Below are 57,671 nucleotides of genomic sequence, written 5' to 3'. Positions count from 1 at the left end.
AATATGCAAACAAAGCAGATATGCAGATTCCTTGCGATTATAACGGAGAAGATATCAATATTGGGTTTAGTTCTAAATTCCTGACAGAAATGTTAACAATCCTTGGATCAGACGATATCACCATGAAAATGTCTCAGCCGAACAGACCGGGAATCATCGAGCCTCTTGATGGTCTTGAAGACAACGAAAATATCTTAATGCTATCAATGCCGGTCATCGGGTTGTAATATTAATACACATAATAATAAAAGAGGTTTTGATTTTTCAGAACCTCTTTTTCTTTTTTTAGAAGAATTTGATTAGAACGAAAAGTAAATTGTTTTTTTAGGAGCTTTTTCCCGCTTTTCACTATATCTTTTGGGTTACGGACTCCGCTTCGCTCCGTCCGCAACCCAAAAGGATGCCGTTGCAATCGGGGCTAAGGTTGCAGTTGATGTAAAGGTTCATATGTATTTACGCATAAATATTGATTTGTTCTCAGTTTAAAATAAAACCCGCGTAATCTGCTAAATCTGCGAGATAAAGAATAAAAATCAGAGAAATTAAACTCTTAAAGTCTGTTATAAATTTCTCTGTTTCTCAAAAAAACACGACATTTGTAGCGCGAAAAATTCAAGTAAAATTTTCAAAATAAGTGAGGTTTTTTAACTTCAAAAAGTAATAATTTATCAGATGAAACCATTACGTTCCATTTGAACAATTAAAAAATATAGATTTAGCAAATGAAAATATCAAACAACTGGCTGAAAGACTTTATCAAATCGGAATTGAAAACTGAAAGAATCGGTGAGTTCCTTACAGATATTGGTCTTGAAGTTGAAGGGATAGAAAAATTTGAAAGCGTAAAAGGCAGCCTGGAAGGAATTGTTGTCGGCAAAGTTCTGACTTGCGAAAAACATCCGAATGCAGACAAATTAAGAAAAACAACGGTAGATGTAGGAAACGGAAAGGTGTTGGACATCGTTTGCGGGGCTCCAAATGTAGAGGCCGGGCAAACAGTTCCCGTAGCAGTTGTCGGAACAAAAATCTATGATAAAACCGGAAACTTTTTTGAAATCAAGGAAGCAAAAATCAGAGGGGAGGTTTCTCAGGGTATGATTTGTGCTGAAGATGAACTTGGGCTTAGCGATGACCACGGAGGAATCATGGTTTTAGATGAGGAAAAGTATGAGGTCGGAAAAAATTTCGCAGATTATTTTGAATTATCAAATGATGAGGTTTTTGAAATTGGTTTAACGCCAAACAGAACCGACGCAATGTCTCATTATGGTGTTGCAAGAGATCTTTATGCTTTCCTTTCAACGAATCAGCAGAAATCTACTTTTGAAAAAGTTTCTTCTGTTGTGTTGAACAACGAAGGTTCTCATGATTTTAAATTAGAAGTCGAGGATGCTGAATTATGTCCGAGATATATTGGTGCCGTTATTGAAAATGTGAAGGTTGCAGATTCACCGTCTTGGTTAAAGGACAGATTGAAAGCTATCGGATTAAGCCCGATCAACAATGTTGTAGATATTACAAACTATATTCTTCACGGTTTCGGACAGCCGCTTCACGCTTTTGATGCAGATAAAATTGCAGACAAAAAAGTGAAGGTAGGAACGGTAAAAGAAGGAACAAAATTTACGACTTTAGACGGTGTGGAAAGAACATTGAACGGTTCTGAAATCATGATCAAAGACGGAAAGGATAACCCGATGTGTATTGCCGGAGTTTTTGGTGGTGCAAATTCCGGGGTTTCTGCAGAGACAACGACAATTTTCCTGGAAAGTGCTTATTTTAATCCGGTTGCAGTAAGAAAAGGAGCTAAGTTCCACGGTTTAAATACAGATGCATCTTTCAGATTTGAAAGAGGCGTTGACCCGAATATTACGAGAACAGCAATTACTCAAGCGATCAAATTAATTCAGGAAATAGCTGAAGGAAAGATGGTTGGAGAATTATTGGAAGAGTATCCAAAGAAAATTGAAGATCATTATGTGATCATCAGATTCTCAAAAATTGAACAGATTTTAGGAACGAAAATCCACAGAGAGAAAGTAAAAGAAATTTTGAAAGCGCTCGATATTCAGGTTCTGAATGAAATTCAGAACGGTCTGGAAATCTCTGTTCCGGCTTACAGAGCAGATGTTACAAGAGAAATCGACGTTATTGAAGAGATTTTAAGAATTTACGGATATAATAAAATTGATGCTCCACAAAAAATTTCCTTTACACCTATAAAGCTTTCTGCTCAGGATCAGGATGAATTGGAAAACAATTGGGCAAGAACTTTACAGAGCTTAGGTTTCAACGAGGTGATGAACAATTCACTGACTTCTGTAAAAGATGAAACGGATGCTGTAAAATTATTGAATCCGTTAAGTAATGATTTGGCATTCATGAGAAAATCTTTATTGGAAGGGCTTTTACAAAATGCAATCTACAATATCAACAGAAAAAATCAGGATATTAAGTTCTTCGAATTCGGAAAAATTTATCATAAAAGAGAAAAGTACGAGGAAAGAAAACAGCTTGCTATTTTGGTTACAGGAAGAGAAGTTGCTGAAAACTGGTTACAGCCAAAATCTGCGACTAGCTTCTATAACTTAAAAGCTTACGTGAAAGTTTTATTAGAAAAATTAGCAATTGAGTATAAAGAAGTTGCTCTGGCTGACGAAAGATTCTCTGATGCATTGGCTTATGAGGCAGAAGGCAAAACTTTGGTAAGAATCGGAAAAGTGGCTCCTCAGATGTTGAAAGATTTTGATATTGATCAGGAGTGTTTCTATGCAGAAATTGAATTGGAATTTGCTCAGGAATTACGTTCTAAAAACGAATTGAAATTCAAGGATATTCCTAAATTCAACAAAATCAGAAGAGATTTGGCATTGTTAATTGATAAAAATGTGAACTATCAAGATCTTTATCAGACGGCTAAAAAGAATAAATCTCCTTACATTAAGAATATCAACTTATTTGATGTTTATGAAGGAAAAAATCTTCCGGAAGGTAAGAAATCTTACGCAATGAGTTTTGAACTTTTAAACGAAGAAAAAACATTGGAAGAGAAAGAAATTGCTTCAGTAATGGATTCTTTGATTAAGTCTTTCCAGAAAGAGTTTAACGCAGAATTAAGAGGATAATTTCTTTAAAAATATAGATCAAAATAGATCAATTGGAACGGGCTTTATTTAGCCCGTTTTTTTATTATTATAACAAAATAAAATGGCTTTAGCCAAAAAATACAACTATTTGCAGGCATTTGTGAAAATTGTGAGATCTGCGGGACAAATTCCATGTTTATTGTATAAATTCTTACTACATTTCGAATAACAATGAAACTGTTTCTAATGAAAATTTTAGTTAAGAACAATCGTTAAAAAAGCAATAAAATCCTCTGGAAACCGTTTAGATAATAATATTTCCGTAAATTTGGTTGAATCAAAAAGAAAAAAATGAAACATCTTTTTTTAAGTATATGTACAGCAGCGGTTTTGGTTTCCTGCGGTGCAATGTCCGGATCCTCCGCATCGAAAGTAGGAAAGGCTCAGCCTTCTCTTGCGGGTACAAATTGGGCTTTGGCAGATAATGTGAAAGGAAAAATCCCGACGCTGAAGATTGAAGGCGAAAAAATCAGTGGGAATGCTGGCTGTAACAATTACTTCGGAACGGCAAAAATTGAGGCTTCTACAGGTAATTTCTCTGCCGGAGCATTGGGTTCTACAAGAATGGCCTGCGATAATATGAGTGTAGAGAAAAACTTCATGGATATGGTGGGAAAAGCCAATAAATACGTAGTGACAGGCAGTGTCTTAGAACTGTATCAGGACAATCTTTTATTATTGAAATTTAATAAAGCTGAATAAAGGTTTAATAGTCAAAAATAGTTGGTAAAAGTCTTTGTATTGCCGATTGTTACTGATGATATAGAAAGTTTATTGAACTTTGTTTCAATAAACTTTTTTTATGGCTGGAAATTCAAAAAAAATCGTTGTTGGAGTTGCAGAAGTCTGGATGTGATTTCATGGGGAAAGCAAAATGGAAAACGCAGATTTAAATGTAAAAATTGTGGCATTTATTTTACTTCCGAAAATAAATCTGTAAGCTTAAAAAACAAAGAAATTTGGTTCAAAAAATGGATTGTCGGAAAACAGACTTATGAGCAGATTTCAACAGAGTCCGGATATTCGGTTAGTACTCTTCAGCGGTATTTTAACGTGATGCTTGGGAAAGCTCCAAGGCTAAGTTACAGCCAGAACAAGGAGGTTTATTTGCTCATTGATGGTACTTATTTTTCTAATGAAATCTGTTTGGTGGTATACAGAGATAATACTTTTAAACAAACTCAGCTTTACAGAATTACAGATGGAGAGCATTATGAAGAACTTAAAGAAGATTTGGAAAACATTCTGAATTTAGGAATAAAAATTGGCGGGATAACCTGTGATGGTGACAAATCTTTACTTAAAGCTATCCGTAAAGTTTGTCCGAAAGTTCCCGTCCAGCGATGTTTGGTTCATATTCAGAGGATGTGCAAAATATGGCTTTCTGCCTATCCAAAGTCTATAGCGGGTTTTGAGCTGCGTGAAATTGTCTGCAAAATCCATTTTATTGATAATGAAATTAAAAAGCAATATTGGATCAAGGAATTTTTAGACTGGTCTGAAAAGCATAAAGAGTTTTTGAATGAAAAATCATACAGCCAGGAAACAGAAAGATATTGGTACACCCACAAGATGGTGAGAAGGTGTTTTTCGGTTATCAAAAAGGCTTTGCCCAACATGTTTATCTTTCTTCAAAATCATAACATTCCAAAAACAACCAATGCAATAGAATCATTTTTCGGGCATCTGAAAGGTAATCTTAATATTCATCGAGGACTTACCAAAAGTCGGAGAAAAAAGTTTATCCAATGGTATCTATTTTATAAAAATCTAAAATCATAAAAGGTTTTTTTAGCCATAAAGCTGTTCCAATAATTTATACAAAAAAGGATGGTTTTTACCATCCTTTAAACTATTGTGTACAGCACTGACTGTATTGCTGGCAAGTTGCTCCTCAGCATTGCTTGCTTCCTCTTCCAATCAGTCGCCAAATATTACGAATTATTTTTGTGAAAAACACCAACTATTTTTGACCACATTACCTGAATAAAAAACAAAAGGAACTCGATTGAGTTCCTTTTTTATGTTTAGATGGTTAATTTATTAATCTTCCTCTTCTTCGTCGTACTTAGCCAACTCTTCGTCACACCATTTGAACGCAGCTTCTACCACTTTTGTAGCTTCATCTGCCATTGTTTCTTCATCATCACCTTCCAAATCATCTAACCACTCTACTTCTTCTTCCTCAACGTTTAAGATAAATCTTGGATATTCTGTGTGAACAACGAATAAATCTTCTGGAAATTCCGAATTATCTGCTAATAAAAACTTTGGTAATTTCATTTTTTTAATGTTTTAACTTTAAACCAAAGATAATAAAATTATTGGTATTTGTTCTTGTCTATCTTAATTTTTTGTAAAACTTTATACCTCGTTAAAGTAGTTTTCCGGAGCGTGTCTTTGGGTTTTGAGGTCAGGGCTATATTGGGATTAACGGTGCTTATCAGTTCCGCAACCTGTATTTTCTCAAGTTCAAATTCTTCGATATTTTCGAGATAAAATAATAAAGGAACTTTATCAAGCTTCTCAGATTGTAAGAACTGTTTCATTTCTTTTCTGTTTTCAAGATAGTTTCCTTTAGAAAGCCATGTGAACAGAATTCCGGACATAATACTTAAAAATCCTATTGCATACACTTTAATATCAAAAATATGAAACAGTTTTCTGAAATAAATCAGCCAGATCGGAAGACTAAAAGGTGCCATTAATCGATAATCTATGGCATTAACAGAATAAAAATACTGTACAAAATAGGAGCAAATTACACTTACCGTACTTACAAAAACATAGAAAAATTCTGATTCGGAAAGCTTATATTTTACAAAAAGATAAATAATCAAAAAAATATTTAAGAATCCGATCCCGTAAATTCCATAGTTAATAATTCCTCCGCCAGGATTGGCGATATGAATAAACGGATTAAAAGTTGTACAAAGCCCCTGAAACAATTCAACAAGAAGTTTTGAAGTGGGATGCAAACCTATAACTAATGCTCCTTTAACATAATTTTCATTAAAGTAATCGATAAAAAGAAACTTATATAAAATCACAAAAATTCCACCGATTATTGCTGAAATAATAAATACCGAAGAAAACTTTTTCTTCCAAAATACAATTCCGTAAAGTCCGGCACCTCCGATAATGAATAATGAGCTGTAACGGATGTTGTAAAGAGCGATCAGGATAAGTGAAAGATAAAATATGGCTCTTCCCTTTTCTAATTTACCATTGATAATTTGCATTGAAATGTAAAGAAAGACCATGACAAAAGGTAAAATCAGCGGTTCGCTCATCGTATAAGAAAAAATCGAAACAAAGCTGAATAAAGCACTTACTACAATCGATTCTTTAAAGAAAAATTTCTTTTTCCAGGCAAAGAAAATGATAAAAAGATAAGAAAGAACTGCAACTAATTTACTGCTCCAGAATTCATCAGGTCCAAAAAATGTAAAGAATTTGATGGAAGCCGGATAACCAAGTGGAGTAGTAGTGTTATCTATATAAGGAAGATTGTGTGCAAACCTCATGTACCGGATAGAATCCGGGTTGGTTCGTCCTTTTTCATTAAGTAAAAAACGTAAAATGGTCATCACTACAGTAATGATGACCATTGATATCTGAATATATTTTTCTTTAAATTTCATGAAATGTGTAATTAGTGAATTTTGCAATGCAAGTCAATTTCTTCAAGTGAATTTAATTTTAAATTAAAATCCTCGAGATTGAAAAAATTTACAACTGACTATTCACGTTCACCTTTCTTATTTTGAAAACATTTTTGCTACTTTTTCAGCTTTTTTGCTTACAGAGTAATCATAGAAACCTTCTCCGGATTTTACACCTAATTTTCCTGCCATTACCATGTTTACCAATAATGGATTCGGCGCATATTTAGGATTTTTAAAGCCATCATACATTACGTTTAAGATGGCTAGACAAACATCAAGACCAATAAAATCTGCCAGCTGAAGCGGTCCCATCGGATGAGCCATTCCTAATTTCATTACGGTATCAATCTCTTCAACGCCTGCAACTCCGTTGTAAAGCGTTTCGATCGATTCATTAATCATCGGCATTAAAATTCTGTTGGCCACAAAGCCAGGATAATCGTTCACTTCTACAGGAACTTTTCCCAATGTTTTGCTCATTTCGTAGATCGAATCAAAAGTTTCTTTGGAAGTAGAGTAGCCTTTGATAATCTCAACCAGTTTCATGATTGGAACTGGGTTCATAAAGTGCATTCCGATTACTTTATCAGCTCTTTTTGTTGCTGCAGCGATTTTTGTGATAGATATTGATGAAGTGTTTGTCGCCAAAATACAGTTTTCGGGAGCAAACTCATCCATCTGTCCGAAGATTTTCAGCTTCAGTTCCTGATTTTCAGTAGCGGCTTCTACAATAAGATCTGCATTTCCTACAGCGTCCTGAAGAGCCGTGAAAGTCGTAATATTTCCTAAAGTTTCGGCCTTTTGTTCTTCGGTAAGGTTTCCCTTTGCAATTATTCTGTCGAGATTGGTGGTAATGGTTTTCAGCCCTCTGTCCAAAGCTTCCTGAGATACATCTACAAGATTTACTTTAAACCCGCTTTGTGCGAAAGTGTGTGCAATACCATTTCCCATGGTTCCGGCTCCGATAACTACAATGTTGTTGATCATTTTTCCTTATTTAAGTTTTAATTATTTATTATTGATTAGGGTTAGATTTCTGGCGTTGGAAAGATCAGCTTTTTTTACCAGTTCTGTTGCATCAAAACTTACAGTACCGTCGCTGTTAGGGCTCTTTCTAGCTCTGTTTTGGGAGTCTACCGCAGCTTTAAGACCGGTAATGAATTTTGATTTCTGCTTTTGAGAAAATCCATCTGTTCCTATATAAATATTGAATTCACCTTCTCTTCCCAAGCCGTTTTGTCTGTAAACTTCAAGGTTTTTAACCTTATTTTTTTTCTTGAACTGGTTCACATAATTCATCACGGGATCTGCCGACGGGGTTCCACAGCACATACTGTGATAGCCGATCTGCAGATAGTTTTCATTCTTTTGTGCAAAGAATAATACTGAACTGAATAATCCTATTGTTAAAAGTATTTTTTTCATTTTTAATGGTTTTAAAATTAAGCTTTAAATTTTACTTATTAAAATAATCCCAGACAAGTTTGGAAATATCTGAAATCATCCTGCAGTTTACTTCTTCGGTTTCCGTTGAATTACTGACAAATACAGCTATTGCATAATGCTTGCCATTCGGTAATGTGATGATGGCAATTTCATTTTCTGCACCTGTTAAACCGGCTTTATTCTTCCCGGAAGATCCCGTTTTTCTTGCTACAGGCGTGTTTTTTGGAAGCTGCTCAATCAATTTATTTTTTCCGGTGGAGGTGGAGAGCATGACTTTCATCAGATAATCGGTAGATTTTTTCGAAAGCAGTTTTCCGTCATAAAATTTCCTTAGAGCATCCGTCGCAGCATTCATCGTACTGTAGTTTTCGTACTGTAGATTCCAGTCTTTATGCATCTCTGCTTCGTTGTATTTAATCTGAAAGCCTTTTATGCCTTTAGAATTTATAAATTTCTGAACTGTTTGTGTTCCGCCCAGAAGTTTCAGCATAATATCACAACCGTTGTTGTCGCTTTTTGCAACGGTAAACTCCAGAATTTCACTTAAAGGAACCGAGACTCCACCGTTAGGATATTTATCCCGAAGCGGCGACCATGTGTTTCCCAATAAATTTGATGTATTCAATACAATTTTCTGATCCAATGATAATTTTCCCTTATCTACATAATCCAGAACAGTGGCTGCAATATGGAACTTGAAGACACTCTGCATCGGAAGTTTTTTATCGGCATTTTTGCTGTATTTAAAACCGTTTTCAAAGTCCAAAACCGAAATTCCGACGGTCGCTTTTTTATTGCTGATCAAAGAGTTGATTTTTTGATCTAAAACAGATTGCTGGCCCAACACAATGGCAGAAATCATCATAAACAAAAGGCTAATTTTTTTCATAATATTTTGGGTTAAAAAAATCCTTCTGAAAAACAGAAGGATTGTAATTGTTAATTTTAATTTTTAATTTATCTCATACCGCTGATCCCTGCAATCATTACACCAAAAATAGCAAGGATATAAATACTAAATACGATAATGGTAAGAATTCCTATGAATTTGTAATGTGATTTCAGATACTCAAAGGATTTCGTAAGGCTTGTCTGGTTGTTAGAACGCAAAGCTTCTTTCATATTGGAAGAAAACTTATAAAGATAATTGATCGGGATAAAATAAAGCCCTGCAAGGACTAAGTAAAAAACAGAGAAAATAGCTCCGCCGCCCATCGGCATCATGCTGTTGTATGAGCTCATAGATGCTCCCAAAGTCATCATAAATAAGGCAGCGATTACCATAAACCCTATTCCGATATAGCCCAAAATAGCCAAAAAAGTGGTCCATTTCGCAGCTTCCCCCAGAAAGGATTTTGCGGCGCTGTCGATTCTCAACTCATCAAATTGTTCAAAAGGTGATTGTGTTTCCATAATAGTTTAATTTTTGGCAAAGTAATTAAAAATTATTTGATTCTGGATTTTAAATCTTTATTTAACTTCAAAATATTTTAAATTAATTCCTTCGCTTTCGAAATAAATTCTGATTTTATTTTCTCCCTTTTTAAGGTTAATTCCCTTTGCAGAAACGGTCTTCCAAATTTCGTTTCCTCCTGTGGAATTTAGAGAAAAAGTGGCCAGTTGTTTTCCTGAAGCATCTTTAATTACGATTTTTCCGGTAGTATCGCTTGCATAATTGATGTCAAAAGTATAAGCTTTATCAATTTTTGAATGGAGGGTATACTGAAGCCATTCTCCAGGCTCCGTTTTGCCAACATAATATTGGTTATCACTTGTTTTATAAATATCGACTCCGTCATTTCTCAGCTGATTTCCTGAGTTCCATTCAGATCTTTTTGCAGGATCACTCACCCAAAGATTGATGAAATCTTTGTCGGAATAAGAAGAGCCGATTCTTCCCAAATCATAATCTGTTGCCAAAATTTTCCCAGGAGCCTGATGGTTTTTAAATGGTTTTGTAGAATTATCCGTTGTCTGTCTGAACATCGCATCAATCACATCATTTTTAATTTCAGTGTTGCTGAATTTATAGTTTTCTGCGATCTGCATTAAAGTTTTTTTAGCAAATTCTTTAGACGGTTTTTCACCGCCATTCTTCCAGTAGTCCAATAATTTTTGGTATTCCGGAGTGATTTTTACATTGGTAATTCCGGCAATATTATCGATCTTTTTCATCGGCCAGAAAGCGTAACCAATATTATGCTTGTTTAATAACTGAATCAATTCTGTAAACCAAACGTTCGAGTTTTCTCCTGTTTCCCCCAGCCAGATTGGCATATTGTGTTTTTCTCTTAGATCCAAAGCAAATTTCAAAGTGGCGTCATCGTTGAAATTCCAGTATTTATGAAAGCTGAATGCTATATTGTTGTCCCAAAGCGTCGTCAGACCGTTATAATTATTTCCCCAGCCATTTCCTTCCAGAAAAATAATATGTTTTTTATCCACCAAACGGATTGCTTCTGTAATGTCTTTCTGCAGTTTCCAAAGTGGTGCGTTCGACATTTCATCGGTTCCATTCGGGTTTTTTCCTGTGAAATTAATGTTAGGTTCGTTAATCAGGTCATAACCTCCGATCCAAGCTTCATCTTTATATCTTTCGGCTAATTTTTTCCAAAGTGCAATTGTCTTTTTTTGATTTTCTTCGCTGTCCCAAAGTGATGGTTTTGATTTGTCGTTGTCCGAAATATTCACATCATTTCCCTGTCCGCCTGGCGCTGCGTGCAGATCAAGAATAAGATACATTTTGTTGGCAGCACACCATTTCAAAAGATCATCAGTCATTTTGAAGCCTTCTTCCAGCCAGGTATTTTGGCCTTTTACCTTTTCTTTTTCAATTGGTAATGTGTACAGATTATAATGCATCGGAAGCCTGATTGAATTGAAGCCTGCTTTCTTTAAAAAGTCGATATCCTGTTTGGTGATGCCGTTTTTCAGATAAGCTTTGTAAAATTCGTTCATTCCGTCTTCACCGATCAGTTCTGCAATTTTTTCCTTGATTTTATATTGCGGACCGGCAAAATCAGCAGTTTTCAACATGTAGCCCTCCTGAAGCATCCATCCTCCGAGACCAAGACCTCTTAGCTGTACATTTTCACCTTTATCGTTAACGATTTTTTGTCCATCTGTTTTTAAAAGTTGTGATGTCCCAAATTGAGACAATAAAAAAGCGGATAATAGGATGACTCTTTTCATAATAGTTTAATTATTTAAATATTGGGGATTTTTTAAGAATAATAATTTTAAAGTATTCACAAATATATTTAAAAATTATTGAATGGAAATAAACAATTTAAGGAATTAGTAAAAATAAAAAGCGAGCTTAATAGCCCGCTTTTAAATATTTTAAATAATCAGTTTAATTGAGATCACATGACTGCTGATGAAAAGCAATAAGTATTTGTGGAATAAACTTCTTTAATTTTTGAATTTTTTAAAATAATTGAATCCAATGATTAAAAATAATATTCTTGTAATGCATCTGCTTGTCAAATCAACATAAATTAAAAAATTTTTAAAACTCGCAATCCGATTACATAGTTGAAGGATAATTTCAAATAAAGTAATCAGTAAGAATAGTGCATTGAAATAATTGACTACTTTACGGTTGACAATGCTTTTTAATATTTTCCTTTAAGAAATCAGCTTCATAATCTCCAAAGCCACTTTCAAAGCCTCTGTTCCGTCTTCAATAGAAACTTCAACATGTTTGTCTTCGGTGATGGAATCTGCAAAAGAATTCAGCTCATCCAAAATGGCATTATTTGCCTGGATATTCGGATATTCAAACAAAATCTGGTTCTTTTCGCCATCTGCATTTTCAATGATCATGTCGAATGGAGTAGGGTTTTCAGGAGCATCTTTCATTCGGATTACTTCCGCTTTTTTCTCTAAAAAATCAACTGAAATATACGCGTCTTTCTGGAAAAAACGGCTTTTTCTCATCGCTTTCATCGAAATTCTTGAAGTCGTTAAATTCGCAACGCAGCCGTTTTCAAATTCAATCCTTGCGTTGGCAATATCCGGAGTCTTGCTTACGACACAAACACCGCTTGCGTGAATGTTTTTAACCTTAGATTTTGCAATGCTTAATAAAATATCAAGATCATGAATCATTAAATCCAACACCACAGAAACATCCGTTCCACGAGGATTGAATTCCGCCAGTCTGTGGATCTCAATAAACATAGGATTGTTGATATATTCCTTCGTCGCAATAAAAGCCGGATTGTATCTTTCCACGTGCCCAACCTGAGCTTTAATCCCTTTTTCCTTACATTTCTGAAGAAGTTCTTCTGCCTGTTCCAACGTCTGGGTCACCGGCTTTTCAATAAAAAAGTGAAGACCTTTATCGATCGCTTTTAAAGCATAATCATAATGGTAAAGCGTTGGTGTCACAATGTCCAACATATCGATCTGCTCAAGCAAATCATCAAAATTTTCAAAATATTTGTATCCGAATTCGGCTTCCAGTTTTTTCCCGTTTTCTACGTCTTTGTCGTGAAAACCTACAAATTCATATTTATCAGACTGATTTAGAAGTCGTAAATGTATTTTTCCCAAATGTCCGGCACCTACCAAACCTGCTTTTAACATGCTGTATTAAATTTTTGTAAATATAACACTTTTAGAAATTCGGTAACAGATGATAGGTTTTAGGTTGACAAATACGGTTTGTTTTTTTACTTTTGTGAAAACTATTGCCTGCTACCTAATAACTACCATCTAATGACGCAAGATTCGTTTGTACACAAGGGAAAAAGAAAGATTTTGGTTGATTATCTTCGAAATAAAATAGGAATTTCGGATGAAAATGTATTGTCGGCAATGAACGAGGTTCCGAGGCATCTTTTCATAGAAAGTATTTTTGAAGATTTTGCCTATGAAGACCGTGCTTTCCCGATTTTAGCACATCAGACCATTTCACACCCTTCAACGGTTGCCGAGCAGTCTGAACTTTTAGAAGTGAAACAAGGTGAAAAAATTCTTGAAATAGGAACCGGCTGCGGATATCAGACGGCTGTTTTATTAGCAATGAAAGCCCATGTTTACACCGTTGAAAGGCAAAAAGACCTTTTTGATTTTTCAAAGAAAAAGCTTCGGGAAATGCATTTGTACCCGAAATTTCAAAGTTTTGGAGACGGTTTTGCGGGACTTCCTACTTTTGCTCCTTTTGATAAAATTATCGTGACTTGCGGAGCAGGAGTTTTGCCTACAGAATTATTAAAACAATTAAAAGTGGGCGGTAAAATGGTGATTCCTTTAGGTCCGACCGACGAACAGGTGTTGTACAGATTCACCAAAGTCTCACCGACTGAGTTTGAAAAAGAGGAATTTGGTGCGTATAAATTCGTGCCAATGTTGGGGAATACGAATCAGTAAGTTTAAGTAATACTTCTACTTTACAAATACCTACTCTGTCATTCAGAACGAAACACAATGATGTGAAGAATCTATTAAAAACCATTCAAAAGATTCTTCTTCATTCGAATGATATTAAATAATTGGTAGATGCACTGGTCTCAAACACCAGTTCCGCAGACAACTATTCGATAGGAAAGGTCTTTAGCCTGTTTATAATATCAAAATCAATTAAAATCGGCTTTAGCCTAAACTTATATTTAAACAAAGATTAAAAAATATTAATTTTAAAGGACTTAAAAATCCTAAACCATGAGTTCCGACATCCAAAAATACAACGAATCCCAAACCGAATCAGATCAACAGATTTGTGAAAAACTTTCCGAAATTATCAGCGAAAACCTGATCGAAGCCGAATCTAAAATCTGGCATGCACATCCTGTCTGGTTTTTGGATGGAAACCCGATTGTAGGATATAGCAAACAAAAGAAAGGAATTCGGTTGATGTTCTGGAGTGGAAAATCTTTTAATGAAGAGATTTTAAATGTTCATGGTGAAAAATTTCAGGATGCTTCTGTATTTTATAATGATATTTCCGAGATTAATGAGAACGATATAAAAAGGTGTCTTGAAAAATCAGAGAAAATTCAATGGGATTATAAAAACCTGATGAAAAGAAAGGGCGAATTAATTCAAATTAAAAAATAATTTTCGCCTGTTCGGAATGATAATTGAATTGAAACCTTTACCAATCACTAAATTTTATTATTATGGACACGAATAGATTTAAGTCGTCACACGATTTCAGTAATATTCAGAAAAATTTACATAATAATTCTGGATATCATACAGAAAGTTATTCGAAACAGGTGAAAGGTTATATCAACGACATGAAAAGTCAGAATCATGAAGCAACGAAACAAGGATTTGTAAGCCATGCTCAGAAATCAGCAAAAGAAGTTTGGGAAGAAATTCAGAAAATGGCTTCTGATGCGTGGGACAAACACAAAGATGAAGAAAAATAATTTTTAATATTAAAGTTAGAAAACCTTGCTTTTTATGGAAGTGAGGTTTTTTATTTGAAAAATAAATCAAAATAAATTGTAAAATGAAGGTATTTATAACGAAAAGAATTCCTGAAATCGGAATTCATTTGCTGGAAAACGCCGGTCTTGAAATTTTTATTCCTGAACACGAAAATCTTTCACAAGAAGAGTGGCTGAGCTATTGTAAAAGCAACGACGTTATTTTGAGTGTGGGAAGCGAGTTTAAATATGACAAAGATTTTTTTAATGAATGTCCCAATATAAAGGCAATTGCATTGTATTCCGTAGGTTTTGATCATGTAGATATTCAGGAAGCAAATCAAAGAAATATTCCGATCGGAAATACGCCCGATGTTTTAAGTAAAGCTACTTCGGATGTTGCATTCTTGTTGATGCAATCGGTTGCAAGAAGAGCAGCCTACAATTTTGAAAAAGTGAAATCAGGAAATTGGGGAGATTTCGATCCTCTACATGCTTTAGGTCAGGAATTGTACGGAAAAACATTGGGAATTTTCGGACTGGGAAGAATTGGTTTTGAAATGGCGAAAAAATCAAAAGTTGCTTTTGATATGGATATTATTTATCATAATCGCCATCGCAGCGAGGAAGCAGAAAATGAATTAGGTGCAAAATACGTTTCATTTGAAGAATTGATTGCACAATCTGATGTCCTTAGCATCCATGCTAATTTTAAGCCTGAGCAGAAAGAGCTTTTCAACAAATCGGTCTTTGAAAAAATGAAGGAAAACGCAATTTTCGTTAATACGGCGAGAGGCGGTTTTCACAATCAGAAAGACCTTTATGATGCGCTCACGGAAAGAAAAATATGGGGTGCCGGATTGGATGTAACGAATCCTGAACCGATTTTTAAAGAAGATCCTATTTTAGGACTTTCGAATGTCTGTGTGCTTCCGCATATAGGCTCTGCCACGATAGAAGCAAGGAGCGGAATGGCAAAACTGGCCGCCGAAAATCTGATTGCTTTTTCAAAAAGAGAAAAAATGCCGACTTGCGCCAATCCTGAAATTTATTCCCGAAATTCTTAGAAACTGGAATTATTTTTGTTTACTTTAATTCAACACTAAATATAATTATTATGATACCCGAAAACAGCGAACAGGAACAGGAGAGAAGACTCGAACAAAGAGAGTATACGCCCAGCGAGGATATTTTTAATCAGGAAAAGCATATCACGCTTGATGGTGATGGAAGACCAATGGAAGATGAAAATTTTGATGAAGATAAATTAGATAAAGGGCTTGATATTCCGGGAGTGGATGACGATGATGACATGGAGGAAATCGGAAGCGAAGATGAAGAAAATAACTACTGGAGTTTAAGCGATAACGATGATGATCATGAGGAAGAAAATGATGATGTTTTGACTTAAAGAATTTCACTTATAATAAATGACCTTGCTGAATTTCAGCAAGGTTTTTTATTTTATTAAATGAGAAATATAAGTATTTAAAACTCCTGTAAGATAAAGATTAAAGGGAAGAATCTAAGAGCGCTAATGAAATTCCTCACATTAGTTGCACGATTTTTCCAAATTGAATATCTTTAAAACTTTGAATTTTCAATTAACTTTTAACGTTAAACATAGAACTTTAAACTGTAATATGACATTCCAGGAACAGATACAGCAAGGCATTCCAAGCCAGTTGCCACAGCCAAAACCCTACGAAACCCATATCAATCACGCTCCGAAGCGTAAAGAGATTTTAGGAGAAGAAGAAAAAAAACTCGCTCTGAAAAACGCTTTACGTTATTTCGATCCAAAATTTCACGCAGAACTTTTGCCGGAATTTAAGGAAGAGTTGGAGAAATACGGAAGGATTTATATGTATCGTTTCCGTCCGGATTATGAGATGAAAGCGAGAGATATTGCAGAATATCCGGGAAAATCGGAGCAGGCAAAAGCGATTATGCTGATGATTCAGAATAATCTGGATTATGCAGTGGCTCAACATCCGCACGAACTAATTACATATGGTGGAAATGGTGCGGTCTTCTCAAACTGGGCGCAGTATCTTTTGACGATGAAATATCTGTCTGAAATGACTGACGAACAAACATTAACGATGTATTCCGGACATCCGATGGGACTGTTTCCTTCACATAAAGATGCGCCAAGAGTAGTCGTGACGAACGGAATGATGATTCCGAATTATTCCAAACCGGATGATTGGGAGAAATTCAATGCGTTGGGGGTGACGCAGTACGGACAAATGACGGCCGGGTCTTATATGTACATTGGTCCGCAGGGAATTGTTCACGGAACGACGATTACTGTTCTGAATGCGTTCAGAAAAATAAATAAAGAACCAAAAGGCGGATTGTTCGTGACTTCAGGACTGGGCGGAATGTCCGGAGCTCAGCCAAAAGCTGGAAATATTGCAGGTTGCGTTACGGTAATTGCGGAAGTGAATCCGAAGATTACCAAAATCCGTCACGACCAGAAATGGGTGAATGAAATCCACGAAAATCTGGATGAATTGGTTGCAAGAGTGAAAAAAGCTCAGGAAAATCAGGAAACGGTTTCTCTGGCTTATCTTGGAAATATCGTTGAGGTTTGGGAGAAATTTGATGCAGAAAATTTAAGAATCGATATCGGTTCAGATCAGACTTCGCTTCATAATCCTTGGGCTGGAGGTTATTATCCGGTTGGTCAAACCTTTGAGGAATCCAATACCATGATGGCTGAAAACCCTGAATTATTCAAAGAAAAAGTTCAGGAAACCTTAAGAAGACACGCGGCAGCTATCAATAAACATACAGAAAAAGGAACGTATTTCTTCGATTACGGAAATGCTTTCTTGTTGGAAGCTTCAAGAGCCGGAGCCGATGTAATGGCAGAAAATCCTACGTTGGGAAGAGAATTTAAATACCCAAGTTATGTTCAGGATATTATGGGACCGATGTGTTTTGATTATGGTTTCGGACCGTTCCGTTGGGTTTGTACCAGCGGAAAACCGGAAGATTTACAGAAAACAGACGAAATTGCCTGTCAGGTTTTAGAGGAAATGATCAAAAATTCTCCCGAAGAAATCCAACAGCAAATGAAAGATAATATCCAGTGGATTAAAGGGGCGCAGGAAAATAATCTGGTCGTGGGTTCACAGGCGAGAATTTTATACGCCGATGCCGAAGGAAGAATGAAAATCGCAGAAGCCTTCAACAAAGCCATTAAAAACGGAGAAATCGGGGCAGTGGTTTTGGGTAGAGACCATCACGATGTTTCGGGCACGGATTCGCCGTATAGAGAGACTTCCAATATTTATGACGGTTCGAGATTTACGGCAGATATGGCGATTCATAATGTCATTGGTGACAGTTTCCGTGGGGCGACTTGGGTAAGTATTCACAACGGTGGTGGTGTTGGCTGGGGAGAAGTAATCAACGGTGGTTTCGGGATGTTGCTCGATGGAAGCGATGATGCCGACAGAAGACTAAAATCGATGCTGTTCTGGGACGTGAATAACGGAATTTCAAGACGAAGCTGGGCAAGAAATGAAGGTGCTGTTTTCGCCATCAAAAGAGCGATGGAAGCAGAACCTAATCTGAAAGTAACGCTTCCGAATTTTGTGGATGAAAGTCTTTTTTAATTTAATAATTTAAAGAAATCAGCCTTGTAATGGATTTTCATAATCATTTCACTACAACATACTTTTTAGCTTTATTATCTGTTTTAATCATTGCAAATTTTGCAGTGATAAGACAAAGAAAACTAAACTGGAAGCTACTGTTGGATTGGAAAATAATTTTACTGACGCTGATTGTAACCTTTGCTGGATTATTATATTATGAAACTTCAAATTCAAAAGACTGGATCATAAAAACTTATGGCTTTCCTAAGTATTTTTACTTGAAAAAATATTCAGCAAATACAGATCATTTCTTATCTTTTGGAATTTTAAGAATTGATTATATCAACTTTATTCAGAATTTCGTATTGTTTTTTCTTGTCGTAGGTTTCATCTTTTTATGGATGAAAAGAACAAGAAGTTAATGAAGTTACATATTTAAATCGAAAGCTTTTTATATACGAAAAACCTGTCAAGCGACAGGTTTTTTATTTTATTCGAAGAGAATACTTCGAGGCTTGCCTCGGGGCTTATTTATTTGTAATTTTTATTTTTAAGAACTTTCAACAGTGTTTTATCATATTCTTTGTTAAAATCAACAGTCTTTCCATTTTCATCTTCACCGTCATAAATTACATATCCAAAGTCGAAAACCGTGTCTTTCTTGATCTGATAAAACGACGTCCAATTTCTGCCGGATATTACCTGACTGTCTATTAAATTATATTTCGATAAATAATTTGGATTTTTAATTTGATTAAAATTTTTGACTTTTGTCAGTCTGTCGTTTTTAAGATCAACTAAATACAAATAATACGTCCAATTGCTTCTTACGTCAGATATATTTTGAATAAGAATATCCTTAATGTTGTCACCATTAAAATCCCGAAATTCATAATCGCCGGTATGAGACTCAATAGAATCCCGGAAGAGTTCTTGATATTTTCCATGTATTTTTTTGCTGAAAATGAAAACTGTGTTTTTATCGTTTTCCTCATAGCTTTTTTCCCATGAAAAATGTCTTAGCACAATTTTGTAATTTTTATTTTGATAGACGGAATCGCAAATTATCTCCTTTTCTGAAATTGTATCCTGCTCCGGAATATCTTGCTTAGCAGTTGCTCCGGAAGCTGTTTTTGGAGAGATCATCTTTTTTCTTTCCTGATATTTATGGCAGGAAATTATTACAGTTAGGATTAAAAAAATGATTGTTTTTTTCAATGGATAGAAGTTTATTTTTTCAACATTTCCTTTTCTCTTTCAAAAATCTTATTGGCTTCAAAATAATAGGTTTTTAAGCTTCCGTCTTCTGTTTTCACTTCCATTTTATCACAAGTATTATTTCCTCCGTTACTAATGCTTTGTGTTTGAAGCTTTGCACCAATCATATTCAGGATAAAATATTCTTCCTCGATTTGTGTTACATGCCATCCGGTTTCGCAGGTTTTGCCGTCACCGCTTTTGGTTATTGAATACAAAAGACCAAACTCTATATCATGATATTTTTTCTGATTTACTGCATCACCCAAAATTTTATAGGTCTGTTGAAGATATTTATGGGCAAACATACTGGTGTAATCTATGTTCAACATTGCTTGGGTTGCATTGATAACGCCTTGATAATTTTTCTTTTCTATCTCGGCATACACTTCCTTTTTAAGATCGTCGTAATTAGATTTCTTAAGATTATACTGTTTGCTCGCTAGAAAGCTGTTCCTGAAATCTGTATAATCAATATCCGGTTCTCCGTTTTCAAGCTTTTTTACATACTTGGAATAGGTATCATCAAAATTGGGAATGATAATTTTATTCTCCTGTGCAAAAGTTGTTATTGAAATAAAATAGAGTAGTACGGCAAATAGAAATTTTTTATGGGTTTTCATTTTTATTGTGTGGCTATTATTTGAATATTTTATAATTAATTTTTGAAGTGAAAGATAAGATATTAAAGTTAAAGGATGTACAAAGACAGGAATTTGTTTTTAAAACTTCTTAAATAAAAAAAACGGTTGTAAGGTTTTAGTTTTTATAACAATGTGGATTTATATCTTTGATTTATTTTTGTTTCCTTATGTTAGAAAAAACATTCTCGACACGTTCCCAACCCCAAATTTTACGTTCCCAACCCCTCCAGATACGTAAAACATATATCGGTATACGTTCTAGAGAAGTTCAGATACGTTCTGCAAAGGTTTCGACACGTTGTACAACCTATCCCGATACGTTTATCAGATATCCGTTGTGGTTGTTGATACCTCCAATGGGGTTATTTATCCATTCGGACAGGTCATAGAACCTATCTCGACAGGTAAAAGATAAGTAAGGATATATAAACAACCTCATCATATCTTTCATGTACATATTCGGAAAGGTAAATGATATATTCGGATCATTAAAAAACCTCTCCAGATCATTAAAATACCTATTCGAAGCTTCATTAAACGTATCGGGAATGAAAAATAACGTCTTATGATCATTAGATAACCAGTTGGATGTAGTGATTCTAAGCTACAAGAGATGAAGATAAGATCAGACATTCGCAAAGATTTGAAGAAAACCAATGTAAAATATAAAAACCAGCGGAATGCTAAGTTTTTTTTGTTTTGTGCTATCATCGTCCGTCAGTTCGAGTAGCGTAATGCAATGAAGCGTATCGAGAACTTTTTGTTTTATGGACAGATTCTGTGTTTCAGTTCACAGGTTCTCGATACATTTTTCTCCGCTTTGCTGCGAAAAATACCAGAGCTGACGGGGGCTTCTCGCAGTACTGATTAAAGCAGTTTCAGTTCAAATATCATCAGTATTTATTTAGAGGTATTAGTATAAAATGATATTTTTGAAATCAAAATATTTACTATGAAAAAATTAGGCATCATCGGCTACGGTTGGTTAGGAAACCACATCGCAGAACGATTGAAAAACCAATATGAAATCTTCGCCACAACAACGACAGAGTCGAAACTGGAGGATCTGAAATCTAAAGGGTATAGCGCAAATTTAGTTAGTTTTTCTGATGAAGCAGATCCGGAAATGAAGGAGTGGAAAGCGGCTTCAGATTTGGATGCAATCATCATTACGATTCCGTTTTCAGGAATCAGGGGAGCGCAGATTTCAATGAAGGACAGACAGGAAAATATGCTGAAATTTCTCGGAGATTACAAAGGACAATTATTTTTAATGAGTTCTACGGGGGTATATCCTCAGGAGGAAAAAGAATTCGTGGAAGAAGATCAGCCTGCTGCTTATGTGGAAAGTGAAAGTTTTCTGACTGAAAGATTTCCTAAAGCTAATGTGTTGAGGTCAGCCGGATTAATGGGAGGAGAAAGGCTTTTAAAAAATTACCATATTTCCGGTCTGGATCAGCTGGTGAATCATATTCATTACGCAGATATCTGCTCGGTGGTAGAAAAAATGCTTGAAAATCAATCCGAATCTAAAGTGTATAATGTAGTGGCGCCTATTCATCCCAACAAAGAAGAGGTGATTAATGCGCAGAAGGATTTACCTTACGAAGGGGAAAGAACAACAATGGGAAGAACGATATCACCCGCAAAATTAATAGATGAGCTGGATTTTGAATTTCAATATCCTGATCCGCGGTATTTTCACGTAAATTTTGAGAATAATCCTGAATAATAGAAATAGATTTCTTAATACAATGAATTGCTATTACTGAAAAATGTGCTTTGACAGGCTCAGCTTGACACTTCTAATACTAACTGTTATGTTTAACGATATATTTGTAGTGGTGTCAATCTGAGCTTGTCGAAGCATCCATATTGATGCTTGAAATCAAAAAATTACTTTTTCACAGCAGCGATTGCCGCCTCATAATTTGGTTCCTGTGAAATATCTGCAACCTGTTCCTCATAAACAATTTTTCCGGAAGGATCGATCACCACGACGGCTCTGCTCAAAAGACCTTTCATGGCAGAATCTGTAATCTCCACACCATAGATTTTCCCGAAGTCTGAACGGAAATCCGAAAGCATCACCACGTTTTTAATTCCTTCCGCACCGCAAAATCTTTTCTGTGCAAAAGGCAGATCTTTGGAGATGCAAAGAACCACCGTATTCGGAAGATTGGCTGCATCTTCATTGAAGTGACGGACAGAAGCCGAACAAACACCTGTGTCCACACTCGGGAAAATATTCAGGACCATATATTTTCCTTTGTAAGAATCAAGAGTCTGATCTTTCATTGTAACATCTGTAAGCGCAAATTTGGGGGCAGGTTTATTCAGTGCCGGTAATTTGGCGTAGGTATGAACAGGTTTTCCGCCGGCCAGCACCGTATTGGCTGTTTTAGAATTCTGTGCGAATGAAAATACTGAAAAAAGCAACAGTACGTTGAAGACTAATTTTGAAACCATAAATTTATTTTTAAACAAAATTATTCTTTTTCAATTCTACAATATTAATTTTTATTTCAAATAGACCAAATCTATTAGTCAGCTATTTTTAAAATCAATTTTTAAATCTACCTTTATTCTATCAAATGTTTACACTAAAAACTATTAAAAAATAAAAAGATTTATGGATTCATTAAACACAGCATCATTTCAGGAGATTTTTAAAAAAGAAAATGAGATTCCGGAAGAATATAGAATTCCAGAAATTCATCAAAGGGAATATCTTCTTAACGGAGAACTGGTAGAATGGCATGGAGAGGTACAGAATATTTATTCACCAGTCTGTATTCCTACAGAAAACGGTTTGGAAAGAAAATTATTGGGAAGTGTACCCAACATCGGACCTAATGAAGCGCTGGAAGTTTTGGAAGCTTGTGTAAAAGCTTATGATAATGGGCTAGGAGAGTGGCCGACGATGTCTGTAGAAGGCAGAATTAAATGTATGCAGAAATTTGTGTATTTAATGATTCAGCAGCGTGACCTGATTATCAGATTACTGATGTGGGAGATCGGGAAAACATTGGCAGATTCTACTAAAGAATTCGACAGAACAGTAGATTACATCAATCAGACCATTGATGCACTGAAAGATTTAGATAGAGAATCTTCACGTTTTCAGCAGGCAGAAGGAACGATTGCACAGATCAGAAGAGCGCCGCTGGGTGTGGTTTTAAGTATGGGACCATTTAACTATCCTTTAAATGAAATTTTCACCACACTGATCCCTGCGTTGATTATGGGAAATACGATTTTGTTCAAACTTCCTAAACATGGTGTTTTGGCTCATTATCCTCTGTTAAATGCCTTCAAAGAAGCCTTCCCGAAGGGAACGGTCAATACACTATACGGAAAAGGTTCGGAAATTATTACTCCGATTATGGAAAGCGGAAAAGTGAATGTTCTGGCATTCATTGGTTCAAGCAAAGTGGCCAACGGATTGAAAAAATTGCATCCGAAGGTTAATCGTTTACGTGCTATTTTAAGCTTAGATGCCAAAAATGCTGCGATCGTTACAAAACATGCAAACCTTGATGTTGCGGTGACTGAATGTATCTTGGGCTCACTTTCATTTAACGGACAAAGATGTACTGCACTGAAGCTTATTTTTGTTCAAAAGGATGTTGCAGAAGAGTTTACTCAAAAATTAACAGCTGCGGTATCTGCTTTAAAACCGGGATTGCCTTGGGAAAAAGATGTGAAAATTACACCGCTTCCTGAAGTGAATAAGCCGCCATATCTGAAAGAATGTATTGAGGATGCTCTGGCAAAAGGAGCGAAGGTTCTTAATGAAAACGGAGGTGCTACAGAAGAATCCTTTGTGTTCCCGGCTGTGGTATATCCTGTAAACAGTGAGATGAAACTGTATCACGAAGAACAATTCGGTCCGGTAATTCCTGTGGTTCCTTTTGAGGATATTGAGGAACCGATAGAATATCAGGTGAATGCAGATCATGGTATGCAGGTGAGCATTTTCAGTGAAGATCCGATGGAGGTCTCAAAACTGATTGATCCTTTTGTGAATTTGGTAAGCCGAGTAAATATTAACTGCCAGGCTCAGAGAGGGCCGGATGTTTTCCCTTTCACCGGTAGAAAAGACAGTGCAGAAGGTACACTTTCTGTTTTTGATGCGCTTCGTTCGTTCTCTATCCGTTCGTTGGTGGCCGCTAAAATTACAGATTCCAACAAAAATTTATTGAATACAATTGTAAGAGATCACGACTCCAATTTCCTGAGTACCGATTATATTTTTTAATAAATGATTAATAATAAGGAAATCCGCAATACACTCGTTGCGGATTTTTTTATGCCTGAACATCAAAGGTTAGCTTGAGGTTAAAAATCTGGTTATATTTTGTAGGAATTATTTTTTAGAATGAATAGTGGATGAATTTGAAAGACTTCTCTTTGTAGTTTTAAAATTTTAATTTGAATTAATTTAAATGATACTGTTTGCTTTAAATAATGAAGACAGAAGTTTTCATGACCAGGCTAATTTTTATTTTCACAAAAAGTGTAACATATTTTTCAAAGAACAACTAACTCTATAGAGAGTAAAAAACCATGACTTCATTAGAACAGGAATTTTTAGAAAAAATTGAAAAACATAAGGGAATCATTTTCAAGATTTCTAAAATGTATATGGACGAAAAAGACGACCGCGACGATCTTTTTCAGGAAATTACCTATCAGGTGTGGAAAGCATATCCTAAGTTTAAAGGGGAAAGCGAATTCTCAACCTGGTTGTACAGAATTGCTCTGAACACGGCGATTATTTTTCTTAAAAACGAAAAGAGAAGGAGTTTTATAGCCAATGAAGATTTCTCCGATTATAAAATAGTTCAGGAAGAATTTGATCAGGAAAAGGAAGAAAAGCTGAGTGCGATGTATAAAGCCATTCACCAGCTCAATCCCATCGATAAAGCATTTATATTTTATTATCTCGAAGATTTTTCCGGAAAAGAAATTTCCGAGCAGATGGGGATTTCGGAAGGAAATGTAAGGGTGAAAATGAACCGTGCCAAAAACAAGTTGAAAGATATCTTAAACACAAATACATATTAATTTTTTAAATCAATTATCATGAATATAGACGAACTGAAAAATGCATGGAGCGAGGACGACTCTTTTGAAGAAACGCCGGAAATAAGCATCGAACAAAAGAATAGCATCAATCTTCCGCTGGAAAAAATCCGCAAAAATATGAAGATGGAATTTTGGTCAACTGTCGGGATTTTTGTCTTTGCTTTTGCCTTAATTGCCGTGTCCCCGGGACCGTTTAAGTTTAAATTTTACATTACCATTCTTATCGCCTCAATGGTTTTTGTCACGTTTTTCTTTTACAGTCAGTTTTTTAAACTGTATAAAAATATGAGCGATCCTATGATGAAAACCTATGATGGTTTGAAGGATCTGCTGCATCAGTTTAATCTGAATAAACAGTACTACCTGTCATTTTATTTAGCGTTTGTGCCGTTTCTGGTTTGTGAAATAATCATTGTACTGGAGTTTATTCCGCGCCCGATTCCCTTGTCGGATCTAAAGGTGGCAAGCATTCTTATCGGAACGATGGTCGTTGTTATGCCGCTGTTGTTGCTTATGGGAAAATGGTGGTTTAAAGTTTTCTATGGAAAATACATTCTTCAGATTGAAAATCTTGTAAAGGAATTAAGGAAATAAGGTTTAATAGGGTTTCGGCGGGCTGAAAGCCCGCCGAAACCCTTTAATATAGAAAACTATGCCTTCCTTCTACTCAAAATGCTTTTTGCCGAATCTGAAGCAATCACCAATCCACCCGCCATCATGATGAGGTCTTTCAGAACCAATCTTCCGGCTCCCGAAAGCAAAGGAAAACCGTGTTCTTTCCCGCCCAAATCCGGCACCCAGACTTCGGGAGTAGTGATCAAAAATGACAGCGTAACAAAAGACATTCCTGCCGTTAAAATTCCACCAATCAATCCGATTTTAGGATAGAAAATCCCAAGTAGAACAGTGATTCCGATCAGAACAATTGCTGTTCCTAATCCGTAAGAAAAAGTATAGGTTCCGTTGGCTTCATGCCATTTTATATTTTCAGAAATAACTTCGCCTTCTTTGTTTTTATGGAGTTTGTAACTGTCGGTATCCGAAACTTTTTTATTCAGCATAAAGCTCATAAAAGGTGAGTTGGCCACAAAAGGAATAATGCCTTCTGCTTCGTAATGATAGGCTTTTAAGCCACCAATCCATGCCATTACGATAAAAATACTTATTCTTAAAAAATGAATAAAGTTTTTCTGTGAGTTTGCTAAGAGTTCTAACATAATTTATTTTTTTGACAAAGTTATGCCAGACTCAAAGGCAATGGAATGGATGATTATGGATGTTATTTGTACAAATCTGCCACGATGGAAATTCCTGCCTCTTTTCTGAATTGAGTCGGTGAAATCCCAACATATTTTTTGAAATATTTACTGAAATGAAACTCATCATTGAAGTTGAGCTCAACAGCAATTTCTTTAATTGATTTTCTGGTAAGATGAATCTGTTTTTTAGCCTCCAAAATCACTCTTTCCTGAATAATCTGCGATGGCGTTTTATTAAATTTCGATTTTATTTTCTTACTTAAAGTGTTCGAGGTCACATGAAGCAGATCTGCATAAAAAGACAGGTTTTTCTCGGTAAGAAAATGTTCTTCTACCAGATTTTGAAATGATTTTAGCTCATTGAAATCATCTTTGGCCAATTCTTTATCCGGTAACAATTTATTTTTTTCCCGGCTTGAAATTGCTAAAATCAGCTGAAGATAAGACTGAAGCACTGAACCCGAAAAATCTTCACGATGATCGGCTTCCCGAATTTTTGAAAAGTAATTTGATATTTCCTGATAAACATTTTCAGCTAATGAAAAGTGAGGGAAAAGATAAATATTGTTGAAAAGCAAGCCGTTGCATGCTACTTCCTTTTTGTGGTATTCTATACAGTAAAAATCGCTGTGGAAATTTAAAATTTCAACTTCAAAAGTTGTTTCGCAAACCATCTGAATATTTTGAAATGGCGAAGAAAAAAATACCGTTCTGCCCTCAAAATCATAGGTTACAAAATCAACAATAATCTTTCCCTTTCCGTTGAACAGAAAAATATGATACATCGAATCACTGAAATTGGAGCTGAAATATGCTGAACTGACTTTCTGAACGGAAAAAAATGTACTTTTCATGATATAAAACTACATAATTTTCTTTAATGATTTAGGGAAATGGTTGGATGGGTTTCGGGCGGGCTGAAAGCCCGCCCGAAACTTTTATTGCGTATAATAAGCTGGAAATTCTCTTAATATCGAGTACAAATCCCTCCATTCAAAATATCTTGGACTTACCGAACTGACATTTTCAAAACCTTTATCCTTAAACAACTTTTTTGTACGTGTGACATGAAAATATTGGGAAATAACGATGATGCTGTTGAATTTTAACTGAGATCTTAATTTTAATGTATTTTCTACGGTTGCTCTGGTATTGTTTCCCAAATTATCAACTACGATTAATGAATCAGGAATATCTTTAGATACGAGAAATTCTTTCATTTTATCACCCTCATAGAACCCTTCTTTCCCCAGCCCGCCACTCACCAAAATCTTTTTAATCCGACGATTTTTATACAGTTCAAGTCCGCTTTCAAGACGTTTTTGTAATCTTGTGGACAAAGTCCCGTCTTCATTCACTTTGCTTCCTAAAATAACCGCTATATCTGCATTTTTTCTGTTGTCAGAAAGACCGTCAATCGTTGTATAGGCAGCATGAATGACAAACCACAAAATCACTGCAGAAATGAGAAATTTAAGGAGAGTTAAAAGTTTTTTTGACATTAATTGAACGCTGTAGATTATTTTTGGTTTGCTGTTTCTTCTTTCTTAATTGCCTTCATCACCCAATCCATCTGCGGATCTTTTTTATCAATAATATCCTGCATCGTTTCCGTGATGGTAACATCGGGAACCACTCCTTTTTTGGTATGGGTAAAAGTGATATTGGGCTGTACCAGAAGAACCCCGACTGGCAAATCGATTTTAGAATTAGGAAGTGTCTGGTAAGAGTAAAATCCGGCAACCGTTCCGTCATTGGCACCTCCGGTTTCTTCACCGACTAAAACCACTCTTTTATCATTTTTAAGTTTTGCGGTAATAATCGACGATGCAGAAAAACTTCCGCCATTAATTAAAACATAAACTTTTCCGTTGAAAGCATCTTTCTTTGGCTTGGATTCTCTATCTGATCTGTTTTTATAATAAAATTTACCGTCTTTTTTATAGGTACTGAAAGTCTGGGCAAAGAAAAATGTAGGGTAGGTGAATGTTCTTAAAATATATTGTAACGGATTACTTTTCCTGAAATAATTGGTCTTTAATGGTGAAGATTTTGAAATCACCTGAGAAGGCTTTATTAATGTATAAGGTTTCGGACTTAGATAGGAATATAAGTTGTTGATCTCTTCCAAAGAACCTCCGTAATTATTGCGGATATCAATAATCAGATATGAGGATTGCGCGTTCTTGATCTTTTTGAAAGTCTCTTTGTAAAACCTTGCAGAATAATCACTCGAAAAACTTTTCACTTTTATATAAGCGATAGTGCTGTCTTGATCTAAAAATTTAAAGTTTCTGTTATAAGAATTGTTGAAGGCAATATAATCATTCACCTTTTTTTCCTGTGTCCGTTTTTTGTTTTCTTTATCCTGTTTAAGGTCGTTTTCAGATTTGGATTCCCGGGTGAGCTGATAGGTCTTTTTTTCACCGTTATAAACCGTTTCCAGTGTTGCTTTATCTTCAAATCCTTTTTCCGCAACATAATAATTAAAGAAAACATCTTTCAGATAATAAGGCTGAAAAGTTGTATTAAAGCCATCGCTGCTGATGAGTTTTTCATACCTTCTAATATAATCCGAAACCGGAACCTGGTCTATTGTGATAATTTCTGTTCCGGGTTTTATATCTTGTATAGAATCTTTATTTCCAATGATGAAAAGCCGGTCATCTTTTACATAATATTCAAAACGGCTGAACATTCCTTTTTTACCTTCTAATGCTTTAATCTCTTTTTTACTAATCCTTTTCGAAGGAATTCGCAATGATAAATGGCCTTCACGAATATTGGCGATCACAGGCTGCAGCTTAAAATAGAATTGAAGTGGTGTCAGCGGTTCATTAATGGTTTGTTTAAGGCTGTCGAATTTGTAGTCTAAATCTTTTTTTGAAATATACCAATACAATTGCGGATGGGTTTCTTTAATTTTTGAATAGGCAAAATCAACATCTTCTTTCAGTTTTTCAGGAGACAGACATACTTTTTGCTGTTCATTATGTTTTCTTACTGACATACAGGAAGTCAGCAATATGAGAAACAACAATATAAAATAATTTTTTGAGCCCATTTTGATTTTTTCGAACGCTAAATTAAAAAGTTTAAAGCAATAAATGGAGCCTCAGAGAATATAATTTTAGTTAAAAATTAAAGGATTTATATTTTAAAATCGTCATACAGTATATTGTCATACATTTGATAGTATTTTATAAAAATGATCTATACCATTATCATTACAGCAGCGGTAGTTATCTTCTTATATTTTTTGATCACAAGTCAGGAAGTATTTGGTGCTGAAGCAAAAGGAGAACGATTGAAAAGAATGCAGCAGTCTAAGCATTTTAAAAATAAACAGTTTCAGAATTTAAGCTATACACCGTCGTTGGCGGAGGGATATTCAATGCCGAGAGTGATGTATGATTTCTTTTTTAAAAAGAAAAATCCTTTGCTGAAGCCCCTGAAAAATATTCCGTCTATTCATACTGACCTTAAAAATCTTCCAAAAGATCAGGACGTTTTTGTCTGGCTAGGGCATTCTTCTTATTATATTCAAACAGATGGAGTTTCTTTGTTGATTGATCCTGTTTTGAGCTTATATGGTTCACCGTTTAAATTTTTCAACAAAGCATTCTCGGGAGCGGATATTTTTAAGCCTGAAGATATTCCGAATTTAGATTATTTAGTCATCACTCATGATCATTACGATCACTTGGATTATCCTACGGTGAAAGCAATTAAAGATAAAGTTTCAAAAGTTATTTTGCCTTTGGGTGTTGGTGCGCATTTCGAAAGATGGGGCTACAAATCTGAACAATTAATTGAAGAAGAGTGGGGAGCTGAGGTTAATTTAAAGAATAATCTGAAAATTATCTACACACCCGCAAGACATTTTTCCGGCAGAAAAGTTCAGCGAAATGTTACGCTCTGGACTTCCTATGTTCTGGAAACTCCAGCCAAGAAATTATTTTTAGGCGGTGACAGCGGTTACGATACCCATTTCAAAATGATTGGCGAAAAATATGGACCTTTCGACTATGTTTTCATCGAAAACGGGCAATATAATGAAGCCTGGAAATATATTCACGGACTTCCGGAAGATGTTATTCAGGCCTGTATAGATTTAAATGCAAAAAATATTATTCCCGTTCACTCATCAAAATTTGCTTTGGCTCTTCACGCTTGGAATGAACCGCTGAAAAAAGTAACAAGCCTAGCAAAAGGTAAAAATTTAAATATTTTAACTCCAATCATAGGGGAACCTGTTGACCTGAATAAATCAGACAATCAGTTCAAAGTGTGGTGGGAAGATTAGTTTAGGCGTGCCAGATATCTTTATATCTCGCAGGATGATTCTCAAACTGCTGTCTTACGAAATCGCATTCGGGATCTACCAATAGGTCTTTTTCTTCGGCATAGCGTACCAATTCGTCCAAAAGCATTTTGGCATAGCCTTGTCCTTCTCTTTCTTCATTCAGCTTGGTGTAGTAGACAATAAGTAGTCTGCCGTCGATCTCTATGGACATATAGCCGGACTTTTTTCCATCAATTAATATCTGCAATTCGTCCTGATATGGAGATACTTCAAATTTTATATTTTCCATAATATTGAGATTTTCGGTGATTAAACAATGGGTAAGAACTTTTCTTCTTTTAAAATTACAAATTAAAAATGATAATGAATAAAATTTTATAAATTTTTAAAATTGATTCGTGAAAAATTAAGAATTGTTTAACCAGAGCCTTTATGAATTATATCTTTTGTTCCCCACATCTACATGCTTAGAGAAAAAGTTTATTAGTTTTTATCTTGAATATTTTCAATTAATTACACTCTTTTTAACAAATATTGGCATGCCACAAATTGCTTTGGCATTCTAATTGAAAATTCTCATATAGTTTAATTTAAAAAAGATGTGAGATGAAAAAGTTATTATTAACCGCAATGATTGTCGGAACGTTTAGTTTAACGTATGCGCAGTCAGATTATTACAACGATTACAGAAGAAGTATTTCGGATGTAAATTGGGCATCAGTCATTACAGATTTGGTATTATCCCAGACACAAGCCAATCAGATTTATGCTTTGAACGACAGATATAACGATTATAATTCTTGGAACAGAGTATACGTAAGCAATCCAGATAGATGGAGAAACGACAGATATGTAGAGTTAGAAAGAATTATGGGGCATGACAAATATTTAAAATTTAAAAATAAGTATTACAAAGGTCAGAATCCGGTAGCTGTTTATAACCGAAACAAGAATAATGATAAACGTTACAAACATATGGATAAGAAAGTAAAGGTATACAAACACAAAAACGGAAACGGACATCGATAAATCAATTATCAACTATACATTCAATTTTAAGAGCGACTGGTCGGAAGATCGGTTGCTTTTATTTTATTCAAAAATTACATATTGTCATTTCGACGCAGGAGAAACCTGATTTGCTCAATAATTAAAAAAACTCAAACTCTAAATTCTTCAACTCAAATCGTCAATCATTTTATCAATTGAAATTATTTGTTACGATACTTTTGTTTGAATTTTATAATTTTACACTATGGAATCTAATGAAACAATAAAAGGTTTTTATAAACGTGTCGGTCTGGAATGTATAAAAACACCCGGAGTAGGTCATTTTAATGTGTTTTCAAGAGAAAATTGCTCTTTGATTACGCCTTACAGCAGGAGAGATTATTACAAAATTTCATTGATCATAGGAAAAGGAAAGCTTCATTATGCCGATAAATGGATTTATGTAGACCAACCGGCTTTGTTGTTTTCCAACCCTGTAATTCCCTATTCTTGGGAAGCGGAAAATAAGGATCAGAAAGGCTTTTTCTGTCTTTTTACCGATCAGTTTGTGCATGACGGAAACCGTTTGGGAAATCTTCAGGATTCTCAGCTTTTTAAAATCGGCGGAACACCTGTTTTCTTTATTAATGAAGAACAGCAGAAAACTGTTGCCGATATTTTTATTAAAATGATGACCGAAATTCAATCGGATTATCTGCATAAATATGATATGCTGAGGGCTTATCTTCATCTTTTGATCCACGAAACCATGAAAATGCATCCTGCAGAAAATTTTGAACCTTATCAGAATGCTTCGCAGAAAGTAGCTTCTTTATTCATGGAATTACTGGAAAGACAGTTCCCGATCGACAGTCCGGAAAGATTTTTAAAATTGAAAAGTCCGGTGGATTATGCGGAAAATTTGTCGATTCACGTTAATTCTTTAAACCGTTCTGTGAAAGAGATTACGGGGAGAACGACCAGTCAGCAGATCACTTCGAGAATCATTCAGGAAGCTAATGCTTTGTTGAAGCATACAGACTGGAATGTCTCTGAAATTGCGTACGGATTAGGTTTTGAAGAACCGGCTTATTTCACTAATTATTTTAAAAAACAGACCGGAATGACACCTAATGCAGTTCGAACTGCGGTTGTTTGATTTTTATAATTCTTCGTTTGATTTCTATATTGACATCGTCAGTCGGCTGCTGTAATTTTGTACTATAAATTTTAAATCACAATTATCATGAAATTTAGAAAATTAGGAAACACAGGAGAGCAGTTATCAGCTATCGGTTTGGGATGTATGGGAATGAGCTTTGCATATGGACCGACAGATGAGCAGGAAAGCATCAATACTTTGCACAAAGCATTGGATTTAGGCGTAAACTTCTGGGATACAGCAGACATGTACGCAAACGGAGAAAATGAAAAATTGATTTCAAAAGTTTTAGTACCCAATCGCGATAAAATTTTTATTGCGACCAAATTCGGATTCAGGTTTAAGGACGGAAAAGCAAGCCACAGCGGTGCTCCCGGAACCTATTTTGACGGTTCACCGGAGTGGATCAAAAAAGCGGTTGATTTGAGTCTTCAAAGATTGAAAATTGATGAGATCGATTTATACTATGCACACAGGGTAGATCCGAATATTCCTGTTGAAGAAACTGTCGGAGCCATGGCAGATCTGGTAAAAGCCGGAAAAGTGAAATATTTAGGATTATCAGAAGCTTCCGCAGAATCGATCAGAAAAGCAAATAAAATTCATCCGATTACCGCTTTGCAGTCAGAATATTCATTACTGACAAAAGATGTTGAAAAGGAAATTCTTCCGACCCTCAGAGAGTTGGGAATTACACTGGTTCCGTATTCTCCGTTGGCGAGGGGACTTTTCTCAAATATTAATGATGTTCAGAATTTTGGCAACGAAGATTTCAGAAAATCGCTTCCCCGTTATCAGGAAGAATATTTGGAAAACAACAGAAATTTAGCAAAAGAAATCAATGATTTTGCTCTGTCTAAAGGGGTGAAAGGTACTCAGCTGGCTTTGGCTTGGGTTTTAAATCAAGGTGAAGATATTATTCCGATTCCGGGAACAAAACGCATCAAATATTTGGAAGAAAACATTGCTGCGACGAACATCGAGCTTTCTCAAACCGATCTGGAAACCATAGAATCTATCTTAAAAAAATACCCAAATACGGGTGAAAGATATAACGAAGGTTCTATGAAATTAGTAAACAATTAAAAAACAAATTTAGATTCCTGAATTTGGACTTGGGAATCTGATTTTTCATGAAATTTTTTAGATCAGCAATGGTTACACTTAAAGAAAAAAATAAATTTATTGCTACGATTTTAGCATTTGCCGTAATCCCGATGTCGGGTTTGGCAACGGATATTTATCTTCCTTCAATGCCGAGTATGGCGACCGAATTGCATCAGCCGGAAAGTAATATTCAGCTTACTTTATCGATATTTTTAATCAGTTATGGTTTAACCCAATTCTTTGCAGGAAGTATCGTCGATTCTTTCGGGAGATATAAAATTTCGATGGCATCTCTGGCATTGTTTGTCGTGTCGTTCATCATTACAGCAACAACTCAAAATATCTACATCATCTACGTAATGCGTGTGCTACAAGGAGTTTTGTCTGGATTTGCAGTCGTCTCCAAAAGGGCTTTCTTTGTGGATGTTTATGAAGGGGAGGCGAGGAAACATTATCTCAGTATCATGACGATTGTCTGGTCGGTAGGTCCTATTATTGCGCCATTTATCGGTGGATATTTGCAGAAAAACTTTGGTTGGCAGTCGAATTTTTATGTGTTGGCAGGATACAGCTTACTTCTTCTCATCCTTGAATTTATTTTTTCAGGCGAAACCTTGAAGAAGAGAAATCCTTTCCACGTTGAATTTTTGCTGAAGGAATATAATTCAATGTTTAAAGCCAAAGATTTCTTTTATGGAATGTTAATGTGCGGGTTGAGCTACTCGATGATTATGTTCTTCAATCTGTGCGGATCTTTCATTATTGAACACAAAATGGGTTATTCTGAGGTAGTTGCAGGCTACGTTTCTTTAATCCTTGGATTTGCCTGGATGGCGGGTGGTTTTTTAGGAAAAGCATTAATCAATAAAGCGTTTTTGCCGAAAATCCGTTATGCTAATTTCATTCAATTATTTTTAATCATTTTGATGTTTATTGCATCCTATTTTTCAAACAATATTTACAGTTTGGTGGCATTTGCGTTTTTAATTCACGTGACGGCCGGATTTATTTTTAATAATTATTTTTCCTACTGTATCGGAAGATTCCCAAATTCTGCAGGGATTGCAGGTGGTCTGACAGGCGGAATTGCCTTCATCATCACATCAGCCATCAGTTACGGAATTGTAGCGGTGATCAGGCCTCAGATTCAGCTGGAAGTCGCAGAAGGATATTTTGTTCTAGGAATTTTAGGACTTTTTATTTTAAGTATGATTAAATTAAGAAAGGCACATGCATAATTTTTATATAAGATTTAAATTTTTTTTGATCGTCCACAATATGTTATAATTAAATGCTGTTTGCTGTAATCATGATTATTTTTACCACAACGTATGCTAAGGTTATCCACCAAGTTCACAACTATTGTGTTCCTTGTGAAATCTTTAGTGCGCCTCGTGGTTAAAATCGAAGCATAATGTATAACGGATATTCAAAAAAATTCTTCTACATAATTTCAACAATAAATCCTCTCATTACTGGGAGGATTTATCTTACATAAGTAATTTGAAAAGTTGATATTTGTTTTAGTAAAGACGTTTCTGTTTTGTTTTTACTTTAAAATTATGCTTCTCCGTAAATCAGTTCCGGGGTGTACAATTTTCTGAACATCAGATACGTCACCGAAAGCACTGTAAAGGCGACAATCGCATCAATCGTTGCAGGAAAGCCAAGTACGACGATTTTTGAAAAGAATGCGAAAATAATATCAAAGAACATTCCTGCGAAAACCCATTCTTTCAATCGCAATAATCGGTTGGGAAGTAATAAGACCAGAATTCCTGATAATTTGAATACGCCTAAAATGTAGATAAAGTGTGGCGGATAGCCCAATTGTCGGGTAATGTCCCAAACTACAGGATTTTTTGTCAGTTCAAAGAAGCCGCTCGCTCCGAACCATAATGACATAAAAATTGCGCCTGACCAGAAGATGATTTTTGTTGTTTTTGTTTTCATTTTTTTATTGTTTTAAATGGTTGATATTTTGAATTTTTTAATTGAATTTTTGCAAAGTTTTCTGCAGAATGTCATTCTGACGAAGGAAGAATCTCAACATTGATCAATAGATTCTTCACTTCGCTTTCGCTCCATTCAGAATGACGGAAAAACTGTTGATTTTATGTTAGAAAGAAGCTTCTGCAGATCCTAAAATCGCTCCGCTTTTCACATTTTGAATCATTCCGATAATTTCCCAATCGTTGGTGTTGAAATTTGCCGGAAGTTTGAAGCTCGTCGTTCCTTCAGGAGAATTTTTCAGAGAAATCTGATTTTGCTGATGAACAATCTGCCAATGCACCAGATGACGGCCTTCATTTTCACCTTTCTGGACGTTGGTAGACGATTTTTTTTCAACCAACGTGATTAACAGCTTGTTTTGAGGATTGTTTTCTTGAACTTTAAAATTTACATTAATTTCTTTCTCAGAAACTTTAGCGGATAAATCAATCTTGGCATTGGTATCATTCAATAAAGCGATTTGAATGGCATTTTCTACGGCATCACGGTCAGATCCGATGAATTCTTTTTTACCGTTCACGATCAACTGCGGCGTGTAAACCTGTGAGCGTAAAGTCTGTGCATATTGCTGTTGACGCTTAGAATTTTCTACACTGCTGAATTTGTCTTTCCAACCCAGATTATTCCAGTAATCGACGTGATAGGCGAGGATGTAGACAGGCTGGTCTTTGTACTGCTTTTCAATTTCACCCATCAGCTGATCTGCGGGCGGACAGCTCGAACAGCCTTCTGAAGTGAAGAGTTCCAAAACGGCAAAACCATTGTTGTTAGACGTAGAATTCTGAAGAGTTTCTTCTGCTTTATCGGTGCAGGAAAATGCTGAAACGGTGAACATCAAGGCTACGAAAGCGGCTGTTCCTATTAGGTTTTTAAGTATCATTTCTTTTAATTTGATTCAAAAGTAGATACCTTTCGGGTGCAAAAGAATATAAAAAAGGTTCAACCGGACAAAATGAAAGGTGAACCTTGAAAATATAAACCTGAATTTTTTTGATAAATGATGAAAACGGGAAAATGGAAGTTAACGGTCTTCCAGCCAGGTGAAAAAACTATGCGTTTTTTCTTTATTAATTAAAAGCTTTTCAGGGGTTTCGATGATTAATTTAACCAAAATTTTTCGCTGAAAATAATGCTCCATTTCTTTGATAGCCTTAAAATTTACCAAATACTGTCGGTTTACCCTGAAAAATTGTTTATCAGAAACCTGCTCGGCAACCTGTCCCAAAGATTGAGTCAGCTGAAACTGTTCTTTATCAAAAGTTACGAGATGGGTAATCTCGTTGTGAATATAGAAATAAGCGATGTTTTCCGTAAGAATCGTCGTATATTTTTGATTTTTAAAAACCAAGAAACTGCTTTTGCTTGTCGGTTGCGGCTGATTTATGTTTTTTAACAGAGCTTCTAAATCGGGAAGTTCATTTTTCTGAAAGAATTTTTTTAATTCATCCACTTTTCTCAACGCCTCCGCAATATCTTCTCTGGAGAAAGGTTTTAACACATAATCGACGCCTTTACTTTTAAAAGCATCTAGCATATATTGGTCGAAAGCGGTGCAGAAAACGACCGGACAAGTGATTTCGATCTGTTTGAAAATTTCAAAGGAAAGTCCGTCTGACAGGTGAATATCCATAAAAATCAGATCGGGTTTCACATCTTTCGACAGCGCTTCGACACTCATTTCGATGCTGTCGTAAACGCCAAGGATTTTAGCGTCCGGTTTTAAGTCTAATATTAAATTCTGAAGGGATTTTGCCGCCCGGAATTCGTCTTCAATGATGATGATATTCATTAATAAATGGGAGTTTTATTTGAAAAGTTTTTTCGTCTGAATTAATTTCTATTTCCTGTTCTACAAGATGTTTGTAGCGTAATTTTACATTATCAAGCCCAATTCCCAACGAATCTTCAACCGTCATTTTTTTCTGAATTGGATTTTCAATAATTAATTTATTTTCAGCATTATAAATCCTGATGTGTAAAGGTTTGCTTTGTGAAACCACGTTGTGTTTAATGCAATTTTCAACTAATAATTGTAAGGTAAAAGGCGGAATTAATGTTTTTAAAACATCATTATTGAGTTCGTTCGTCAAGGTAATTCCATCCCCAAAACGGGCTTTTTGCAGGAAAATATAAGAATCGATGATTTTCATTTCTTCCTGAACGGTAATCAAGTCTAATTTTCTGCTTTCTAAGGTAAATCGATAGAAATCAGAAAGTTTCATAATAAAATCAACCGTTTCAGAATCATTGGTTTCCGCCATTGATTTTAATGTATTTAGGCTATTAAAAAGAAAATGCGGATTGATCTGTTGTTTTAATAATTCAAACTGAGCTCCGAGATTATCACTTTTTACTTTTTCCAGTTCCAATTGAACCTGCTGCCCAGTGTAATTATTTTGAAGCAAGGTTAAAAACATATAGCAAACCAGGTTGATTAAAATCCCGCGAACCTCGACCATCAGCATTGTTGGGCCAAAATTAATGTGTGACAAAATAAGCTGCTGTACCCAGGCCAGACCAAACATCACGACCATTCCGAAAGCCAGGATCACCATCAGTCTCGAATACGAAATCTGCTGCCTTCTCTTTCCTGAACTTTGATTGAGCATATAAATGTTGAGATACCACATAATGATCGAAAAAGCCGCTGTGATAGCGGAATTCACGACTGCTTCCTTCCAGTTGAAAGCGTGGGAAGCGAGCTGCGGAACCGAAGATAAAGCTCCCAAAAAAATGGAACTTATCCAGATGACGGCTGGTGAAATTTTTATTTTTTGCTGTTGCATCAAACTGCGAATTTTAAAGATGTTAAGGTAGGTAAAATGCGTTGAATTTAATAGTGAATTGTGAATTTTGCTGGGCAAGTCAATTGTTAATCTTCCAAATGAAAAAATTCACAAGCGAAGCGAATTGACGATTCAGATTTCACATTACAAAAATCCAGAGCCGATTGCTCAACTCTAGATCTTCACATTTCACTTTTACTGTTATTATGGTCTCACGACGGGGTTGTAACTCATTATATATTTTATTCTTTCTTCTTTATTTGTAGGGTTATTCTCGGTCTTTGAACCTGTTTTTAACTGATAAGAAATGTTTCCGTTTTTATCGGTTTTCAAAGTTTCCACGCTTAACAATTCTCCATTAATGGTTCCACCGATGTATTGCGGGTTTTCGTGATATTTCCAGGTCACTAATTTAAATTCTGAATCAGGTTTTGGCTGATGGTTTTCCTGTAGAGATTTCAGGGCTTCCTGATTTCCGTACAAGGCAGATGATGTTTCTTTCACCGTATTTAAAGATGTTGAGAGGAATTTCAAATTTCCGGGATTGAAAATCACACGGTGTAAATCTTTATCCGGTTCATCAATTTTACAGGCTGTGAATAATGCACAAACAGACATCGCGATCAATAGTATTTTTTTCATTATTTCTGAAGGTTTTTAATTAATCTTTCGGTATTTACTTTCATAGGAACATCAAAAAGATATCCTGTTTTTTCGGCTAATTGTCGGTGACAGGCGATGCAGGATTCTCTGGCAAAATCTGCTGTTTTTCCTGTGGGATGAAGATCCGGTCCTGAAAATTTCGCAAATCCCCAACCTTCTGTATCGGTATATTTTTTCGAATCTTTAACCATAAATTGTGCGTTTACAAATTCTCCGGCTCTGATTTCTCCATCGGCTAATTTTTCCTGCTTCCAAACTGATTTTACAACCATACTTCCATCCGGCCACGGGTGAAAATTTTCTGTTTCAATGGCTTTTACAGCAATATCATTTCCGTAAATCACTCTCACCGAATTGTCAAAAAGGGTACTCATACTAATGACTTTCCAGTTTTTATAATCGTCGGTATATTTTACACCGTTGGGTGAAACCGGAAATTTTGAAGGCATATTATTTTCAGAGATTTTAATATTTTGATGAATAATTTTTTCTTCTTTTTTTGCCGGATTTGCACTGGCTAATGAAAGGGTATATTTTTTAATGACATCAATATCCTGTTGTGTGATTTTTGCAGACGGATGAAGGAGTGTGTAATTGTGTAGCGGCATTTTTCCGCTTTGCATCATATTAAGAATAGCATACATATTTCCCTTATGTTCCGCTGGAGACACATCATATTCTGAGAAATTAAGAACTTCTCTGGCTCTTTTCACATCTTTGTTTACTGCCCAGGAAATGGGAGCAATTTTATCATACCAGCTCAGATTTTGCTGATTTGAATGACAGTTGAAACAGGAATTTTCCAAAATAGAAATCACTTCACGAGGTGCTTCAATTTGTTTTGTTGTTGCTTTCCCTTCCAATGGCTGATTGAAAATCTGTAATCCTCCAAAGATTCCCAAAATCACCAGAAAAGCAATGGTAATGGGACTTTTTTTCTTTTTTACCGTATCCATAATAATTCGTTTTTTAATTTTTATGATTCAAAAGTATAGGGTTAAGTGCTCTATTGAAATCAAAGATTAGGTGAACCGGACAAATGAATAGGTGAATCCGTAATTTTTGAAGTTGAATATTTTATGGAAAATACAGCGGCTGGAAGTTTTTCAAACTTCCAGCCGCTGTATTCCAAGTGATAAAAAAATTTATAAAATCATTCCGCCATCGATAAGGATTTCAGTCCCCGTCATAAAGCTTGCCACAGAATTGTCTGATAAGTAAACAACAGCTTTGGCAACATCCTCCGCAGTTCCCATTTTTTGTAAAGGAATTCCGCTGATCAGCCATTCATCAAGACCTTCCAGCGTTTTTTCGTCCAATCCGGCTTTTGTCATAATTTCTGTTTTTGTCGGGCCTGGACTTACCATATTCACTCTGATTTTTCTTGGTGCCAATTCGGCAGCGGCTGTTTTTGCAATAGAATTTAAAGCGGCTTTACTTGCCTGATAAATCGAGCTGTTGGGTTTGGAAGTTGTTGCAACATTCGATGAGAGGAATACCACCGAAGCGCCATCGTTCAGTAAAGGAATAAATTTACTCAAAGTAAAATAAGCTCCTCTGAAATTAATATCCATTACATTGTCAAAATTTTCAGCACTCATATTTTCAATAGAGCCTAAAGTTCCTGTGATTCCTGCATTAATGAACAGAATATCTACTTTTCCAAATTGTTTTTCAACATCAGCTTTTAACGTTTCAATATCTTCCAGTTTTCCCTGATCGGCTACAAACGAAATGGCTCCTAATTCTTCTGCAGCCTTTTCAACAGCTTCTCTTCGTCTTCCTGTGATGATTACCTTTGCACCATTTGCAATTAATTCTTTTGCGGTTGCATATCCAATTCCGCTGTTTCCGCCAGTTACGATGGCTAATTTGTTATTAAATGTACTCATTGTTTTAAAATTTTTGACAAAGTTATTGTAAATTGATATACTTTTGTAACCAGTATCACAGAGTATATCAGTATCATCAATGATATCATTTAACTTTGCAATTATGGAAAGAGATCAGACAGAAGAGCTTAGAGCATTACAGGATACCCTTTATTTCATCGGTGGGAAATGGAGAATTCCTGTCATTAACTCGCTTTGTAACGGCAACAGACGTTTCCGTGAGATTGAAAGAAGTATTCCGGGAATTACTACAAGAATGCTTTCAAAAGAATTGAAAGAAATGGAAATGAATAAGCTGGTTAAGCGAAATGTTTATCCCGAAACTCCCGTTTTAATTGAATATGAACCAACCGAATACTGCCGAACATTTGGAAATATCATCCAGGAAATGATTATTTGGGGTAGGGAACATCGAAAGGTGATTGTGGAGAATAAAATTTAGTTTTCTTAAACACAAATTTCACAAATGATACTGTTAAATATCAGTAGGAACGGGCTTTAGCCCGTTTCCATTTTTAAATACAATCTATTTGGCTTTAGCCAAAACTTAAAAATTTATAATGTACTATGAAATTCATCTCTCCGAAATTAGATTATTACGGAAACTTTTATTTTAAACCATTAAGATTTTTATTAAGGAATTTAGAATATTAAGATGAGCTTTGCTTTTAGCATTGTGCTTATAAAAAATCAATTTGATTTTTCTTAATTAATCTTACTAACTTAAATGTTCTTAATGGTTGAAAAAATTCAGCAATCAAATTGTTCCATTAGTGTTTAAAAAAAGTTTAGACAAACAAAAAGCCCCTTAAAAAAGGAGCTTCTCATTTATATTAAATCCGAAAATTAAATTCCGTCGATGATTTCATTTAAAACTGTGCTTGGTCTCATCGCTGCGTACGTTTTGTATGTATCCGTTTTGTAGTAACCTTCAATATCTTGTGGTTTACCTTGAGCACCAATGAGTTCAGCATTGATAACTTCTTCGTTTTCTTTCATTGCTTCTGCAATTGGAGCGAATTGTTGAGCCAATTCAGCATCGGCAGTCTGGTTTGCCAACGCTTCCGCCCAATACATTGCTAAGTAGAAGTGAGAACCTCTGTTATCGATTTCTCCAACTTTTCTTGCAGGAGACTTATCAGTCGCTAAGAATTTAGCATTCGCTTCATCCAATGCATCCGCTAAAACCTGAGATTTTGTATTGTTTTGAGTTTGTGCTAAATGCTCTAAAGAAGCTTGTAAAGCTAAGAATTCACCTAAAGAATCCCATCTTAAATAACCTTCTTCAATAAATTGTTCAACGTGTTTTGGTGCAGAACCTCCAGCTCCTGTTTCGAATAAACCACCACCGTTCATCAATGGAACGATAGAAAGCATTTTAGCAGAAGTTCCAAGCTCAAGGATTGGGAATAGATCTGTTAAGTAATCTCTCAATACGTTTCCTGAAACAGAAATCGTATCTTTTCCTTCTCTTGCTCTTCTTAACGTTTCAGTCATAGCATCTTTTACGTCAAGAATTTTAATATCAAGCCCGTTTGTATCATGATCAGCTAAGTATTTTTCAACTTTTTTAATCATTTCTCTGTCGTGAGCTCTTCCTTTATCTAACCAGAAAATGGCAGGAGTATCAGAAAGTCTTGCTCTGTTTACTGCTAATTTTACCCAGTCCTGGATTGGAGCATCTTTAGTCTGACACATTCTGAAAATATCACCTTTTTCAACTTTTTGAGAAAGAAGAACGTTTCCGTTTTCGTCCTGAACTTCAACAGTTCCTTCCGCAGAAACCTGGAAAGTTTTATCGTGAGAACCGTATTCTTCAGCTTTTTGAGCCATTAAACCTACGTTCGGAACAGAACCCATTGTTGTAGGATCCAGTTTTCCGTGAGCTTTCATATCATCAATTACAGCTTGGTAGAAACCTGCGTAAGAACGGTCCGGAATGATAGCCACTGTATCTTCTTCGTTTCCGTCTTTGTTCCACATTTTTCCTCCGCCTCTTACCAAAGCAGCCATAGAAGCATCAACAATGATGTCAGAAGGAACGTGGAAATTTGTAATTCCTTTGTCAGAATTTACCATTGCCACTCTTGGTCCGTTTGCCAAAGCAGCTTCGATATCAGCTTTGATTTCAGCTTCCTGAGCATTTCCTTTGATTTTATCGAAAAGATCGGCAAGACCGTTGTTTGGATTGATATCTAAAGACTTGAAAGTCTCAGCATATTTAGTGAAAACTTCTTTGAAGAAAGTTTCTACAATCGCTCCGAAAATAATTGGATCAGAGATTTTCATCATCGTAGCTTTCAGGTGAGCAGAAAGAAGTACGTTTCTGTTTTTAGCTTCTTCAATCGCTTCCTGAACGAAAGCTTTCAAAGCATTAAGATTCATTACAGAAGAATCAATAACTTCTCCAGCCTGAAGACTGGCGTAATCTTTCAACTGAGTTTCAGTACCATCGTTTGCTTTGAAAACGATTTTATATTTTGTAGCGTTTTCTAAAGTCGTTGAAGTTTCGGTTCCGTAGAAATCACCTCCGATCATGTGAGCAACATCTGTTTTGCTGTCAGAAGCCCAATTGCCCATTCTGTGAGGGTTTGCTTTTGCATAGTTTTTAACAGCTTTTGGAGCACGTCTGTCAGAATTTCCTTCTCTTAATACAGGGTTTACAGCACTTCCCAAAACTTTAGCATATTTAGCCTTAATTGCTTTTTCCTCCTCATTTTTAGGCTCAGAAGGATAATTTGGAACAGCAAAACCTTTAGCCTGTAATTCAGCAATAGCTGCATCCAACTGAGGAGCTGAAGCTGAAATATTGGGTAATTTGATAATATTCGCATCAGGTTGAGTCGCCAATTGACCTAATTCAGCCAAAGCATCACCGATTTTTTGGTCATCGTTCAAAAACTCAGGGAAGTTTGCTAAAATTCTTCCAGCCAAAGAAATATCCGGAACCGCGATCTCAATGTTTGCTGATTTTGTAAAAGCTTTTACAATCGGTAAAAACGAGTGTGTAGCCAACATTGGAGCTTCGTCCGTAAGCGTGTAATAGATTTTTGATTTGTCTGACATTATAGTGTAATTTATTATTTGATTTTTAAGACTCACAAATTTAGTTAAAAATTAATTTTTTTAGACCAATACCAAATAAGATTTTCTACTTTAAGATTAATTTAACCTTTAATTGATTGAAAAAGCATCACATTTTAATTAAATTTGGAAAACTTTAAAAAATAATATTATGTCGACGACAATTACATTAAAAGGAAATGAAGTACATACAATAGGAACTTTACCGTCAGTAGGAACTACCGTTAAAGATTTTACCTTGGTAGATTCTGGGCTGAACGTAAAAACTTTGGAAACTTTTTCCGGAAAAAAGAAAGTATTCAATATTTTCCCAAGTATTGATACGCCTACTTGTGCATCTTCTGCCAGAAAATTCAATGAGCAGGCTTCTGCATTGGAAAATACAGTAGTAATCAATGTTTCTAAAGATTTACCGTTCGCATTAGGCAGATTTTGTGCCGCTGAAGGGCTGGATAATGTAGAAACACTTTCGGATTTCAGAAGCAGTTTTGGAGATGATTATGAAGTGACAATTACTGATTCTCCGATGAAAGGGCTTTTGAGCCGTGCTGTAATTGTAACAGATGAAGATAACAAAGTTCTCTACACAGAGCAGGTTTCTGAGATCGCTAATGAGCCTGATTATGAAGCGGCTTTGGCAGCTTTGAAATAATAAAAATTTTATATCAATTTGAATCATTCTGTTATTTAATAGAATGATTTTTTTATTTTTGTTATCAACCTAATAATTATGATAGCCATGAAAATAATAATAAATAACTTCAGACAATATCATTTAGGTTAAAAATAGATCATTATATTGTTGGCGGTGATCAGGATTTCCGAAACAACAGTTGATTGCTGAAAGAAGACTTTATTTTTGAACATCAAGGGAAAACCGTAAGCAAAGGTAAAGAATCAATGAAGATGTATTTTATAATCAGGTTTCATTTTAAATTTAAAAATTTTGAAAAAAAATATACTCTTTACATTTTTACTTTTCATCTTTGCAGTATTGCAGAACATTTGTTTTGCACAAAATTCATTTGAAAAGCCAACGGTTTTTACTGCTCAACAGATCAGAGACGGAGCTTCAATTGAAGGGGAAAGCAAGTTTTATGATAAAGATAATCCTGTTTTTGCTTCACAGGATTTCGATGATTCAGCATGGAAATACATAAACTTCACTTCCAAAAAAGCTTATCATAAAGATCGGCCTTACTGGATTCGGTATTATTTTAAGATCGATTCTGCGATGGTGAACGAATCTCTGTGTTTTAATATCAGCCAGCTTGGCGCTTCGGAGATTTATTTAAACGGGAAAAAGATTGAAAGCATTGGTAAAATAGGAAATGCAAAATCAACTGAATTTAGGATAAAAAATGAGGTTCCTGCTTTGTTTTCTTTAGATAATACGGGGGTAAATGTTTTGGCAATACGATTTCTTCCCATCACAAAAACTAAAAAAACAGTCGTCAACTACAGTCCTATAGCGCTCAATATAAAATTAAATGCTGCTAATGACTTTCTGGATGATAAAGTTGATATGATGCAGGGCTTTAATTTTATTGCAATGCTTATTTGCGGTATTTTTCTTGCGCTTGGGTTTGTTCATTTGCTATTATTTTTATTTTACAGAAAAGCTGTATACAATTTATATTTCTCCACCTACAACTTGTCCATTGGCTTGTTGAGCTATATGGTTCTTTCGTTTTATGAAATGACAGATCCGGATAAAATTAATACATATTCTTTCCTGTCATTTTTATCAATTGTGGTATTTGGCGCATCACTTACCGGTTTTGTCAATACACTCTTTGGAAAAAGCAAACTTCGGCTGAAAATCATGCTTGGTATCGCAGGGATATTTATTATTCTGTTTTATTTCAGCGCAGCACTTGCGGTTAGTTTTGTGTTTTTTTACATATTTATTGCTGCACTAGAATCTTTTTTCCTGATTATAAGAGCTATGATCAGAAGAGAAAAATCTGCATTTATTGTAGGGGGCGGAGTTTTGACGTTCTTCCTTTTCGTCATTATGCTTATTGTTTTTCAGATTTTAGATTCTTTAAATATTGTAGATCCTGATCAGCTTTTCGGGGATGATTTTATGGGGTATGCTCTGGGCTTTATATTTATCAGTTTTCCTATTTCAATTTCGGCGTATTTGGCTTGGGAATTTGCCTCAACCAATCTACGTCTGGTAAAACAGTTGGATGAAGTTAACAGATTATCCGAATTAAATTTAAAGCAGGAACAGGAAAAACAGCAGATTCTTCAGGATCAGAATGATTTGCTTGAAAAACAGGTCGATGAACGAACTTTTGAGCTCCAGAAAGAAAAACAGAAAACAGAGAACTTACTCCTCAATATTCTTCCCCACGAAATTGCCGAAGAATTGAAGGAAAACGGAAGTTCAGAAGCGAAGTATTATGATGAAGTCAGCGTTTTATTTACTGATTTTGTTAATTTTACACAGAGTTCAGAGAAAATGGGCGCCGAAAAAATGCTGGTTGAACTGAATGAATGTTTTACAGCTTTCGATTTGATCATGGAAAAACATGGTTTGGAAAAGATCAAAACCATCGGTGATGCTTATCTGGCGGTTTGTGGTTTACCACTTAAAAATGAATGTCATGCTTATCAAACGGTTTTGGTTGCTTTGGATATCATTAATTTTATTGAAGAAAGAAAAAAGACCAACCCAAATGCTTTGGACATCAGGATCGGAATTAATTCAGGTTCTTTGATTGCCGGAATTGTCGGGGTAAAAAAATTCGCTTACGACATTTGGGGAGACACGGTAAATACAGCTGCAAGAATGGAGCAGAACAGTGAAAAAGGAAAAATAAATATATCGGAATCTACCTACCAATTGGTGAAAGATAAAATTGTCTGCGAATACAGGGGAAAAATCCACACCAAAGGAAAAGGCGATATGGATATGTATTTTGCGCTTGGAATTAAAACTGAATAAAATATTAATTAAACCACAAAAGTCACAAAGTTTTATTAGAATATTTATTTGTAGTTTGATAAGAGCAAAAAAAGGGGATTATTTTACTTTTGCTTTTTTGAACTTTCAAAGTAATTTTTAAACTTTAAAAATTATTGTATAAGCTTTTGTGACTTTTGTGGTTAAAAACTATAAACACATTCTATTTTAAATATGGAATACGAAAAATTAAAAAAAATCATATTAAACAGGCTTAAAGAAAACCTTCCTGAGCATCTTTCCTATCACAGCGTCATGCATGTGAAAGATGTGATAGATTCTGTCGAAAAAATTGCTAAATCTGAAGGTGTAAATGATGAAGATTTGTTATTGCTGAAAACGGCGGCTTTGTTTCACGACACCGGATTTTTGTACGGTTCAAAAGAACATGAAGCAAAATCATGTGAAATTGCGGAAGAATATCTTTCAGATTACGGTTATTCTCAGGAACAGCTTGAGAAAATCAAAGGAATGATTATGGCGACAAAAATTCCACAAACTCCGCATAATCATCTGGAGCAGATCTTAGCCGATGCCGATTTGGATTATTTGGGGAGAGACGATTTTTTTACTATCGGAAATAAGCTTTTTGAGGAACTTTCCATGTTCGGAATCGTTAATTCTGAGCGTGATTGGAATTTATTACAGGAAAAATTCCTGGAAAGTCATCATTATTTTACCGAAACTGCCATCAAAAGCAGGAAAGACAAAAAACAGGACAACCTGAATATTATTAAAACAAAACTAAAAAACGACTAATCATTTTATGAGCTCACCAACTAAACATGGCCCGCTGTTTACCATTTCAGACATTATTTATCTTGTTTTGGGAGTTATTTCAGCGAGTTTTGCTTTGAAATCTTTTCTGGTTCCCAACCACTTTTTAGATGGTGGAGTTACGGGGATTTCCCTTTTACTTCATGAAGTTTATCATTGGAATTTAGGGATTGTATTATTAGTTTTAAATATTCCTTTTATTGTTTTAGCTTATTTTCAGATCGGGAAACACTTTGCCATCAGAAGTTTTTTAACGATTTTATTAATTATTGTAACCATCTTTTTTGTTCCTTTTCCGGAATTGACTCATGATAAATTATTAGTCGCTATGTTTGGCGGATTTTTCATGGGGATAGGTATCGGACTTTCTATGCGTGGTGGTGGAACTTTCGACGGAATGGAAGTTTTAGCTCTATTAACTTTCAAAAAAAGCAGTTTCAGCATCACGGAGATTATTTTAGGAATGAACATCATCATTTTCATCATTGCCGCAGTTTTCTTAAAAGTAGAAACGGCACTTTATGCAATTATGACGTATCTTGTGGCAAGCCAGATTACCAAATATGTAATTGAAGGAATAGAAGCGTACACCGGAGTAACCATCATTTCAGGAAACAGTGAAGAAATTAAAAAAGCGTTGGTTTTAACCATGAATAAAGGGATTACCGTTTACAGGGGAGAAAGAGGTTTTATGAAAGAATCTTTTGAGCAAAGCCAGGATGCAGATATTATTTTCACGATCGTTACAAGATTGGAAGTAAGAAAACTACAAAATATCGTGCGTTCGATCGATCCTAAAGCTTTCATTTTCACGCAAACCGTAAGAGAACCTCAGGGCGGAATTGTAAAGGAAATTGTAAAGCATTAAAATAGACTTCTGAATTTTTACTGCAAAAGATTCAAAAGAGATAATTGAAAAAAACAGAAATCAAAAGTCTACAAAATGTAAAAACACTTATTGCTTTGTAAACTTTTGAACAGCATTAAAAGCAATAAAATCTTTTGAATCTTTTGCGGTAAAAAATAAAATATGCGTAAAGCCTTATGATTTTAATTCGTAAGGCTTTAATTTTGTACAACCAACAACCAACAACCAACAACCAACAACCAACAACCAAATGAAACGCTCCGGAACTGCAACATTACCCCTTCACTACGGCAAAGTACCGCCTTGGCTGTATGAACGAATGTCGATTCTTGGTTTATCCATTGTTGAAGTAATCCTTGCAGATTATGGAAAAAATGAGGTTTTGAAAAGATTGGCAGACCCGTTTTGGTTTCAAAGTTTTGGGGCAGTGATGGGAATGGATTGGCATTCTTCGGGAATTACCACTTCTGTAATGGGTGCGTTAAAACGCAGCATCAATCCGGTTTCTAAAGAGCTCGGACTTTATATTTGCGGCGGAAAAGGGCGGTTCTCCAAGGAAACTCCGAATGAATTATTACTTATTGCTGATAAAACAGGATTAGATGGAAATGATTTGGTTCGGGCAAGCAAATTGTCTGCAAAGGTTGATAATACTGCGATTCAGGATGGTTATCAACTGTATTTGCATAATTTTATTTTGTCTGATGAAGGAAGTTGGTCTGTGGTGCAGCAGGGAATGAACGATTTCGACGGAACAGCGCGTCGATATCATTGGCATTCCGAAAACATGGAATCTTTTGTCGATGCTCCGCATAAAGGGATTCAGGGAATCAACCGTGGAAATATTCTGAATTTAACAGCCACTGAAGCTCAGGAAAACAGAAAAGGAATTCTCGAAATTTCACATACCAATTCAGAAAAAATCATGCAGGATTTTGCGAATCTTATTTTGCCCAATCATCATGATGTTCGTGCTTCAGATGTAGATTTGAAAAAACTCGGAACATTGTTGTATATGACGAGAGAAAATCAGCCTGAAAACTTCGAAGAATTATTATTGTTAAAAGGTGTTGGTCCGCGAACATTACAAAGTCTGGCTCTGGTAAGTGAAGTGATTCACGGGGCGCCTTCAAGATTTCGAGATCCGGCGAGATTTTCGTTTGCCCATGGTGGAAAAGATGGTCATCCTTTCCCAGTCCCGATAAATGTATATGATGAAACGATTTCTATTCTGCAGAAAGGAATTGAAAAATCCAAACTTGGAAATTCAGATAAGCTACAATCCATCAATAAGCTTCACACGGTAATTTCTGAAGCCGAAAAAAACTTTACACCCGATTTCGACATCAATGAGGTGATGAAAGAAGAACGGCAAAACTCATGGCGTTTTGGTGGTAAAACCGTTTTCGGTGATGCTGAAAAACCAGCGCCTTCAAAGCCAATTCAGCTTTCTTTGTTTTAAATATTTTAGTATTCGACTCGTCAATTCGAGTGTTTTTTCGTAACAAAGTGGAGAAAAAATGTATCGAGAACCGGTGAATGATAAAAAAATAAGTCCTAAGCTCAATAGCTTCTCGATACGATTTTTTTCAAAAAATCTACTCGAAGTGACGAAAATAAATTAAAATATACAACGGATATGTTTTGATTAAAATATGCCTGTTTGCCTACACTCAGATTTCTGTTTTAATTAAATAAGGTTGTTTGTCTTCTCCTGGAAAACTGTTTTATTTAAAACATACCTGTTTACCTTCACACAGAAGTCTGTTTTTATTAAAACAAGCATTCTTGTACTTTCACAGAAATCTTTTTAGGTTAAAACATAGGTGTTTGTATTAAAACAGAAAACTTTTAAAGCTCAATGATACCTGTTTGCATTAAAACAGAAAATCAAATAGCATCAAACCGATGTATTCTTTCATAGATTGATTTGTTGGATAAAAATCTTTTGTGATAAAATAAATCACAGAATCCCAATAAAAATTCTATTTTTAAGTTCAATTAAAACAGAACCAAAATGAGCAATAAAGCCTTAGAAATATGCTACGATTTTCCTTTTTTCTTGGATGATGAACTTCAGGAAGTGTTTCAGGCACATGAAAAAGTGTTTTTTCACAAAGGCGATCTCATTTTGGAGGAAGGAAAAACGGCCAATGAATATTATATTTTGGAGAAAGGTTTGGCTCGTTCTTTTGTCAATGATTTTAACGGGAATGAAGTCACGACTAATTTTTTCGTTGAAAATGAAATCATCATTGAAGTTTCTTCAATTTTTCAGAGAATTCCTACTCAGGAAAATATTGTCTGCATTACCGATTGCGAATGTTGGAAATTTGATTTTGAAACCTTTCAGGAATTATTTCATAAGATCCCAAATCTTAGAGAATGGGGAAGAGCCTGGATGTCTCAGCAGCTTTTTGTTTACAAACAACGTTCTGTGGAAATGTTTACGCTTTCTGCTACGAAACGTTATCTCAATCTTTTAGAGCAGAAACCTCATGTCATACAGTTTGCCCCGTTGAAGCAGATCGCTTCGTATCTTGGTGTTACAGACACTTCTTTAAGCCGAATCCGTAAAGAATTGGTTTCGCATCCCAAGAAAAATTAAATCTTGTCTTATGGCAAGTAGATTTCCGCTGCGACTTGGTAATTTTGGTTAAAAGTTTAACACTAAAAAATTACAAAATGGAAATCACCCAGATTTATGTCAACCTTCCTATAAAAGATGTTCAGAAAACTAGAGAATTCTGGACAAAGCTCGGATTTTCAATCAACGAACAGTTTTCAGACGAGAAAGCGATCTGTGTTATTATGAAAGAAAATCATATTTACGCTATGTTTTTAAAGGAAGAATTCTTTAAAACGTTTACAGACAGACCTGTTGCCAAAGGCGAAACGACGCAGACCCTTCTTGCTATTGGAGTAAACAGCCGTGAAGAAGTTGAACATATGGTGAAAACTGCAACTGAAAACGGAGGCTCTACTTATAGTGAACCGCAAGATCATGGATGGATGTATCAAAGAGCTTTTTCAGATTTGAACGGCCATCAGTGGGAAGTGATGTTTGCTGATATGTCTAAACTTCCGACAGAATAAAATTTCAAAGATTAAAACAAAGCTTTAAAAAATTACAAAAATGAAAATCAATCAAATCTATGTAAATCTACCGGTAAAAGATGTTGAGAAAACAAGAAAATTCTGGACAAAAATAGGATTTTCAATCAACGAACAGATTACCGATGAAAAAGCCGTTTGTGTGATGATGAACGACAATATTCAGATCATGTTTTTGCAGGAAGAATATTTCCAGACATTTTCTGAAAGACCGGTTCCAAAAGGTGATACCACGCAGGTTTTAGTTGCCATCGGTTTAGACAGTCGCGAAGAAGTTGATCAGGTTGTAAATGCTGCAGTTGCCAATGGAGCTTATCAGCATGAAGAAGCTCAGGATCACGGTTGGATGTATCAAAATTCTTTCTGGGACATCAACGGACACGGCTGGAATGTGATATTTGCAGATCCTTCTCAACTGCCGACAGAATAGTTTAAACATTAATGATACAAACATTTTCCACAAATTTCATAGTCTTTTTCAAATAAAAAGATCTGTGTAATCAGCAAAATCTGCGAGAAACACTAAATATAAAAATTACAATATTTTTCACAAATAAATGCAGTCATCTGTGAAAATCCGTGAAATCTGTTGGAAATTAAAAAGTTAAAAACAATACAAATGGATACACCAAAATCAAAAAAACTAGACATCATCATCCCTGCTTTTCGAGGTCACAGCCAAAATTTTCTAATGGTTCTTGACGGAGTTTCAGAAGAAGATGCATTGAAAAGAATCGAAGGCAGAACCAATCATATCATCTGGATGGTCGGAAACTTCCTGGACATGCGTTATGCAATGGCAAATGTTCTCGGGATGGAAGAAGAATTTGAATTCAAAGACCATTTTTTTCAGGGGAAAGCGTTGGATGAAAACCTGGTTTATCCGACTTTAGAGCAATTGAAAGAAAGTTTTCATAAAATTTCGCCATTGGTTTATCAGAAATTATTGGAAATAAACGATGAAGATTTAGATAAAGCTTTTCCGATGGGAATGAACATCGATTTCTTCCCTGAAACGGTTCTGAATTTTGTCGGAATGTGCATCGGTCGTGAAGATTATCTGTGCGGGCAAATCGGTTTGATGCGCAGAATTCTGAACTATGAAGGTATGAAATACGATTTCGATAAAGATTTAAAATACTAAAAATGAATCCGGTTGAAAAAGGTCATAAGCGGGTCAACGGAATTAAGATGTATTATGAAATCTACGGTTCCGGAAAACCTTTGGTACTGATTCATGGTGGTGGCGGTTCGATTTTATTTGATTATAAAGAAGTGATCTCAAGACTGGAAAATAAATTTCAGCTTATTGGAATTGATCTTCAAAATCATGGAATGTCGGAGCATCGCAGTATTCCAGAAACTTTTGAACAGGACGCTAAAGATGTTGCCGAACTTCTGAAAGAAATCAATATAGAAAAAGCTTCGTTCTGGGGCTTTAGCAATGGCGGAAATACGGTAATGCAAATTGCTCATCTTTTTCCTGAAATGGTTGAAAAATTGATTGTTGCATCTGCTTTTTACAAAAGAAACGGAATGATGGATGGCTTTTTCGAAAGTATGATGAACGCAACTTTAGATTCAATGCCTGAGCCGCTTAAAATTAATTTTTTAAACTTGAATCCTGATTTTTCAGCGCTGGAAAATATGTTTGATAAAGACAGCAAGAGAATGCAGACTTTCGAAGACTGGAGTAAAGATATTTTAAAAAGCATAAAAGCTTCGACCTTATTTATTTCAGGTGACAAAGATGTAATGAAACCTGAGCATGTTGTAGAAATGTGGCGTTTAGTGAAAAATTCTCAATTAATGATTCTCCCTGCAACACACGGTTCTTACATGATGGTCGATTCTGGGGGAAATGTTGATGAAATACTGATTGATTTTACAGTAAGTGTAGTTGAAAAGTTCTTGAATAATTAGTCTAAACAAAATTTAAATATTATTTATTAATAGATTCTTCACTACACTGCGCTTCGTTCTGAATGACAATCTATATAAATAACATACTTCGTTGTCTTTGCTAAGTGAAACGCCTTTGCGAACGAAAAATATTTTCAAACATTTAAAAAAAGACCTTTGCGGACTTTGCGTTAAAATTAAAACATTAATCACACAAATATCCACGAATATTTTAATTGTGTTATTAGTGAAAATCATTAGTATAATTCGTGCTTGAACAAACAAAAAATATTAATTAAAAAACAAAAATCATGGCTAAATTAAATCCTTACTTAAATTTTGATGGGAAAGCAGAAGAAGCTTTCAACTTTTACAAATCTGTTTTCGGTGGAGAATTTGTAGGCGAAATCCATAAAATGGGAAATGCTCCCGGAACTGAAAATCTATCCGACGAGGAAAAAAACAGAGTAATGCACATTGCGCTTCCCATTGGCGGAGATTTGCTGATGGCATCAGATATTGTTCCGAGTTTCGGGCAGAATCTTACGGTAGGAAACAACAATTACGTTTCTATTTTCCCTGAATCTAAAGACGAAGCCGACAGGCTTTTCAAAGGGCTTTCTGAGGGAGGAAATATCGAAATGCCGATTGAAGACCAGTTCTGGGGCGATTATTTCGGAAGTTTTCAGGACAAGTACGGTGTTCACTGGATGGTAAACTATAACGAAGAATATACAAAATAGTCTTATCTTTAAACTAAATTATATTAAAAAAGGGTAGCTGTTTGGGTTGCCCTTTTTATCTCAACCACAAAATTATATACTATGGAACCTATTAAAATTGATATTACGATTTTAAAACCTGTTCAGAAGGTATGGGATTATTACAACGATCCAAAACACATTACAAAATGGAACTTTGCTCACGAAACATGGCAATGCCCAAGTTCAGAAAACGATTTGCATGTCGGCGGAAAATTTAAAAACAGAATGGAAGCGAAAGACGGAAGTTTTGGGTTTGATTTTGAAGGAACTTACGATGAGGTGATTCCTAATAAAAGAATCAAATACCATCTGGAAGACGGCAGAAATGTTGAAGTTGATTTTCATGAAATCGATACTGCCACAACGAAAGTAGACATTGTTTTTGATCCTGAAAAACAAAATTCAGTGGAAATGCAGCGAGACGGATGGTATGCTATTCTGAATAATTTTCATAAGTACGTAGAAAACCACTAATAATCTTTTCATCATGATCAATTTGGTAATAATGGCAAAATGTTTAAGTTCCATTTGCGCTGTAAGTCATGTTGTCAAAGGGAACTTTTTAAAGGGGGTTATTGCAACGCCCGCAAGAAGAGCACTGGAAAAAGAGAAAATAGATTCGCTGGAAAAGTTATCAGATTATTCTGAGAAAGAAATCATGCAGCTGCATGGCTTTGGTAAAAATACGATGCAGAAACTTAAGGTTTACATGAATCAGAATCATGTTTCTTTTAAAAATAATTAATAATTAAAACACACCATTTGTCATTCTGACGAAGGAAAAAGCTGTTTAATTTTAAACGAAAGATTGCTTCACCTCGTTTACAATGATAATTAAATTTAAAATTATGAACAACGATATTTTCCCCTGCCTTTGGTACGATGGGGAAGCAAAAGAATCTGCAGAATTCTACTGCAACGTATTTAACGGGAAAATTACGGCAGACACGCCTGTTGTGATGAATATTGAAATTTTCGGTCAGAAGTTAATGCTGTTAAACGGCGGACCTCAATTCAAAAAAAATGCTTCGGTTTCTTTTATGGTGATTTGTGAAACGGAAGATGAGGTTCAGAAATATTGGAATGAGCTTTCTGACGGAGGAATGGTATTAATGGATCTGAATGCTTATTCTTGGAGCAAAAAATATGGCTGGGTTCAGGATAAATATGGCGTGAGCTGGCAGATTTTCTTAGGTGAAAAACAGGGTGAACAAAAAATTATTCCGACTTTAATGTTCATCCATGAAAATAACGGAAAAGCAATGGAAGCAATGGAATTGTACACGAAAACTTTTCCGAATTCTAAAATCGGAAATATTTTAAGATACGGAGACGGAAGTGAAGGCCATCCCAACCCGGAGCCAGCTCGAAATATTCAACATGCTCATTTTGAAATTGATGGCTATAGTTTTTTCTGTATGGATAATTCTTACGATCATCAGTTTGATTTTAATGAAGGAATTTCAATGGTTGTGATGACCGATAATCAGGAACAAACCGATACATATTGGAATAATTTGACTTCGGATGGCGGAAGAGAAAGTATGTGCGGCTGGCTGAAAGATAAATATGGTTTTAGCTGGCAAATTGTTCCAAAAAAGCTGATTCAATTGGTGAGTGATCCGGATCAGGAAAAAGCTCAGAAAGTGGTTATGGCAATGATGAAAATGCAGAAAATTGTTATTAAAGATTTAGAAGAAGCTTACAATTCTTAAAGTTTAAGCCGGAAGCTTGATGATGGAGGCTGGAAGTAATATTAAGTCTGAAAATAACTTCCCACATCCAGCTTCCATCATCCAACCTTTTCCTCTTCGGCTTGCTGTTTGATACATTTCCTTTAAAAGATTTGCTTATGAAGACACAGAACAAGTCACAGTCTAAATCGAAAGTCCCGAAAGAGGGACTGTATCCTGAAATTATTCGTAAAAATTATCTGGGAAGTCAGAAATTATTGAACAAAAAAGCTGTTATCACAGGTGGTGACAGTGGAATTGGACAAGCTGTTGCCGTGCATTTTGCGAGAGAAGGGGCAGATGTTGTAATTATTTATAAAGAGAGCGATGAAGATGCCAAAGAAACTAAGCAATTAGTTGAAAAAGAAGGTCGAAAATGTATTTTAATTAAAGGAGATTTAACCAAAAAAGCTTTCAGAACGAGATGTGCCGAAAAGATCAAAAAAGATTGGGAAAATCTTAATATTTTGGTTAATAATGCAGGAATTCATACTTCCGAAGATACGCTCGAAAATATTTCTGATCAACAGATTCAGGAAACTTTTACCACAAATATTATTTCAATGATTTCTTTTACCCGAGAATTTCTTCCGATGATGAATGAAGGATCCAGAATTATCTGTACTACATCTGTTACGGCTTACCGCGGAAGCGATCATTTGATCGATTATGCAGCCACAAAAGGTGCAATTTTATCATTTATCCGTTCACTTTCCGCTAATCTGGCAGAAAAGAGAATTCTGGTGAATGGTGTTGCTCCCGGACCGATCTGGACACCACTGGTGAAGGAAACATTTGAGGATATCTCGACTTTTGGTAAAGATACTCCGCTGAAAAGGGCAGGGCAACCGTCGGAAGTTGCTCCGGCTTATGTTTTCCTGGCTTCGGAAGATGCAAATTACATAACTGGAGAAGTCATTCATATCAATGGCGGAGATTTTGTAGGAGGATAGGTATAAATCATATAACAGCTAGTTTATACAAATTCTATGGAAAAATTACATTTTAATATTCAGATTAATGCAGAACCT

61 protein-coding genes (2 of these 61 cut by a window edge) are annotated in these 57,671 nt (G+C 35.4%); 37 read left to right on the top strand and 24 right to left on the bottom strand.

Annotated features, from left to right (window positions below):
- The 4 genes from dnaN to BUA89_RS16425 form a co-directional block, all read left to right on the top strand.
- Positions 1 to 227, top strand: partial view of a DNA polymerase III subunit beta gene (gene dnaN / locus BUA89_RS16440; protein WP_072960684.1) — the 3' portion only. 904 nt of this gene lie to the left of the window's left edge; only the last 227 of its 1,131 coding nucleotides appear in the window; the start codon falls outside the window, past its left edge; its stop codon occupies positions 225 to 227.
- A gap of 495 nt (positions 228 to 722) precedes the next feature.
- Positions 723 to 3,125, top strand: a complete 2,403-nt coding sequence (gene pheT / locus BUA89_RS16435; protein ID WP_072960681.1) for a phenylalanine--tRNA ligase subunit beta — start codon at positions 723 to 725, stop codon at positions 3,123 to 3,125.
- A 312-nt stretch (positions 3,126 to 3,437) separates the two neighbouring features.
- On the top strand, positions 3,438 to 3,848 hold the full coding sequence (locus BUA89_RS16430) for an META domain-containing protein (RefSeq protein ID WP_072960676.1): 411 nt from the start codon (positions 3,438 to 3,440) through the stop codon (positions 3,846 to 3,848).
- Positions 3,849 to 3,869: 21 nt separating this feature from the next.
- Complete coding sequence (locus BUA89_RS16425; protein WP_228420588.1) at positions 3,870 to 4,928, top strand: IS256 family transposase, variant Zn-binding type; 1,059 nt, start codon at positions 3,870 to 3,872, stop codon at positions 4,926 to 4,928.
- 261 nt (positions 4,929 to 5,189) lie between these two features.
- On the opposite strand, the gene BUA89_RS16420 is transcribed toward BUA89_RS16425, so the two are convergent.
- The 8 genes from BUA89_RS16420 to BUA89_RS16385 form a co-directional block, all read right to left on the bottom strand.
- Positions 5,190 to 5,429 (bottom strand): hypothetical protein, encoded by a 240-nt coding sequence (locus BUA89_RS16420; RefSeq protein ID WP_002977986.1) that lies wholly within the window; start codon positions 5,427 to 5,429, stop codon positions 5,190 to 5,192.
- A gap of 38 nt (positions 5,430 to 5,467) precedes the next feature.
- Positions 5,468 to 6,790, bottom strand: a complete 1,323-nt coding sequence (locus BUA89_RS16415; protein ID WP_072960673.1) for a hypothetical protein — start codon at positions 6,788 to 6,790, stop codon at positions 5,468 to 5,470.
- Between the two features lie 117 nt (positions 6,791 to 6,907).
- Complete coding sequence (locus BUA89_RS16410; RefSeq protein ID WP_178362469.1) at positions 6,908 to 7,798, bottom strand: 3-hydroxybutyryl-CoA dehydrogenase; 891 nt, start codon at positions 7,796 to 7,798, stop codon at positions 6,908 to 6,910.
- 24 nt (positions 7,799 to 7,822) lie between these two features.
- Positions 7,823 to 8,239: a hypothetical protein gene (locus BUA89_RS16405; RefSeq protein ID WP_072960666.1), complete on the bottom strand. Its 417-nt coding sequence runs from the start codon at positions 8,237 to 8,239 to the stop codon at positions 7,823 to 7,825.
- Positions 8,240 to 8,270: 31 nt separating this feature from the next.
- Complete coding sequence (gene bla-A, locus BUA89_RS16400) at positions 8,271 to 9,149, bottom strand: CGA/CIA family class A beta-lactamase (protein ID WP_072960662.1); 879 nt, start codon at positions 9,147 to 9,149, stop codon at positions 8,271 to 8,273.
- A gap of 68 nt (positions 9,150 to 9,217) precedes the next feature.
- Positions 9,218 to 9,673, bottom strand: coding sequence for a DUF5362 family protein (locus BUA89_RS16395; RefSeq protein ID WP_072960659.1), 456 nt, complete (start codon positions 9,671 to 9,673; stop codon positions 9,218 to 9,220).
- Positions 9,674 to 9,730: 57 nt separating this feature from the next.
- Entirely contained in the window at positions 9,731 to 11,452 is a 1,722-nt protein-coding gene (locus tag BUA89_RS16390; protein WP_072960656.1) for a cellulase family glycosylhydrolase, read from the bottom strand.
- Between the two features lie 438 nt (positions 11,453 to 11,890).
- A complete protein-coding gene (locus BUA89_RS16385) occupies positions 11,891 to 12,853 on the bottom strand; it encodes a Gfo/Idh/MocA family protein (RefSeq protein ID WP_072960652.1) in 963 nt (320 codons plus the stop codon).
- A gap of 132 nt (positions 12,854 to 12,985) precedes the next feature.
- Between BUA89_RS16385 and BUA89_RS16380 the strand changes: the two genes are divergently transcribed.
- From BUA89_RS16380 to BUA89_RS16350, 7 genes are all read left to right on the top strand, one after another.
- Positions 12,986 to 13,639, top strand: a complete 654-nt coding sequence (locus BUA89_RS16380) for a protein-L-isoaspartate(D-aspartate) O-methyltransferase (protein WP_072960649.1) — start codon at positions 12,986 to 12,988, stop codon at positions 13,637 to 13,639.
- Positions 13,640 to 13,930: 291 nt separating this feature from the next.
- Positions 13,931 to 14,326: a DUF1801 domain-containing protein gene (locus tag BUA89_RS16375; protein ID WP_072960645.1), complete on the top strand. Its 396-nt coding sequence runs from the start codon at positions 13,931 to 13,933 to the stop codon at positions 14,324 to 14,326.
- A gap of 62 nt (positions 14,327 to 14,388) precedes the next feature.
- The gene (locus tag BUA89_RS16370) at positions 14,389 to 14,643 is read left to right on the top strand and encodes a prevent-host-death protein (RefSeq protein WP_072960642.1); all 255 of its coding nucleotides are present in this window, start codon (positions 14,389 to 14,391) and stop codon (positions 14,641 to 14,643) included.
- A gap of 83 nt (positions 14,644 to 14,726) precedes the next feature.
- Positions 14,727 to 15,710, top strand: a complete 984-nt coding sequence (locus BUA89_RS16365) for a 2-hydroxyacid dehydrogenase (protein ID WP_072960639.1) — start codon at positions 14,727 to 14,729, stop codon at positions 15,708 to 15,710.
- A gap of 50 nt (positions 15,711 to 15,760) precedes the next feature.
- Positions 15,761 to 16,054, top strand: coding sequence for a hypothetical protein (locus BUA89_RS16360; protein WP_072960636.1), 294 nt, complete (start codon positions 15,761 to 15,763; stop codon positions 16,052 to 16,054).
- Positions 16,055 to 16,286: 232 nt separating this feature from the next.
- On the top strand, positions 16,287 to 18,272 hold the full coding sequence (locus BUA89_RS16355) for a urocanate hydratase (RefSeq protein ID WP_072960633.1): 1,986 nt from the start codon (positions 16,287 to 16,289) through the stop codon (positions 18,270 to 18,272).
- 29 nt (positions 18,273 to 18,301) lie between these two features.
- Positions 18,302 to 18,676: a hypothetical protein gene (locus tag BUA89_RS16350; protein ID WP_072960629.1), complete on the top strand. Its 375-nt coding sequence runs from the start codon at positions 18,302 to 18,304 to the stop codon at positions 18,674 to 18,676.
- Positions 18,677 to 18,785: 109 nt separating this feature from the next.
- Here BUA89_RS16350 and BUA89_RS16345 read toward each other — a convergent pair whose 3' ends face one another.
- Both BUA89_RS16345 and BUA89_RS16340 read right to left on the bottom strand, forming a co-directional pair.
- Positions 18,786 to 19,400 (bottom strand): XAC2610-related protein, encoded by a 615-nt coding sequence (locus BUA89_RS16345; RefSeq protein ID WP_178362467.1) that lies wholly within the window; start codon positions 19,398 to 19,400, stop codon positions 18,786 to 18,788.
- A gap of 83 nt (positions 19,401 to 19,483) precedes the next feature.
- Positions 19,484 to 20,134 carry a DUF4919 domain-containing protein gene (locus BUA89_RS16340; RefSeq protein ID WP_072960622.1) on the bottom strand — a complete coding sequence of 217 codons (651 nt, stop codon included), beginning with the start codon at positions 20,132 to 20,134 and terminating at the stop codon, positions 19,484 to 19,486.
- Between the two features lie 973 nt (positions 20,135 to 21,107).
- On the opposite strand from BUA89_RS16340, the gene BUA89_RS16335 reads away from it, so the two are divergent.
- Positions 21,108 to 21,887 carry a Rossmann-fold NAD(P)-binding domain-containing protein gene (locus BUA89_RS16335; RefSeq protein WP_072960618.1) on the top strand — a complete coding sequence of 260 codons (780 nt, stop codon included), beginning with the start codon at positions 21,108 to 21,110 and terminating at the stop codon, positions 21,885 to 21,887.
- A 164-nt stretch (positions 21,888 to 22,051) separates the two neighbouring features.
- On the opposite strand, the gene tpx (BUA89_RS16330) is transcribed toward BUA89_RS16335, so the two are convergent.
- A complete protein-coding gene (gene tpx, locus BUA89_RS16330) occupies positions 22,052 to 22,624 on the bottom strand; it encodes a thiol peroxidase (RefSeq protein WP_083531700.1) in 573 nt (190 codons plus the stop codon).
- Between the two features lie 163 nt (positions 22,625 to 22,787).
- Between tpx (BUA89_RS16330) and BUA89_RS16325 the strand changes: the two genes are divergently transcribed.
- The 3 genes from BUA89_RS16325 to BUA89_RS16315 all read left to right on the top strand — a co-directional run bounded on the left by BUA89_RS16325 (position 22,788) and on the right by BUA89_RS16315 (position 25,840).
- Positions 22,788 to 24,416, top strand: a complete 1,629-nt coding sequence (locus tag BUA89_RS16325) for an NADP-dependent glyceraldehyde-3-phosphate dehydrogenase (RefSeq protein ID WP_072960615.1) — start codon at positions 22,788 to 22,790, stop codon at positions 24,414 to 24,416.
- A 308-nt stretch (positions 24,417 to 24,724) separates the two neighbouring features.
- Complete coding sequence (locus BUA89_RS16320; RefSeq protein WP_072960612.1) at positions 24,725 to 25,225, top strand: RNA polymerase sigma factor; 501 nt, start codon at positions 24,725 to 24,727, stop codon at positions 25,223 to 25,225.
- Positions 25,226 to 25,243: 18 nt separating this feature from the next.
- On the top strand, positions 25,244 to 25,840 hold the full coding sequence (locus BUA89_RS16315; RefSeq protein ID WP_072960609.1) for a hypothetical protein: 597 nt from the start codon (positions 25,244 to 25,246) through the stop codon (positions 25,838 to 25,840).
- 56 nt (positions 25,841 to 25,896) lie between these two features.
- On the opposite strand, the gene BUA89_RS16310 is transcribed toward BUA89_RS16315, so the two are convergent.
- From BUA89_RS16310 to BUA89_RS16295, 4 genes are all read right to left on the bottom strand, one after another.
- Positions 25,897 to 26,463, bottom strand: a complete 567-nt coding sequence (locus tag BUA89_RS16310) for a DUF417 family protein (protein ID WP_072960606.1) — start codon at positions 26,461 to 26,463, stop codon at positions 25,897 to 25,899.
- A gap of 62 nt (positions 26,464 to 26,525) precedes the next feature.
- Complete coding sequence (locus BUA89_RS16305) at positions 26,526 to 27,359, bottom strand: helix-turn-helix domain-containing protein (protein ID WP_072960603.1); 834 nt, start codon at positions 27,357 to 27,359, stop codon at positions 26,526 to 26,528.
- An 84-nt stretch (positions 27,360 to 27,443) separates the two neighbouring features.
- Positions 27,444 to 28,007, bottom strand: a complete 564-nt coding sequence (locus BUA89_RS16300) for a YdcF family protein (protein WP_072960600.1) — start codon at positions 28,005 to 28,007, stop codon at positions 27,444 to 27,446.
- A gap of 17 nt (positions 28,008 to 28,024) precedes the next feature.
- On the bottom strand, positions 28,025 to 29,515 hold the full coding sequence (locus BUA89_RS16295) for a S41 family peptidase (RefSeq protein ID WP_228420586.1): 1,491 nt from the start codon (positions 29,513 to 29,515) through the stop codon (positions 28,025 to 28,027).
- Positions 29,516 to 29,713: 198 nt separating this feature from the next.
- On the opposite strand from BUA89_RS16295, the gene BUA89_RS16290 reads away from it, so the two are divergent.
- Positions 29,714 to 30,811: an MBL fold metallo-hydrolase gene (locus BUA89_RS16290; RefSeq protein ID WP_072960594.1), complete on the top strand. Its 1,098-nt coding sequence runs from the start codon at positions 29,714 to 29,716 to the stop codon at positions 30,809 to 30,811.
- A 1-nt stretch (position 30,812) separates the two neighbouring features.
- On the opposite strand, the gene BUA89_RS16285 is transcribed toward BUA89_RS16290, so the two are convergent.
- Positions 30,813 to 31,100 (bottom strand): GNAT family N-acetyltransferase, encoded by a 288-nt coding sequence (locus tag BUA89_RS16285; protein ID WP_072960590.1) that lies wholly within the window; start codon positions 31,098 to 31,100, stop codon positions 30,813 to 30,815.
- A gap of 317 nt (positions 31,101 to 31,417) precedes the next feature.
- Between BUA89_RS16285 and BUA89_RS16280 the strand changes: the two genes are divergently transcribed.
- The 4 genes from BUA89_RS16280 (at position 31,418) to BUA89_RS16265 (ending at position 35,308) form a co-directional block, all read left to right on the top strand.
- The gene (locus tag BUA89_RS16280) at positions 31,418 to 31,840 is read left to right on the top strand and encodes a hypothetical protein (RefSeq protein ID WP_072960588.1); all 423 of its coding nucleotides are present in this window, start codon (positions 31,418 to 31,420) and stop codon (positions 31,838 to 31,840) included.
- A 226-nt stretch (positions 31,841 to 32,066) separates the two neighbouring features.
- Positions 32,067 to 32,960 carry a helix-turn-helix domain-containing protein gene (locus tag BUA89_RS16275; RefSeq protein WP_072960585.1) on the top strand — a complete coding sequence of 298 codons (894 nt, stop codon included), beginning with the start codon at positions 32,067 to 32,069 and terminating at the stop codon, positions 32,958 to 32,960.
- Positions 32,961 to 33,047: 87 nt separating this feature from the next.
- A complete protein-coding gene (locus BUA89_RS16270; protein WP_072960581.1) occupies positions 33,048 to 34,049 on the top strand; it encodes an aldo/keto reductase in 1,002 nt (333 codons plus the stop codon).
- A gap of 68 nt (positions 34,050 to 34,117) precedes the next feature.
- Entirely contained in the window at positions 34,118 to 35,308 is a 1,191-nt protein-coding gene (locus tag BUA89_RS16265; RefSeq protein ID WP_072960882.1) for an MFS transporter, read from the top strand.
- Between the two features lie 322 nt (positions 35,309 to 35,630).
- Here BUA89_RS16265 and BUA89_RS16260 read toward each other — a convergent pair whose 3' ends face one another.
- The 7 genes from BUA89_RS16260 to BUA89_RS16230 all read right to left on the bottom strand — a co-directional run bounded on the left by BUA89_RS16260 (position 35,631) and on the right by BUA89_RS16230 (position 41,424).
- A complete protein-coding gene (locus BUA89_RS16260; protein WP_072960579.1) occupies positions 35,631 to 36,023 on the bottom strand; it encodes a DoxX family protein in 393 nt (130 codons plus the stop codon).
- Between the two features lie 166 nt (positions 36,024 to 36,189).
- A complete protein-coding gene (locus tag BUA89_RS16255) occupies positions 36,190 to 36,963 on the bottom strand; it encodes a DUF1223 domain-containing protein (protein ID WP_072960577.1) in 774 nt (257 codons plus the stop codon).
- A gap of 141 nt (positions 36,964 to 37,104) precedes the next feature.
- Positions 37,105 to 37,872, bottom strand: a complete 768-nt coding sequence (locus BUA89_RS16250) for a LytR/AlgR family response regulator transcription factor (protein WP_072960575.1) — start codon at positions 37,870 to 37,872, stop codon at positions 37,105 to 37,107.
- On the bottom strand, positions 37,853 to 38,869 hold the full coding sequence (locus BUA89_RS16245) for a sensor histidine kinase (protein ID WP_083531699.1): 1,017 nt from the start codon (positions 38,867 to 38,869) through the stop codon (positions 37,853 to 37,855). The genes BUA89_RS16250 and BUA89_RS16245 overlap by 20 nt, the downstream gene beginning before the upstream one ends.
- Positions 38,870 to 39,073: 204 nt before the next feature.
- A complete protein-coding gene (locus tag BUA89_RS16240) occupies positions 39,074 to 39,511 on the bottom strand; it encodes a hypothetical protein (protein WP_072960570.1) in 438 nt (145 codons plus the stop codon).
- Positions 39,511 to 40,488: a heme-binding domain-containing protein gene (locus tag BUA89_RS16235; RefSeq protein ID WP_072960568.1), complete on the bottom strand. Its 978-nt coding sequence runs from the start codon at positions 40,486 to 40,488 to the stop codon at positions 39,511 to 39,513. Before BUA89_RS16235 ends, BUA89_RS16240 begins: the two co-directional genes overlap by 1 nt.
- A 189-nt stretch (positions 40,489 to 40,677) precedes the next feature.
- Positions 40,678 to 41,424, bottom strand: a complete 747-nt coding sequence (locus BUA89_RS16230) for an SDR family oxidoreductase (protein ID WP_072960566.1) — start codon at positions 41,422 to 41,424, stop codon at positions 40,678 to 40,680.
- Positions 41,425 to 41,527: 103 nt separating this feature from the next.
- On the opposite strand from BUA89_RS16230, the gene BUA89_RS16225 reads away from it, so the two are divergent.
- The gene (locus BUA89_RS16225) at positions 41,528 to 41,866 is read left to right on the top strand and encodes a winged helix-turn-helix transcriptional regulator (RefSeq protein WP_072960564.1); all 339 of its coding nucleotides are present in this window, start codon (positions 41,528 to 41,530) and stop codon (positions 41,864 to 41,866) included.
- Positions 41,867 to 42,270: 404 nt separating this feature from the next.
- Here the strand turns inward: BUA89_RS16225 and BUA89_RS16220 are convergent, their stop codons facing one another.
- Complete coding sequence (locus BUA89_RS16220) at positions 42,271 to 44,490, bottom strand: NADP-dependent isocitrate dehydrogenase (protein WP_072960562.1); 2,220 nt, start codon at positions 44,488 to 44,490, stop codon at positions 42,271 to 42,273.
- 169 nt (positions 44,491 to 44,659) lie between these two features.
- Between BUA89_RS16220 and tpx (BUA89_RS16215) the strand changes: the two genes are divergently transcribed.
- From tpx (BUA89_RS16215) to BUA89_RS16140, 16 genes are all read left to right on the top strand, one after another.
- Positions 44,660 to 45,160 (top strand): thiol peroxidase, encoded by a 501-nt coding sequence (tpx, locus tag BUA89_RS16215; protein WP_072960559.1) that lies wholly within the window; start codon positions 44,660 to 44,662, stop codon positions 45,158 to 45,160.
- 294 nt (positions 45,161 to 45,454) lie between these two features.
- Entirely contained in the window at positions 45,455 to 47,464 is a 2,010-nt protein-coding gene (locus BUA89_RS16210) for an adenylate/guanylate cyclase domain-containing protein (protein WP_143152364.1), read from the top strand.
- Between the two features lie 192 nt (positions 47,465 to 47,656).
- A complete protein-coding gene (locus BUA89_RS16205; protein WP_072960552.1) occupies positions 47,657 to 48,241 on the top strand; it encodes an HD domain-containing protein in 585 nt (194 codons plus the stop codon).
- 7 nt (positions 48,242 to 48,248) lie between these two features.
- Positions 48,249 to 49,127, top strand: coding sequence for a YitT family protein (locus BUA89_RS16200; RefSeq protein WP_072960549.1), 879 nt, complete (start codon positions 48,249 to 48,251; stop codon positions 49,125 to 49,127).
- Positions 49,128 to 49,377: 250 nt separating this feature from the next.
- The gene (locus BUA89_RS16195; RefSeq protein ID WP_072960546.1) at positions 49,378 to 50,589 is read left to right on the top strand and encodes a DUF763 domain-containing protein; all 1,212 of its coding nucleotides are present in this window, start codon (positions 49,378 to 49,380) and stop codon (positions 50,587 to 50,589) included.
- 555 nt (positions 50,590 to 51,144) lie between these two features.
- On the top strand, positions 51,145 to 51,735 hold the full coding sequence (locus BUA89_RS16190) for a Crp/Fnr family transcriptional regulator (protein ID WP_072960542.1): 591 nt from the start codon (positions 51,145 to 51,147) through the stop codon (positions 51,733 to 51,735).
- Between the two features lie 77 nt (positions 51,736 to 51,812).
- The gene (locus BUA89_RS16185) at positions 51,813 to 52,223 is read left to right on the top strand and encodes a VOC family protein (RefSeq protein WP_072960540.1); all 411 of its coding nucleotides are present in this window, start codon (positions 51,813 to 51,815) and stop codon (positions 52,221 to 52,223) included.
- A 40-nt stretch (positions 52,224 to 52,263) separates the two neighbouring features.
- Complete coding sequence (locus BUA89_RS16180; RefSeq protein WP_072960537.1) at positions 52,264 to 52,671, top strand: VOC family protein; 408 nt, start codon at positions 52,264 to 52,266, stop codon at positions 52,669 to 52,671.
- A 189-nt stretch (positions 52,672 to 52,860) separates the two neighbouring features.
- The gene (locus BUA89_RS16175) at positions 52,861 to 53,385 is read left to right on the top strand and encodes a DinB family protein (RefSeq protein ID WP_072960534.1); all 525 of its coding nucleotides are present in this window, start codon (positions 52,861 to 52,863) and stop codon (positions 53,383 to 53,385) included.
- Positions 53,386 to 53,387: 2 nt separating this feature from the next.
- Complete coding sequence (locus BUA89_RS16170; RefSeq protein ID WP_072960531.1) at positions 53,388 to 54,164, top strand: alpha/beta fold hydrolase; 777 nt, start codon at positions 53,388 to 53,390, stop codon at positions 54,162 to 54,164.
- 290 nt (positions 54,165 to 54,454) lie between these two features.
- Positions 54,455 to 54,886 (top strand): VOC family protein, encoded by a 432-nt coding sequence (locus tag BUA89_RS16165; protein WP_072960528.1) that lies wholly within the window; start codon positions 54,455 to 54,457, stop codon positions 54,884 to 54,886.
- A gap of 81 nt (positions 54,887 to 54,967) precedes the next feature.
- Positions 54,968 to 55,381, top strand: a complete 414-nt coding sequence (locus BUA89_RS16160) for an SRPBCC family protein (RefSeq protein ID WP_072960525.1) — start codon at positions 54,968 to 54,970, stop codon at positions 55,379 to 55,381.
- Between the two features lie 31 nt (positions 55,382 to 55,412).
- A complete protein-coding gene (locus BUA89_RS16155) occupies positions 55,413 to 55,652 on the top strand; it encodes a helix-hairpin-helix domain-containing protein (protein WP_228420584.1) in 240 nt (79 codons plus the stop codon).
- 103 nt (positions 55,653 to 55,755) lie between these two features.
- Complete coding sequence (locus BUA89_RS16150) at positions 55,756 to 56,622, top strand: VOC family protein (RefSeq protein WP_072960518.1); 867 nt, start codon at positions 55,756 to 55,758, stop codon at positions 56,620 to 56,622.
- Between the two features lie 137 nt (positions 56,623 to 56,759).
- On the top strand, positions 56,760 to 57,593 hold the full coding sequence (locus tag BUA89_RS16145) for an SDR family oxidoreductase (protein WP_072960515.1): 834 nt from the start codon (positions 56,760 to 56,762) through the stop codon (positions 57,591 to 57,593).
- Between the two features lie 36 nt (positions 57,594 to 57,629).
- Positions 57,630 to 57,671, top strand: partial view of an SRPBCC family protein gene (locus tag BUA89_RS16140; RefSeq protein ID WP_072960511.1) — the 5' end (the start) only. 387 nt of this gene lie beyond the right edge of the window; the window shows 42 of its 429 coding nt (coding positions 1-42); the start codon lies at positions 57,630 to 57,632; its stop codon lies off the right edge, out of view.

It is taken from the genome of Chryseobacterium arachidis, assembly GCF_900129245.1.
Classification (GTDB): domain Bacteria; phylum Bacteroidota; class Bacteroidia; order Flavobacteriales; family Weeksellaceae; genus Chryseobacterium; species Chryseobacterium arachidis.
The sequence above is the reverse complement of the archived record's forward strand: the minus strand, read 5'-3'. Positions and strand labels throughout refer to the sequence as shown.

Bases quoted from the DNA above. Each gene is read 5' to 3' on its own strand.
- BUA89_RS16260 (WP_072960579.1), bottom strand. From the start codon at position 36,023: ATGAAAACAAAAACAACAAAAATCATCTTCTGGTCAGGCGCAATTTTT.
- BUA89_RS16325 (WP_072960615.1), top strand. From the start codon at position 22,788: ATGGATTCATTAAACACAGCATCATTTCAGGAGATTTTTAAAAAAGAA.
- BUA89_RS16365 (WP_072960639.1), top strand. From the start codon at position 14,727: ATGAAGGTATTTATAACGAAAAGAATTCCTGAAATCGGAATTCATTTG.
- BUA89_RS16415 (WP_072960673.1), bottom strand. From the start codon at position 6,790: ATGAAATTTAAAGAAAAATATATTCAGATATCAATGGTCATCATTACT.
- pheT (WP_072960681.1), top strand. From the start codon at position 723: ATGAAAATATCAAACAACTGGCTGAAAGACTTTATCAAATCGGAATTG.
- BUA89_RS16255 (WP_072960577.1), bottom strand. From the start codon at position 36,963: ATGATACTTAAAAACCTAATAGGAACAGCCGCTTTCGTAGCCTTGATG.
- BUA89_RS16235 (WP_072960568.1), bottom strand. From the start codon at position 40,488: ATGGATACGGTAAAAAAGAAAAAAAGTCCCATTACCATTGCTTTTCTG.
- BUA89_RS16360 (WP_072960636.1), top strand. From the start codon at position 15,761: ATGATACCCGAAAACAGCGAACAGGAACAGGAGAGAAGACTCGAACAA.
- BUA89_RS16265 (WP_072960882.1), top strand. From the start codon at position 34,118: ATGGTTACACTTAAAGAAAAAAATAAATTTATTGCTACGATTTTAGCA.
- BUA89_RS16300 (WP_072960600.1), bottom strand. From the start codon at position 28,007: ATGTCAAAAAAACTTTTAACTCTCCTTAAATTTCTCATTTCTGCAGTG.
- BUA89_RS16295 (WP_228420586.1), bottom strand. From the start codon at position 29,515: ATGTCAGTAAGAAAACATAATGAACAGCAAAAAGTATGTCTGTCTCCT.
- BUA89_RS16145 (WP_072960515.1), top strand. From the start codon at position 56,760: ATGAAGACACAGAACAAGTCACAGTCTAAATCGAAAGTCCCGAAAGAG.
- BUA89_RS16345 (WP_178362467.1), bottom strand. From the start codon at position 19,400: ATGATCTCTCCAAAAACAGCTTCCGGAGCAACTGCTAAGCAAGATATT.
- BUA89_RS16280 (WP_072960588.1), top strand. From the start codon at position 31,418: ATGAAAAAGTTATTATTAACCGCAATGATTGTCGGAACGTTTAGTTTA.
- BUA89_RS16200 (WP_072960549.1), top strand. From the start codon at position 48,249: ATGAGCTCACCAACTAAACATGGCCCGCTGTTTACCATTTCAGACATT.
- BUA89_RS16285 (WP_072960590.1), bottom strand. From the start codon at position 31,100: ATGGAAAATATAAAATTTGAAGTATCTCCATATCAGGACGAATTGCAG.
- BUA89_RS16155 (WP_228420584.1), top strand. From the start codon at position 55,413: ATGGCAAAATGTTTAAGTTCCATTTGCGCTGTAAGTCATGTTGTCAAA.
- BUA89_RS16150 (WP_072960518.1), top strand. From the start codon at position 55,756: ATGAACAACGATATTTTCCCCTGCCTTTGGTACGATGGGGAAGCAAAA.
- BUA89_RS16305 (WP_072960603.1), bottom strand. From the start codon at position 27,359: ATGAAAAGTACATTTTTTTCCGTTCAGAAAGTCAGTTCAGCATATTTC.
- BUA89_RS16340 (WP_072960622.1), bottom strand. From the start codon at position 20,134: ATGAAAACCCATAAAAAATTTCTATTTGCCGTACTACTCTATTTTATT.
- BUA89_RS16270 (WP_072960581.1), top strand. From the start codon at position 33,048: ATGAAATTTAGAAAATTAGGAAACACAGGAGAGCAGTTATCAGCTATC.
- BUA89_RS16230 (WP_072960566.1), bottom strand. From the start codon at position 41,424: ATGAGTACATTTAATAACAAATTAGCCATCGTAACTGGCGGAAACAGC.
- BUA89_RS16225 (WP_072960564.1), top strand. From the start codon at position 41,528: ATGGAAAGAGATCAGACAGAAGAGCTTAGAGCATTACAGGATACCCTT.
- BUA89_RS16245 (WP_083531699.1), bottom strand. From the start codon at position 38,869: ATGCAACAGCAAAAAATAAAAATTTCACCAGCCGTCATCTGGATAAGT.
- BUA89_RS16315 (WP_072960609.1), top strand. From the start codon at position 25,244: ATGAATATAGACGAACTGAAAAATGCATGGAGCGAGGACGACTCTTTT.
- BUA89_RS16175 (WP_072960534.1), top strand. From the start codon at position 52,861: ATGGATACACCAAAATCAAAAAAACTAGACATCATCATCCCTGCTTTT.
- BUA89_RS16180 (WP_072960537.1), top strand. From the start codon at position 52,264: ATGAAAATCAATCAAATCTATGTAAATCTACCGGTAAAAGATGTTGAG.
- BUA89_RS16310 (WP_072960606.1), bottom strand. From the start codon at position 26,463: ATGTTAGAACTCTTAGCAAACTCACAGAAAAACTTTATTCATTTTTTA.
- BUA89_RS16420 (WP_002977986.1), bottom strand. From the start codon at position 5,429: ATGAAATTACCAAAGTTTTTATTAGCAGATAATTCGGAATTTCCAGAA.
- BUA89_RS16380 (WP_072960649.1), top strand. From the start codon at position 12,986: ATGACGCAAGATTCGTTTGTACACAAGGGAAAAAGAAAGATTTTGGTT.
- tpx (WP_083531700.1), bottom strand. From the start codon at position 22,624: ATGGTTTCAAAATTAGTCTTCAACGTACTGTTGCTTTTTTCAGTATTT.
- BUA89_RS16190 (WP_072960542.1), top strand. From the start codon at position 51,145: ATGAGCAATAAAGCCTTAGAAATATGCTACGATTTTCCTTTTTTCTTG.
- BUA89_RS16335 (WP_072960618.1), top strand. From the start codon at position 21,108: ATGAAAAAATTAGGCATCATCGGCTACGGTTGGTTAGGAAACCACATC.
- BUA89_RS16275 (WP_072960585.1), top strand. From the start codon at position 32,067: ATGGAATCTAATGAAACAATAAAAGGTTTTTATAAACGTGTCGGTCTG.
- BUA89_RS16350 (WP_072960629.1), top strand. From the start codon at position 18,302: ATGGATTTTCATAATCATTTCACTACAACATACTTTTTAGCTTTATTA.
- BUA89_RS16250 (WP_072960575.1), bottom strand. From the start codon at position 37,872: ATGAATATCATCATCATTGAAGACGAATTCCGGGCGGCAAAATCCCTT.
- BUA89_RS16430 (WP_072960676.1), top strand. From the start codon at position 3,438: ATGAAACATCTTTTTTTAAGTATATGTACAGCAGCGGTTTTGGTTTCC.
- BUA89_RS16390 (WP_072960656.1), bottom strand. From the start codon at position 11,452: ATGAAAAGAGTCATCCTATTATCCGCTTTTTTATTGTCTCAATTTGGG.
- BUA89_RS16375 (WP_072960645.1), top strand. From the start codon at position 13,931: ATGAGTTCCGACATCCAAAAATACAACGAATCCCAAACCGAATCAGAT.
- BUA89_RS16170 (WP_072960531.1), top strand. From the start codon at position 53,388: ATGAATCCGGTTGAAAAAGGTCATAAGCGGGTCAACGGAATTAAGATG.
- BUA89_RS16405 (WP_072960666.1), bottom strand. From the start codon at position 8,239: ATGAAAAAAATACTTTTAACAATAGGATTATTCAGTTCAGTATTATTC.
- BUA89_RS16195 (WP_072960546.1), top strand. From the start codon at position 49,378: ATGAAACGCTCCGGAACTGCAACATTACCCCTTCACTACGGCAAAGTA.
- bla-A (WP_072960662.1), bottom strand. From the start codon at position 9,149: ATGAAAAAAATTAGCCTTTTGTTTATGATGATTTCTGCCATTGTGTTG.
- BUA89_RS16370 (WP_072960642.1), top strand. From the start codon at position 14,389: ATGGACACGAATAGATTTAAGTCGTCACACGATTTCAGTAATATTCAG.
- BUA89_RS16385 (WP_072960652.1), bottom strand. From the start codon at position 12,853: ATGTTAAAAGCAGGTTTGGTAGGTGCCGGACATTTGGGAAAAATACAT.
- BUA89_RS16220 (WP_072960562.1), bottom strand. From the start codon at position 44,490: ATGTCAGACAAATCAAAAATCTATTACACGCTTACGGACGAAGCTCCA.
- BUA89_RS16240 (WP_072960570.1), bottom strand. From the start codon at position 39,511: ATGAAAAAAATACTATTGATCGCGATGTCTGTTTGTGCATTATTCACA.
- BUA89_RS16185 (WP_072960540.1), top strand. From the start codon at position 51,813: ATGGAAATCACCCAGATTTATGTCAACCTTCCTATAAAAGATGTTCAG.
- BUA89_RS16320 (WP_072960612.1), top strand. From the start codon at position 24,725: ATGACTTCATTAGAACAGGAATTTTTAGAAAAAATTGAAAAACATAAG.
- BUA89_RS16395 (WP_072960659.1), bottom strand. From the start codon at position 9,673: ATGGAAACACAATCACCTTTTGAACAATTTGATGAGTTGAGAATCGAC.
- tpx (WP_072960559.1), top strand. From the start codon at position 44,660: ATGTCGACGACAATTACATTAAAAGGAAATGAAGTACATACAATAGGA.
- BUA89_RS16160 (WP_072960525.1), top strand. From the start codon at position 54,968: ATGGAACCTATTAAAATTGATATTACGATTTTAAAACCTGTTCAGAAG.
- BUA89_RS16205 (WP_072960552.1), top strand. From the start codon at position 47,657: ATGGAATACGAAAAATTAAAAAAAATCATATTAAACAGGCTTAAAGAA.
- BUA89_RS16290 (WP_072960594.1), top strand. From the start codon at position 29,714: ATGATCTATACCATTATCATTACAGCAGCGGTAGTTATCTTCTTATAT.
- BUA89_RS16165 (WP_072960528.1), top strand. From the start codon at position 54,455: ATGGCTAAATTAAATCCTTACTTAAATTTTGATGGGAAAGCAGAAGAA.
- BUA89_RS16355 (WP_072960633.1), top strand. From the start codon at position 16,287: ATGACATTCCAGGAACAGATACAGCAAGGCATTCCAAGCCAGTTGCCA.